Source organism: Streptomyces pimonensis (genome assembly GCF_041380215.1).
GTDB lineage: Bacteria > Actinomycetota > Actinomycetes > Streptomycetales > Streptomycetaceae > Streptomyces > Streptomyces pimonensis.
The window spans coordinates 1-55,256 of sequence record NZ_JAHWZY010000029.1; the positions used below are offsets into that span (position 1 = coordinate 1).

52 protein-coding genes and 8 pseudogenes (1 of these 60 running past the window's edge) are annotated in these 55,256 nt (G+C 73.4%); 29 read left to right on the plus strand and 31 right to left on the minus strand.

Translation table 11 applies throughout. The annotated features are described in order from the left end of the window. Positions 1-158: 158 nt before the first annotated feature. Positions 159-1,493 (plus strand): hemolysin family protein, encoded by a 1,335-nt coding sequence (locus KYY02_RS24565; protein ID WP_371241431.1) that lies wholly within the window; start codon positions 159-161, stop codon positions 1,491-1,493. Next, entirely contained in the window at positions 1,490-2,509 is a 1,020-nt protein-coding gene (locus KYY02_RS24570) for a hemolysin family protein (RefSeq protein ID WP_371241433.1), read from the plus strand. The genes KYY02_RS24565 and KYY02_RS24570 overlap by 4 nt, the downstream gene beginning before the upstream one ends. On the opposite strand, the gene KYY02_RS24575 is transcribed toward KYY02_RS24570, so the two are convergent. The 6 genes from KYY02_RS24575 to KYY02_RS24600 form a co-directional block, all read right to left on the minus strand. Beyond that, entirely contained in the window at positions 2,448-3,146 is a 699-nt protein-coding gene (locus KYY02_RS24575) for a CapA family protein (protein ID WP_442538164.1), read from the minus strand. The two genes, KYY02_RS24570 and KYY02_RS24575, sit on opposite strands and share 62 nt — an antisense overlap. Before the next feature lie 59 nt (positions 3,147-3,205). Then, positions 3,206-4,471: a putative hexosyltransferase gene (locus tag KYY02_RS24580; protein ID WP_371241440.1), complete on the minus strand. Its 1,266-nt coding sequence runs from the start codon at positions 4,469-4,471 to the stop codon at positions 3,206-3,208. Then, on the minus strand, positions 4,468-5,766 hold the full coding sequence (locus tag KYY02_RS24585; protein ID WP_371241443.1) for a bifunctional glycosyltransferase family 2/GtrA family protein: 1,299 nt from the start codon (positions 5,764-5,766) through the stop codon (positions 4,468-4,470). The genes KYY02_RS24580 and KYY02_RS24585 overlap by 4 nt, the downstream gene beginning before the upstream one ends. 132 nt (positions 5,767-5,898) lie before the next feature. After that, positions 5,899-6,432: a cellulase gene (locus tag KYY02_RS24590; protein ID WP_371241445.1), complete on the minus strand. Its 534-nt coding sequence runs from the start codon at positions 6,430-6,432 to the stop codon at positions 5,899-5,901. 11 nt (positions 6,433-6,443) lie between these two features. Beyond that, complete coding sequence (locus KYY02_RS24595; protein ID WP_371241447.1) at positions 6,444-6,950, minus strand: SigE family RNA polymerase sigma factor; 507 nt, start codon at positions 6,948-6,950, stop codon at positions 6,444-6,446. Between the two features lie 595 nt (positions 6,951-7,545). Next, positions 7,546-7,923: a DUF6479 family protein gene (locus KYY02_RS24600; protein ID WP_371241594.1), complete on the minus strand. Its 378-nt coding sequence runs from the start codon at positions 7,921-7,923 to the stop codon at positions 7,546-7,548. A 143-nt stretch (positions 7,924-8,066) separates the two neighbouring features. Here KYY02_RS24600 and KYY02_RS24605 point away from each other — a divergent pair, with 143 nt between their 5' ends. From KYY02_RS24605 to KYY02_RS24615, 3 genes and pseudogenes are all read left to right on the plus strand, one after another. Further along, positions 8,067-8,438, plus strand: a complete 372-nt coding sequence (locus KYY02_RS24605; RefSeq protein ID WP_371241449.1) for a four-helix bundle copper-binding protein — start codon at positions 8,067-8,069, stop codon at positions 8,436-8,438. 78 nt (positions 8,439-8,516) lie between these two features. After that, a pseudogene (locus KYY02_RS24610) lies at positions 8,517-9,085 on the plus strand (FAD-dependent oxidoreductase); the annotation flags it as partial. A gap of 269 nt (positions 9,086-9,354) precedes the next feature. Beyond that, positions 9,355-9,933: a TetR/AcrR family transcriptional regulator gene (locus KYY02_RS24615; RefSeq protein WP_371241596.1), complete on the plus strand. Its 579-nt coding sequence runs from the start codon at positions 9,355-9,357 to the stop codon at positions 9,931-9,933. A gap of 12 nt (positions 9,934-9,945) precedes the next feature. Here the strand turns inward: KYY02_RS24615 and KYY02_RS24620 are convergent. Beyond that, positions 9,946-10,419 (minus strand): annotated as a pseudogene (locus KYY02_RS24620) (phenylacetate--CoA ligase family protein); the annotation flags it as partial. A 394-nt stretch (positions 10,420-10,813) separates the two neighbouring features. Here KYY02_RS24620 and KYY02_RS24625 point away from each other — a divergent pair. The 4 genes from KYY02_RS24625 to KYY02_RS24640 all read left to right on the plus strand — a co-directional run bounded on the left by KYY02_RS24625 (position 10,814) and on the right by KYY02_RS24640 (position 13,451). Further along, the gene (locus KYY02_RS24625) at positions 10,814-11,056 is read left to right on the plus strand and encodes a DUF397 domain-containing protein (protein WP_371241451.1); all 243 of its coding nucleotides are present in this window, start codon (positions 10,814-10,816) and stop codon (positions 11,054-11,056) included. A gap of 134 nt (positions 11,057-11,190) precedes the next feature. Further along, complete coding sequence (locus KYY02_RS24630) at positions 11,191-12,096, plus strand: universal stress protein (protein ID WP_371241453.1); 906 nt, start codon at positions 11,191-11,193, stop codon at positions 12,094-12,096. Between the two features lie 204 nt (positions 12,097-12,300). Then, entirely contained in the window at positions 12,301-12,804 is a 504-nt protein-coding gene (locus tag KYY02_RS24635) for an ABATE domain-containing protein (protein ID WP_371241598.1), read from the plus strand. A 149-nt stretch (positions 12,805-12,953) separates the two neighbouring features. Further along, positions 12,954-13,451: a glycosyltransferase family protein gene (locus KYY02_RS24640; protein ID WP_371241600.1), complete on the plus strand. Its 498-nt coding sequence runs from the start codon at positions 12,954-12,956 to the stop codon at positions 13,449-13,451. Between the two features lie 55 nt (positions 13,452-13,506). On the opposite strand, the gene KYY02_RS24645 is transcribed toward KYY02_RS24640, so the two are convergent. Continuing rightward, the gene (locus KYY02_RS24645) at positions 13,507-15,471 is read right to left on the minus strand and encodes an N-acetylmuramoyl-L-alanine amidase (protein WP_371241455.1); all 1,965 of its coding nucleotides are present in this window, start codon (positions 15,469-15,471) and stop codon (positions 13,507-13,509) included. Positions 15,472-15,796: 325 nt separating this feature from the next. After that, positions 15,797-16,909 carry an aminoglycoside phosphotransferase family protein gene (locus tag KYY02_RS24650; protein ID WP_371241457.1) on the minus strand — a complete coding sequence of 371 codons (1,113 nt, stop codon included), beginning with the start codon at positions 16,907-16,909 and terminating at the stop codon, positions 15,797-15,799. Between the two features lie 233 nt (positions 16,910-17,142). On the opposite strand from KYY02_RS24650, the gene KYY02_RS24655 reads away from it, so the two are divergent. Further along, positions 17,143-18,633 (plus strand): DNA-binding protein NsdB, encoded by a 1,491-nt coding sequence (locus tag KYY02_RS24655; protein WP_371241460.1) that lies wholly within the window; start codon positions 17,143-17,145, stop codon positions 18,631-18,633. 24 nt (positions 18,634-18,657) lie between these two features. Here the strand turns inward: KYY02_RS24655 and KYY02_RS24660 are convergent, their stop codons facing one another. The 4 genes and pseudogenes from KYY02_RS24660 to KYY02_RS24675 all read right to left on the minus strand — a co-directional run bounded on the left by KYY02_RS24660 (position 18,658) and on the right by KYY02_RS24675 (position 22,488). Next, positions 18,658-20,040: a PP2C family protein-serine/threonine phosphatase gene (locus KYY02_RS24660; RefSeq protein WP_371241464.1), complete on the minus strand. Its 1,383-nt coding sequence runs from the start codon at positions 20,038-20,040 to the stop codon at positions 18,658-18,660. 295 nt (positions 20,041-20,335) lie between these two features. Next, positions 20,336-21,430: a baeRF3 domain-containing protein gene (locus KYY02_RS24665; protein WP_371241601.1), complete on the minus strand. Its 1,095-nt coding sequence runs from the start codon at positions 21,428-21,430 to the stop codon at positions 20,336-20,338. Between the two features lie 177 nt (positions 21,431-21,607). Continuing rightward, positions 21,608-21,655: pseudogene (locus KYY02_RS24670) on the minus strand (hypothetical protein); the annotation flags it as partial. A 347-nt stretch (positions 21,656-22,002) separates the two neighbouring features. Then, complete coding sequence (locus KYY02_RS24675; protein WP_371241467.1) at positions 22,003-22,488, minus strand: nucleoside deaminase; 486 nt, start codon at positions 22,486-22,488, stop codon at positions 22,003-22,005. A gap of 82 nt (positions 22,489-22,570) precedes the next feature. Between KYY02_RS24675 and KYY02_RS24680 the strand changes: the two genes are divergently transcribed. Next, positions 22,571-23,383 (plus strand): GNAT family N-acetyltransferase, encoded by an 813-nt coding sequence (locus KYY02_RS24680; protein ID WP_371241471.1) that lies wholly within the window; start codon positions 22,571-22,573, stop codon positions 23,381-23,383. Between the two features lie 362 nt (positions 23,384-23,745). Here the strand turns inward: KYY02_RS24680 and KYY02_RS24685 are convergent. Both KYY02_RS24685 and KYY02_RS24690 read right to left on the minus strand, forming a co-directional pair. Further along, positions 23,746-24,185 (minus strand): annotated as a pseudogene (locus KYY02_RS24685) (SPW repeat protein); the annotation flags it as partial. A gap of 82 nt (positions 24,186-24,267) precedes the next feature. Then, entirely contained in the window at positions 24,268-25,809 is a 1,542-nt protein-coding gene (locus KYY02_RS24690) for an SDR family oxidoreductase (RefSeq protein ID WP_371241475.1), read from the minus strand. 340 nt (positions 25,810-26,149) lie between these two features. On the opposite strand from KYY02_RS24690, the gene KYY02_RS24695 reads away from it, so the two are divergent. From KYY02_RS24695 to KYY02_RS24710, 4 genes are all read left to right on the plus strand, one after another. After that, positions 26,150-27,040, plus strand: coding sequence for a glycoside hydrolase family 19 protein (locus tag KYY02_RS24695; protein WP_371241478.1), 891 nt, complete (start codon positions 26,150-26,152; stop codon positions 27,038-27,040). A 105-nt stretch (positions 27,041-27,145) separates the two neighbouring features. Next, complete coding sequence (locus tag KYY02_RS24700; RefSeq protein ID WP_371241480.1) at positions 27,146-28,507, plus strand: PI-PLC domain-containing protein; 1,362 nt, start codon at positions 27,146-27,148, stop codon at positions 28,505-28,507. Positions 28,508-28,609: 102 nt separating this feature from the next. Then, positions 28,610-29,005 carry a VOC family protein gene (locus KYY02_RS24705; RefSeq protein ID WP_371241482.1) on the plus strand — a complete coding sequence of 132 codons (396 nt, stop codon included), beginning with the start codon at positions 28,610-28,612 and terminating at the stop codon, positions 29,003-29,005. 46 nt (positions 29,006-29,051) lie between these two features. Beyond that, positions 29,052-30,122, plus strand: a complete 1,071-nt coding sequence (locus tag KYY02_RS24710; protein ID WP_371241484.1) for an adenosine deaminase — start codon at positions 29,052-29,054, stop codon at positions 30,120-30,122. Here KYY02_RS24710 and KYY02_RS24715 read toward each other — a convergent pair. After that, complete coding sequence (locus KYY02_RS24715) at positions 30,104-30,619, minus strand: mycothiol transferase (RefSeq protein ID WP_371241486.1); 516 nt, start codon at positions 30,617-30,619, stop codon at positions 30,104-30,106. The two genes, KYY02_RS24710 and KYY02_RS24715, sit on opposite strands and share 19 nt — an antisense overlap. 27 nt (positions 30,620-30,646) lie before the next feature. Next, complete coding sequence (locus tag KYY02_RS24720; RefSeq protein ID WP_371241488.1) at positions 30,647-31,534, minus strand: LysR family transcriptional regulator; 888 nt, start codon at positions 31,532-31,534, stop codon at positions 30,647-30,649. 127 nt (positions 31,535-31,661) lie between these two features. On the opposite strand from KYY02_RS24720, the gene mgrA reads away from it, so the two are divergent. Continuing rightward, positions 31,662-32,654 (plus strand): L-glyceraldehyde 3-phosphate reductase, encoded by a 993-nt coding sequence (gene mgrA / locus KYY02_RS24725; RefSeq protein WP_371241603.1) that lies wholly within the window; start codon positions 31,662-31,664, stop codon positions 32,652-32,654. A 108-nt stretch (positions 32,655-32,762) separates the two neighbouring features. Here the strand turns inward: mgrA and KYY02_RS24730 are convergent, their stop codons facing one another. Beyond that, positions 32,763-33,146, minus strand: a complete 384-nt coding sequence (locus tag KYY02_RS24730; RefSeq protein WP_371241490.1) for a nuclear transport factor 2 family protein — start codon at positions 33,144-33,146, stop codon at positions 32,763-32,765. Between the two features lie 338 nt (positions 33,147-33,484). Between KYY02_RS24730 and KYY02_RS24735 the strand changes: the two genes are divergently transcribed. The 3 genes from KYY02_RS24735 to KYY02_RS24745 all read left to right on the plus strand — a co-directional run bounded on the left by KYY02_RS24735 (position 33,485) and on the right by KYY02_RS24745 (position 37,103). Then, positions 33,485-33,895 carry a hypothetical protein gene (locus tag KYY02_RS24735; RefSeq protein WP_371241492.1) on the plus strand — a complete coding sequence of 137 codons (411 nt, stop codon included), beginning with the start codon at positions 33,485-33,487 and terminating at the stop codon, positions 33,893-33,895. A 66-nt stretch (positions 33,896-33,961) separates the two neighbouring features. Next, complete coding sequence (locus KYY02_RS24740; protein ID WP_371241494.1) at positions 33,962-36,283, plus strand: FHA domain-containing protein; 2,322 nt, start codon at positions 33,962-33,964, stop codon at positions 36,281-36,283. 376 nt (positions 36,284-36,659) lie between these two features. Then, complete coding sequence (locus tag KYY02_RS24745; RefSeq protein ID WP_371241496.1) at positions 36,660-37,103, plus strand: transposase; 444 nt, start codon at positions 36,660-36,662, stop codon at positions 37,101-37,103. Positions 37,104-37,124: 21 nt separating this feature from the next. Here the strand turns inward: KYY02_RS24745 and KYY02_RS24750 are convergent, their stop codons facing one another. Continuing rightward, positions 37,125-37,781 carry a zinc-binding dehydrogenase gene (locus tag KYY02_RS24750; protein ID WP_371241498.1) on the minus strand — a complete coding sequence of 219 codons (657 nt, stop codon included), beginning with the start codon at positions 37,779-37,781 and terminating at the stop codon, positions 37,125-37,127. Beyond that, a complete protein-coding gene (locus KYY02_RS24755; RefSeq protein WP_371241499.1) occupies positions 37,679-38,392 on the minus strand; it encodes a hypothetical protein in 714 nt (237 codons plus the stop codon). Before KYY02_RS24755 ends, KYY02_RS24750 begins: the two co-directional genes overlap by 103 nt. A gap of 1 nt (position 38,393) precedes the next feature. Between KYY02_RS24755 and KYY02_RS24760 the strand changes: the two genes are divergently transcribed. Beyond that, positions 38,394-39,428, plus strand: coding sequence for an LGFP repeat-containing protein (locus KYY02_RS24760; protein WP_371241501.1), 1,035 nt, complete (start codon positions 38,394-38,396; stop codon positions 39,426-39,428). Between the two features lie 300 nt (positions 39,429-39,728). Beyond that, a complete protein-coding gene (locus KYY02_RS24765) occupies positions 39,729-40,172 on the plus strand; it encodes an FG-GAP repeat domain-containing protein (RefSeq protein WP_371241505.1) in 444 nt (147 codons plus the stop codon). A gap of 362 nt (positions 40,173-40,534) precedes the next feature. On the opposite strand, the gene KYY02_RS24770 is transcribed toward KYY02_RS24765, so the two are convergent. Continuing rightward, positions 40,535-41,803 carry a streptophobe family protein gene (locus KYY02_RS24770; protein WP_371241507.1) on the minus strand — a complete coding sequence of 423 codons (1,269 nt, stop codon included), beginning with the start codon at positions 41,801-41,803 and terminating at the stop codon, positions 40,535-40,537. A gap of 680 nt (positions 41,804-42,483) precedes the next feature. Between KYY02_RS24770 and KYY02_RS24775 the strand changes: the two genes are divergently transcribed. Next, on the plus strand, positions 42,484-42,939 hold the full coding sequence (locus KYY02_RS24775; RefSeq protein ID WP_371241509.1) for an ATP-binding protein: 456 nt from the start codon (positions 42,484-42,486) through the stop codon (positions 42,937-42,939). A 24-nt stretch (positions 42,940-42,963) separates the two neighbouring features. Here the strand turns inward: KYY02_RS24775 and KYY02_RS24780 are convergent, their stop codons facing one another. Continuing rightward, positions 42,964-43,851: an RNA polymerase sigma factor SigF gene (locus KYY02_RS24780; RefSeq protein WP_371241511.1), complete on the minus strand. Its 888-nt coding sequence runs from the start codon at positions 43,849-43,851 to the stop codon at positions 42,964-42,966. 259 nt (positions 43,852-44,110) lie between these two features. Here KYY02_RS24780 and KYY02_RS24785 point away from each other — a divergent pair, with 259 nt between their 5' ends. Then, positions 44,111-44,500 carry a helix-turn-helix domain-containing protein gene (locus KYY02_RS24785; protein ID WP_371241605.1) on the plus strand — a complete coding sequence of 130 codons (390 nt, stop codon included), beginning with the start codon at positions 44,111-44,113 and terminating at the stop codon, positions 44,498-44,500. Positions 44,501-44,515: 15 nt separating this feature from the next. Here the strand turns inward: KYY02_RS24785 and KYY02_RS24790 are convergent. Together KYY02_RS24790 and KYY02_RS24795 are read right to left on the minus strand one after the other, a co-directional pair. Further along, a pseudogene (locus tag KYY02_RS24790) lies at positions 44,516-45,123 on the minus strand (ClpP family protease). Next, a pseudogene (locus tag KYY02_RS24795) lies at positions 45,120-45,781 on the minus strand (ATP-dependent Clp protease proteolytic subunit). The pseudogenes KYY02_RS24790 and KYY02_RS24795 overlap by 4 nt, the downstream one beginning before the upstream one ends. A gap of 219 nt (positions 45,782-46,000) precedes the next feature. Between KYY02_RS24795 and KYY02_RS24800 the strand changes: the two are divergent. From KYY02_RS24800 to KYY02_RS24810, 3 genes are all read left to right on the plus strand, one after another. Then, positions 46,001-46,483: a VOC family protein gene (locus tag KYY02_RS24800; RefSeq protein WP_371241513.1), complete on the plus strand. Its 483-nt coding sequence runs from the start codon at positions 46,001-46,003 to the stop codon at positions 46,481-46,483. A gap of 130 nt (positions 46,484-46,613) precedes the next feature. Next, on the plus strand, positions 46,614-47,315 hold the full coding sequence (locus tag KYY02_RS24805; protein ID WP_371241515.1) for a ribonuclease H family protein: 702 nt from the start codon (positions 46,614-46,616) through the stop codon (positions 47,313-47,315). Between the two features lie 61 nt (positions 47,316-47,376). Further along, on the plus strand, positions 47,377-48,360 hold the full coding sequence (locus KYY02_RS24810; protein ID WP_371241517.1) for an aldo/keto reductase: 984 nt from the start codon (positions 47,377-47,379) through the stop codon (positions 48,358-48,360). A 12-nt stretch (positions 48,361-48,372) separates the two neighbouring features. Here KYY02_RS24810 and KYY02_RS24815 read toward each other — a convergent pair whose 3' ends face one another. Continuing rightward, positions 48,373-48,714 (minus strand): hypothetical protein, encoded by a 342-nt coding sequence (locus KYY02_RS24815; protein ID WP_371241519.1) that lies wholly within the window; start codon positions 48,712-48,714, stop codon positions 48,373-48,375. A gap of 137 nt (positions 48,715-48,851) precedes the next feature. Between KYY02_RS24815 and KYY02_RS24820 the strand changes: the two are divergent. Further along, positions 48,852-49,348 (plus strand): annotated as a pseudogene (locus tag KYY02_RS24820) (DUF6328 family protein). On the opposite strand, the gene KYY02_RS24825 reads toward KYY02_RS24820, so the two are convergent. After that, positions 49,349-49,774, minus strand: a complete 426-nt coding sequence (locus tag KYY02_RS24825; protein WP_371241521.1) for an SsgA family sporulation/cell division regulator — start codon at positions 49,772-49,774, stop codon at positions 49,349-49,351. Between the two features lie 106 nt (positions 49,775-49,880). Next, on the minus strand, positions 49,881-50,852 hold the full coding sequence (locus KYY02_RS24830; protein ID WP_371241523.1) for an LLM class F420-dependent oxidoreductase: 972 nt from the start codon (positions 50,850-50,852) through the stop codon (positions 49,881-49,883). A 74-nt stretch (positions 50,853-50,926) separates the two neighbouring features. On the opposite strand from KYY02_RS24830, the pseudogene KYY02_RS24835 reads away from it, so the two are divergent. Next, positions 50,927-51,094, plus strand: a pseudogene (locus KYY02_RS24835) (serine hydrolase); the annotation flags it as partial. 66 nt (positions 51,095-51,160) lie between these two features. Here the strand turns inward: KYY02_RS24835 and KYY02_RS24840 are convergent. The 3 genes from KYY02_RS24840 to KYY02_RS24850 all read right to left on the minus strand — a co-directional run bounded on the left by KYY02_RS24840 (position 51,161) and on the right by KYY02_RS24850 (position 53,076). Beyond that, positions 51,161-52,120, minus strand: a complete 960-nt coding sequence (locus tag KYY02_RS24840) for a threonine/serine dehydratase family protein (protein ID WP_371241525.1) — start codon at positions 52,118-52,120, stop codon at positions 51,161-51,163. Positions 52,121-52,200: 80 nt separating this feature from the next. Further along, a complete protein-coding gene (locus KYY02_RS24845; protein ID WP_371241527.1) occupies positions 52,201-52,878 on the minus strand; it encodes an AIM24 family protein in 678 nt (225 codons plus the stop codon). 63 nt (positions 52,879-52,941) lie between these two features. After that, positions 52,942-53,076: a hypothetical protein gene (locus KYY02_RS24850; RefSeq protein ID WP_371241529.1), complete on the minus strand. Its 135-nt coding sequence runs from the start codon at positions 53,074-53,076 to the stop codon at positions 52,942-52,944. 199 nt (positions 53,077-53,275) lie between these two features. On the opposite strand from KYY02_RS24850, the gene KYY02_RS24855 reads away from it, so the two are divergent. Next, on the plus strand, positions 53,276-54,148 hold the full coding sequence (locus KYY02_RS24855; RefSeq protein WP_371241531.1) for a universal stress protein: 873 nt from the start codon (positions 53,276-53,278) through the stop codon (positions 54,146-54,148). A 19-nt stretch (positions 54,149-54,167) separates the two neighbouring features. Here the strand turns inward: KYY02_RS24855 and KYY02_RS24860 are convergent, their stop codons facing one another. Continuing rightward, on the minus strand, positions 54,168-55,256 hold the 3' portion of the coding sequence (locus KYY02_RS24860) for a DUF4032 domain-containing protein (RefSeq protein WP_371241533.1). Its footprint extends 144 nt past the window's final position; 1,089 of the gene's 1,233 nt are visible here — the last part of the coding sequence; its start codon lies beyond the right edge, outside the window; its stop codon occupies positions 54,168-54,170.

The window sequence follows — 55,256 nt, forward strand, 5'->3', positions numbered from 1 at the left end:
CCGACCGGGAACAACACGTCGGCCGGAGCCGTTGCCACACTGCACACCCACTGAAGGAGCACGTCCTTGTCCGCCAGACCGACGGACCCCCCGGGGCACAGTCCCCGACCGTCCCGCCAGGCACCTCCTGAGCACGGCACGCGGCGGGACGGTGTTCGATGAGTGCCGCGAACGCCCTCCTCGGCCTGCTGGCCGTCTTCGTCCTGACCGCCGGCACCGGATACTTCGTCGCCCAGGAATTCGCCTACGTCTCCGCCGACCGCCTCGCCCTGGCGCGCGAGGCCGAGTCCGGGGACCGCAGGGCCGCCCGCGCCCTGAAGGTGCTGGAGCGGCTGTCCTTCATGCTGTCGGGCGCCCAGCTCGGCATCACCGTGACCGGACTGGTCGTCGGCTTCATCGCCGAGCCCTCGGTCTCCGCACTGCTGCGGCCCGTACTGTCCGGTGTCGGCATCCCCGGCGCCGCCGTGAGCGGCATCGCGGTCGTGCTGGCCTTCGTGCTGGCCACGGTCGTGCAGATGGTGCTCGGCGAGCTGGCCCCGAAGAACCTCGCCATCGCCGTGCCGGAACGGCTGGCGAAGGCGCTGGCCGGCTCCACGCTCGCCTACCTGAAGGTCGTCGGCCCCCTCGTGCACGTCTTCGACGCGGCGGCGAACGGGCTGCTGCGCCGGGTCGGCATCGAACCGGTGGAGGAGCTGCACCACGGCGCCACCCTGGAGGAGCTGGGCCACCTGATCGGCGAGTCCCACCAGCAGGGCGCACTGCCCGAGGACACCGCCGCGCTGCTCGACCACGCCCTGGAGTTCTCCGACCGGACGCTGGACGAGGTGATGGTGCCCCGCGTGGACGCCGTCTTCGTCCGCGAGGACGCCACCGCAGCCGAAGCGGTCGACCTCATCGCCAAGCACGGCCACTCCAACTACCCGGTGCTCGGCGACCACCCGGACGACGTCGGCGGCGTCCTCGGCGTGGCCGAGCTGATGCGCCTGCCCGCCGACCGGTTCACCGCCACCACGGCCGGCGCTCTCGCCCGGCGTCCCCTGCTGCTGCCGGACACCCTTCCGCTGCCCGACGCCGTGATCCAGATGCGGGAACGGGGCGACGAGTTCGCGGTCGTCCTGGACGAGCACGGCGGTGTGGCCGGCATCGTCACCTACGAGGACATCGCCGAGGAACTCGTCGGCGACATCGCGGACGAGACCGACACCGTCACCGCGGTCGCCGTCGCGGACGGCGACGGCTGGCTGGTGGACGCGGGCCGCCGGCTGGACGAGGTGGCCGAGGTCACCGGCGTCGGACTGCCCGAGGAGGAGGACTACGACACCGTGGCCGGCCTGATCGTCGACCGGCTCGGCCGCTTCCCCGCCGTCGGGGACCGGCTCACGGTCGAGCTGCCCGACGGCGCCGCCGTGATCGATGTGCACACCCTCGACCGGCACGTACCCGACCGCGTGCGCATCGAGCGGACGGCCCGTGAGACGCAGGAGCAGGCATGAGTTTCCCGATGGCGCTCTTCGTCACCGTGCTGCTGCTGATCGGCAGCGGATTCTTCGTGGCCGCCGAGTTCGCGCTGGTCGCCGCCAAGCGGCACCGCATGGAGAAAGCCGCGGCCGAGGGCCGACGCGGCGCCGGAGCGGCTTTGGCGGGTATGCGTGAACTGTCCCTGATGCTGGCCGGCGCCCAGCTCGGCATCACCGTGTGCACCCTGGGCCTCGGCTCGGTGTCCAAGCCCGCGATCTCCCACGAAATCGACCCCCTGCTGCACGAGCTGGGCCTGCCGAGCGCGGTCGGCTACGGCGTCGCCTTCGCCGTCGCCATGATCGTGGTCGTGTTCCTGCACATGGTGGTCGGCGAGATGGCCCCCAAGTCGTGGGCCATCGCCCACCCCGAGCGGTCCGCGATGCTGCTGTCGCCGCCCTTCCGGGCCGTGGTGAGGACCGTGCGGCCGCTGATCCGGCTGCTCAACGCGGTGAGCAACGCCCTCGTACGGCTGTGCCGGGTCACCCCGCGCGACGAGCTGGCCTCGGTCCACAACCGGGAACAGCTCACCCACCTGGTGGCGGAGTCCGAGCGGCTCGGCCTGATCAGCGAGATGGACTCGGAGCTGCTGACGCGTTCGCTGACCGAACCGCAGACCCCGGTGCGGGAGCTGCAGGTGCCGGCGTCCGAGATCGTCTCGGTGGACGGCGGCGCCGACGTCGACGAGATCCTGCGCGTCGCCGCGGAGCGCGACCGCACCCGGCTCCTGGTCCGCGAGCACGGCGTGGTGCTCGGCTCGGTGCACGCCCGTGACGCCGTGGTGGCGCGCGCCAGGGAGCGGGCGGCCGGCGCCCGCTCCCTGGCCCGCCCGGTGCCCGAGCTGACGGACGACGCCACGGTCGCCGACGCGATCGACCTGCTGCGCCGCCGCCGGGCCTCGCTGGCCGTGGTCCGCGACAGCTCCGGACGGCTCACCGGCATGGTGAGCCTGGACGACCTGCTGGCCCGCTTCCTGCAGCCTCAGACGACGTGACGGCGGCCCCCGGCGGGCCGTCGCCCGACACGACGGACGACAGCCCGCCGGACCTCCGGTCCGCCCGGTCCGGCGGGCGCGGCCGGAACGGTCGCCGGGAGGCGAGGGCGAGCGCGCCGTCGGCGCCGAGGACGCTGTCCGCGCCGGCTGATCCGGTCGGACGTCGCCCGCAGCCGGGACCGCTCGTCGTCCGCGGCGGGTGCCGGCCGCATCCGCCGCGCCCGCAGCGGCACCATGCGCGGCCCGGACGGCTGCCCAGGCCCGGGCCGTGGAGCACGTCCGGCGTCCCCCGGAGCCCCGGGCGCCCGAAGCCGGGCACGTGCTTGCCGGCCAGGACGCACCCGTCGGGCCGCGCCACCGTCACGGCGGGCACATGGGCCGGCCGCACCCGGTAGCGGACGGTCTTCCCCGGCGCGAACGCGTCGCTCCGTGTGACGGAGGTCTCCGGATCGACGCCCCGCACGTCCGGGGCGGCCCCCGCCGGCACCTCCAGCGCCCGGCCCCAGGGCCACGAGAACGGGACCGGCCGGGGGGACCGGGCCGGCTCCACGCAGCCGCGGGCGTCCCGGAGGAGGTCCTCCCGCAGCGCGGGATCGCCCGGGTGCGGAAGGACCCGGTCGGCCCCGCGCCCGGGCATCACGTCCCCGCACAGGAACAGCGTCACCGTCCCGGCGTCCGTGCCTCTCCACGGTAGGACTACGGCACACCCAGTTCGAACAGGACGTACCCCGCGTACGAGCCGGAGGCCAGGGCGGCCGTGCCCAGCACCGTGGCAAGCGAGGGCCACTTCAGCCGGCGCATCGCCAGGGCGAGCGGGACGAACAGCGGGAACAGCGGGAGCAGATAGCGGGAGACGTTGCCGAAGTACTGCTGGGTGGCCATCACCATCAGGTACGACAGCACCGTGTACACGACGAGGACGGCGGGCGGGCGCAGCCGTACCAGCAGCACCGTCAGCACCGGCACCAGCAGCACCACCCCGACCCCGATCAGGTCCTCCACGGGCATCGCGAACCGGTAGTCGAAGTGCCCGACGGGCACCGAGGTCAGCACGTCGAGAGTGTGCCGGCCCCAGTCGAACTTGTGGGCCCAGGCGCCGTCCTGGAGCTTGTTGTAACCGCTCCAGTCGCCCATCCGGTACCCGACCCAGCCCAGATAGCCGGCCACGCCCAGCGGGGCGATCGCCACCGCGGCCAGCGGGCGGCGGACCCCCTCCTCGCGGCGCCACACCGCGAGCAGTCCGGCGACGGCGAGGGCGGCGACCAGGGTGACGGCGGTGGGCCGGGCGAGCCCGGCGGCGAAGGTCAGCACCCCGGCGGTGAGCCAGTGGCGGGTCATCACGGCGTAGCAGGCCCAGGCGGCCAGCGCCGTGTACACGGACTCGGAGTACACCGCCCACTCCGCACCGGAACCGGGCCACACGGCCCACAGCCCCACGGCGACCAGACCGGCCCTGCGCCCGCCCAGCCGGGCCGTGACGGCGTGGATGCCGAGCGCCGCGACGAAGGAGGACACGACCGACACGGTCATGCCGGCGCCGTACGGGCCGAGCCCGGTGACCTCCGAGACCATCCGCATCAGCGCCGGGTACAGGGGGAAGAACGCGGCCGAGTTGCCCTCGAGGGTGATCAGCCCGGTGGCGCCGGGTATGGGCTCCAGCGCAGGGTCGTAGCCGTGCAGGGCGATCTGCTGGTACCACCAGCCGTCCCAGCTGCCCAGGACGTCCCAGGGGCGGGCGCCGCCGCCGAAGCGCGGATGCTTCTCGCGGAAGTCGCCGGCCGAGTCCAGCAGGAACATGAAGACGGCGAAGCCCACCAGCTTCAGCACGCCGTACAGTGCGAGGACGGGCCCGTGGTGCGCGACGGCGCGGCGCAGCCGCGCGCGCGGGTCCGGGGCGGCCGGCAAGGCGGCCTCGGACCCGGGCACGGGGGACAGGGCCGGGTCGGCCGGGGCGGTGGTCATGAGGTCGGGGATCCTGTCGTACGGCGGGAGCGGCGGCCCGGGAACACCCAGGCCCGCAGGAGGAGGAAGCGCAGCAGGGTCGCGGCGAGGTTGGCCGCGACCAGTGTCAGCAGCTCCACCCGGGGCCCGGCCCCGGGCGCCGTGCGGTGCAGCACGGCCAGCGAACCGCTGGTGAGGACGAGGCCGACCAGGAACGCCGCCAGCCCCTTGAGCTGGTGGCGCAGCACCCCGGTGCGGCCCCGCACCCCGAAGGTGAGCCGCCGGTTCGCGGCGGTGTTGGCGACGGCGCTGGCCAGCAGGGCGAGCGCGTTGGCCGCCTGGGCGCCCGTGACGGGCCGGAGCAGGCTGTACAGCAGCAGGTAGAACAGGGTGCTGGCCGCCCCGACGGCGGCGAAGCGGATCAACTGCGGGACCAGCGCGGGCGGCAGCCCGGCGGCCTCGTCGAGCTCCCCGGGGCGGCGCAGCACGGCCAGCGGCAGTCGGCCGCCCGCCAGCGCATGCCCCAACCGGGCCATGCCGCGCAGGTCCGCCAGCGCCGTGGACAGGATGTCGACCCGGCTGTCGGGGTCGTCCACCCAGTCCACCGGCACCTCGTGGATGCGCAGCCCGGCGCGTTCGGCGATCACCAGCAGCTCGGTGTCGAAGAACCACCCCCGGTCCTCGACCAGCGGCAGCAGCCGCTCGGCGACGTCCCGCCGTACCGCCTTGAAACCGCACTGGGCGTCGGAGAACCGCACGGCGAGGGTGCCGCGCAGCAGCCCGTTGTAGCAGCGGGAGATGAGCTCCCGCTTCGGTCCGCGCACCACCCGGGAACCGCGGGCCAGGCGGGTGCCGATCGCGATGTCCGAGTGCCCGGAGATCAGCGGGGCCACCAGCGGCAGCAGGGCCGCCAGGTCGGTGGACAGGTCCACGTCCAGATAGGCGAGCACCGGCGCGGACGACCGGGACCAGGCGGTGTGCAGGGCCCGGCCGCGGCCCTTCTCGGCCAGCCGCATCCACTCCGTCCCCGGCAGCTCCCGGGCCAGCCGCGCGGCGATCGCCGGGGTGCGGTCCGTGCTCGCGTTGTCGGCGACGGTGATCCGGAAGGCGTAGGGGAAGGTCTCCGCGAGGTGCGCGTGGAGCCGCCGGACACAGGACTCCAGGTCGTTCTCCTCGTTGTGCACGGGCACGACCACGTCCAGGACGGGTTCCGGATGGTACGCCGGCAGCGGCGCCCGGCGCGGCAGCGCCACCTGTGCCGCGGACGCGGCGGATGAGTGGCGGTCGGCCGGTGCCGACCGCCTCGCGGTTCTCATGACGGGTTCACGGTCTCCTTCCGGCGTACGGCATGACGTGACCTCGGTGCGGGCATGCCGGACGCGCCCGAGTGATGGTCGGGGACACGGCCCGGGGCGGCTCTCGCCCACGGGCGGGGACGGCGGTGCGGTCTAACCGCTGCCGGGCGGCTCCTCGTCGGCCGTGGCGGAGGGCGACCGCGCCGGCGGAGTGGACGACGGGGCGGTGGTCGGCGCGGTCGTGGCCGACGGTGGCACCGTCGAGTCCCGCCCGGTCGCGCTCGGCGTGGTGGACGGCGGGAGGGAGGGCGGTACGCCGCCGTGCCCGGGCGACGTGGTGCCGGTGCCCGTGGTTCCGGACGTGCTCGTCGGCGGTCGCGACACGCTCGGGTCCGCGCTCGGGACGGACGTCGCCGACGCCGTGGGCCCCGGAGGCGGCGTCGGGCCGGTCGCCGGCAGCGGCCCGCGGTCGGCGGGCAGCGACCGGGAGTCGGCGCCGGGCAGCAGGGCCAGCCCGACGCTCAGTCCGGCCACCGCGAGAGCCGAACCGCCGGCCCGCCACAGCATCCGGGACCGGCGGCGGGCCCGGATGCCCTGGTACAGCCGCTCCTGGTGCTCGGACCGGAAGGGAGCCGGCTGCCGGCTGTCGCGCATCATGCGCGACAGCTCATGCTCGAAGTCGTCCATCGTTTCTCCCCTCACCTCACGGGCCTGACGGAGTCGGACAGGATCTGCCGCAGCCGCGCCACACCGCGCGACGCGTGGGAGCGCGCGGTGCCCACCGGGCAGCCGAGGGCCTGTGCCACCTGGCCCTCGGGCAGGTCCTCGCAGTAGCGCAGCACCACCGCGGCCCGCTGCCGGGGCGGCAGCAGCGCCAGTGCGGCCTCCAGCCGCGAGCGCTCCGCGACGGCCGACGACACATCGCCGGGTCCGGCCCGGTCGGGCAGCTCGCCCATCGGACGCTCCCCCCACCAGCGCCGGCGGGCCGAACGGGCCGCCATCCGCACCAGTACCTGGCGCACATACGCCTCCGGGGCCTGCTCGGCGACCCTCGGCCAGACGAACCACAGCTTCACCAGGGCCTCCTGGACGAGGTCCTCGGCACGCTGCCGGTCGCCGCCGGTGAGCAGCCGCGCGACATGGAGCAGCGCCGACCAGCGGGCGGCCACGAACTCGTCGAAGCCGTCCACCCGAAACCGCTCCATGCCCACCGCCCTGTGTCCGAACAACCCCTTACACCTGAGACAAAGACTCATGGCCCGGCGAAACGATGCACCTGAACGCTGTGATCCACCTCACCCCGAGCGCACCCGCCCGGGCACGCGAAAGGGCGGGCCGTACGCCCGTGACCGCGTCCCGGCGATCGACGGACGTACGACCCGCCCTGGGGCGGTGGCCGGTCCTGCCTGCGTACGGCCCCCCGGCTCGTCCCGCTGGTCCGGGATGCCGTGCGGCGGCGGGCCGGACGTCTGCGGTGAGGCGGCGGGTGATACGGGCCCGGCCCGGCCGGCGTTCTGCCCCGGCGCAGCGTGCCGGAGTCGCCTCGCATCGGCTCGGCACCCGCGTTCAGCTGCGCCGGCCGGGCCGCCGGGACCCGGTCGGCGGGCGGCCGCTCATGGGCCGGCGACTCCTCGACCTCGCCGGCGGACAGTGAGCGGATCCGGCTCTCCGGTCCGCCGGTGGACCGATGGTCGTGACCGGGCAGCGGCGGGATGTCACGGGCGGGGGTTCGCCATGACTTTCACTTCTCCGTGGACGGCGTCACCGGCCCGCCGGGAGCGCGGACCGGTCGGCGGCCGGTCAGTGGCCGCCGGGTCCGCCGCTGCCGAACGACCCGCTGCTGCCCCCGTCCCAGCGGGGCCGCTCCTGCGAAGCGCTCGTGCGGCTGCCGGCGGTGCCGTGGTCCTTCAGCTCGTGCGGCAGCAGCCGCTCGTCGCTGCTGGGCATTTCGTTCGGCTCCCGCTGCTCCCGTGTCTCCCGGACCGGTCCGCCCTCGGGCATCCGGGGCTGCTCCTCCGGGCCGGGCCGGCGCACCTTGCTGTTCCTGACCCGGCGGCTGCCGAGGACGAACATGCCGATCAGCAGCGCCACGACCACCACACCCGCCACCACGAGCCCCGCACCGAGGGCGCCGCGGCCCGCGGCGAGGTCGGCCGTTTCCATCCACGCGGTGTTCATCATGGCTCGCGGGTACCCCCGGTCCCGTCCGCCAACCCGTTCGCCTCCCACGCCGCACGGGCGCCCGGCGCGGACCCCGAGAACCGCGCGGAACCCCTGCGGGCACCGGGTTTGACCGCCCTGGCGGCGGCTACCCGAACGGCGTGACGACGACATCCCAGGAAGAGCTGTTCCGGTTCCTGGAGGACCGTTTCGCGTGCGCCCAGGCATGCACCGAGTGCGCGCGGTCCTGCGCGACGCGGGCGAGCCTCGTGGACCCGGACGGCACCGAGAACCAGGAACTCGTACGGCGCAAGGGCATCATGTGCGCGGAGGTCTGCGACGCGACCTGCCGGGTGCTGTCCGAGCAGAACCAGGTGGACGAGGCGACCATCCGCGTCCAGGTGGAGTGGTGTCGCCAGGTGTGCCTGGAGAGCGCGCAGGTGTTCGACGGTTACTCCGGGGCGGAGGAGACGGCACAGGCGTGCCGCGCCTGCGCACGGGCCTGCACGGAGTTCCTCGCCACTCTGAACTGACACGTCGGTGAACGGCACGGACCGGGTGTCGCGGCACCGTACGGACCCGGGCGAGTTGTCGCCGCACCGGACGAGCCGCGCGGCACCTCCGTCGATCCGCGCGAGGCGTTCTCCGGCACCTTCCACGTCGCCGAGGGGACGGGCAGCCGGCCGCCGCGCACGACCGGGCGGCCGCCGGTGAGCCGCCCGCAGTGCCGCCCTCGGAGATCTACTGCCACTCGCTCACCGACCCCACGATCCTCGGCCCGGACCTGGCCGCCCGGGCTGCCAGACCCTCACCCTGTCCGGACTGCACACCCCCGCGAGGCTGTTCGAGCGGGACGACGACGCGTACGCGAGGAACTCCTGGAGTCGACGCTCGCGCAGCTCGACGCCCATCTGGCCGAACCCCTCGCGGACTGTCTGGCCACCGACGCCGACGGCCGCCCGTGTCTGGAGGCCCGGTCCCCGCTGGACCTGGAACGCGACCTCGAACTGCCCGGCGGCAACGTCTTCCACCGCGAACTGTCCTGGCCGTACGCCCAGGAGGGCACCGACCGCTGGGGCGTGGAGACCCGGCACGCCAATGTCCTGCTGTGCGTGGCGGCGGGGTGAGCGGTGTGCCGGGAGGCAACGCGGCGATGGCGGTGCTGGAGGCGGGGCGCTGACGGGGACGCGGTCCCGGCCAGGGCCGGTCCCGGCCGGGTCCCGCGCCGCGTCCGCCCGGTACGCCCCGTCGGGGAGCCGGCCGTGGGCGCCTCGACGAGCACCGGTGGGGGTGCCGGTTGCCGGTTTGTGTGCGTCGTCCAAGGACCGGACCGCGGGAGCGGGGGTGCCCGGACGGCCGCACACCGGTACGGGGTGCACCCACGGAGAACTCCGGGCGTAGTACTCTGCCTGAAGTGGTGTGGTGGATGCGGCGAGTGGAGTGGTGGCAGTGGTCAGACGGAACGAACAGCGACGGGCCGCCCTGGTGGACGCCGCGATCGAGGTGCTGGCCCGCGAAGGCGCCCGGGGGCTGACGTTCCGGGCGGTGGACACCGAGGCCGCCGTGCCCGTCGGTACCGCGTCGAACTACTTCGGCTCGCGCGACGACCTGCTCACCCAGGCCGGCGCCCGGGTCTACGAGCGGCTCCAGCCCGACGAGGAGCTCATCGCCCGGCAGCGGACCGCAGGGCGCGACCGGGAGGTCTACGCGGAGCTGATGCGGGAACTGGTGGGGCGTGTCGCCGCCTTCCGCACCGGATACCTCGCCCTGCTCGAACTCCGGCTGGAGGCCACCCGCCGGCCCGGGCTCCGCGAGGTGCTCACCGAGCGGGTCCGTGCCGACGTCGAGGCCAACGTCCGCCACCACGAGGAAGCGGGCCTCCCCGGCGACGCCACGGCCGTCAAGCTGTTGTACCTGGCGCTGAACTGGTTGATCGTCGAACAGCTCACCCTGCCGGACGTCTTCGACCCGGACGAGCGCGAGCGGCTGGTGACGGCCGCGGTCGAGCGGATCGTGGCCGCCCAGTAGCCCGGACGGTCCTCAGCCCCGGTCCTCCCGCGGGCCCACGATCCGCCGGATCTTGCCCACCGAGCGTTCCAGCGTCTCCGGGTCGGCGATCTCCACGCCCGCCGAAACGCCGGTGCCGTCCTTCACGGCCGCCGCGATCGACCGGGCGGCCGTGTCCCGCGTCGTGGAGTCCGCGCCGGGACGGGCCTTCGCGCGGACGGTGGGGGAGTCCATCCGGCCCTCGGTGGTGAGGCGGAGCCGGAAGTACGGGGCCACGCCCGGTGTGCGCAGCACGATCTCCTCGATCTGCGGGGGAAAGGGGTTCACCCCGCGCAGGATCACCATGTCGTCGCTGCGGCCCGTGACCTTCTCCATCCGCCGGAACACCCGGGCGGTGCCCGGCAGCAGACGGGTCAGGTCCCGCGTCCGGTACCGGACGATCGGCATCGCCTCCTTGGTGAGCGAGGTGAAGACCAGTTCACCCAGCTCGCGTCCCGACGGTGACACCGTGTGCCGCACGCGGCCACCGGTGCCGCAGGCCGAACCGGCCCGGCGGCGCGGCCACCGGCGGCGCGTCCCCGACGGTCTCCTCGGTGCGGCCGGGCCACCGTTTCGGTCCGTTCCGCCCTCGGTGGTGCCCGGCAGCCGGCGGGGGCGGGTGAAGAGCGACACCCGGGGGCCCTTCCGTGCGGTCCTGCGATGACATGGCGAGCGGGGCCCGCCGAACGGGCCCGCCCCCACCAGTACGTCGGCGCGTCGCCGTGTGTTCAGGGCACGCCGGTCGGGTTCGGTCCGTCCGCCCCGGGTTCTCGCGGAAAGGTACTCGCCGCGCGGCCTGTCGGGGGTGGGGGCCGATCGCTAGGCTGGCCCGCGGACGACGGTAATCGGGAGGAGCACGGACGTGGCCGAGAGCACCACCCAGCAGCGCCCGCTCAGGGGCTGGGACAAGCCGGACCTGGACCTCAGCAACGCGCAGTGGCAGTCCAGCAGCCGTGGCCTGGGCGATGTCCAGATCGCCTTCGTGGAGGGCTTCATCGCCATGCGCAACAGTGGCAGTCCGGAGAGCCCTTCCCTGATCTTCACGCCCGCCGAGTGGGGCGCGTTCGTGTCGGGAGCCCGGGAGGGGGAGTTCGACCTGACGTGAGCGGCGTCGCCGCAGCGGGGTGTTCCGCGCGGTTTTCCGGACACGCGGTCGGAAGTGCCTCCCCCGGCCCGCACCCGAGCCGGGCCGACCGGGGAAGGCGAAGGTCGAAGGTCGTATCCCGGAGGCGAGGAACCATGAACACCCAGCCGGTCATCGCGGCGGTCGACGGCTCGGACGACAGTCTGCGCGCCCTGGAGTGGGCCCTCGACGCCTCCCGTCGGCGCGAGGCCCCGCTGCGGATCGTGCACGTGCGCCAGTACGCGCCCTGGACGCAGCCCGAGGTGCTGGCGGCCGGGCCGCCCGACCCCGACGCGGACCCGGTCCTCGACCAGGTCCGCGATCACCTGGCACAGCGCGGCGGCGGCCCGCCCGCCGTCGAGTACGCCGCGCTGGAGGGGGCGCCGGGAGCGCTGCTGCCCGAGGCGGGTGCCGCGGCCCGGCTGCTGGTGCTCGGTTCCCGGGGCCGCGGGGGCTTCGCCAGCCTGCTGCTCGGCTCCAACTCCCTGGCCGCGGCCCGCGACGCCGAGTGCCCGGTCGTCGTCGTGCCCCGGCCCGGACGCGGGGACGAGCAGGGGGCGCCGGCCGGGCCCGACCGGCCCGTGGTGGTCGGCCTGAACACCGACGGCCCCGACGAGGCGACGCTCGCGTTCGCCTTCGCGGAGGCGGCGTCGCGCGGTGCCCGGCTGCACGTCCTCGCAGCCTATCCATGGCCGCTGCAGACCTGGATGCTGCCCGGGGAGATGCCTCCGCCGCAGATCGACCGGGACGCCGTCGAGCACGAGGCCCGTCTCCTCGCCGACGGCTTCCTCGCTCCGCACCGGGAGCGGCATCCCGAGGTCTCCGCCGGGGTCGACGTGCTGCCCGGGGACGCGGCCGGCCATCTGGTCGACGCGTCGCGGGACGCCGATCTGGTCGTCGTGGGCCGTCATCGCCGTCGACTGCTGGCGCCCGCCCGCATGATGGGGTCGGTGACGCAGGCGGTGCTGCTCCACGCGGTGAGCCCGGTCGCGGTGATTCCTCCGGCGGCACCGGAGGAGTGATCCGGAGGGGCCGGCCGGGGCGGGGAGGGACAGGGGGCTGCGCGACCCGGTGCTGCGAGGCGCCCTCACCCCCGGCTCCGCTCGAGCGGGAGGCACCCCCACCCCCTGGGGTACCTTCCCAGGCCGTTGGGGCACAGGGGCCGCACGACTGCCCGCAGCTGGAGGCGGCTGCCCATGGATGCCGGTGTCTCCGGCATCAGCGACATGCGGGACTCGGTGATCGCGGACGCTCACCTGGTCCCGGACCTTGTCCTCATCCTTCGTCATGACGGCAACGGCGGGGTCGTCGACGACCTGACCGAGCCCGGCGAGCTCACCGGCTGGGTGCGTGCGCACCCGGACACGCCCCCCGTCGCACCCCACTTCGTCGCCGACGGGAATCACCTCACCGCCGTCCGCGACCTGCGCACCGCCGTCCGTACCCTCTTCGCGCACGCCGCCAGCCCCGCCGAACCGAGTCCCGCGGACGCGTCCAGCCTGCTGTCCCTCCCCGAGGCGCTCCGGCGTCTGAACGACGCTGCCGCCCGCACCCCCCACAGCCCCCGTCCCGGAGTGGTCCGACGGGCACGACCCCGCCGTACGCCGACGCCCCGTCCCGGACGGCGGACACGGCCTGATCGCCGCACTCGCCCAGGCCTCGATCGCCTTCCTCGCCGGTCCCGACCGTGCGCGCCTGTCACGCCCCCCGCTGCGTGCGCCACTTCCTGAAGGAGCGCCCGCGCCAGGAGTGGTGCAAGCCCTCCTGCGGCAACCGCGCCCGGACGGCCCGCCCCCACGAGCGGCACCGGTGGTCCGGATGGCCGGGGCGGGCTCCGCCCGACCGCCCGAACCCGGGCCCGGGCACGTACCATGGCGGCATGTCGTTCCTCCGCCGCCGCAGCGCCACACCCGCCGGGCCCGACTTCGACGTACTGGCCATGGACCCGGGCGACTGGCCCGGCAACCTGGGCGCCGGGCTGCTGCCCGCCCCCGACGGAAGCTGCCAGGGCGTCTTCCTGCGCTACGACCTGTTCGGCGGCCGCGGCCCCGCGATGGTCATCGGCAATCTGCCCGAGGGCTCCCCGGCCCGGGACCTTCCGGAGGGGGAGGTCCCCTTCGAGGTCGGGCAGCTGCTGCTGGCACTGGAGAACGACGAGGAGATCACCGTCGTCGGCACCGAGGACGTGCCGGTGATGCAGGGCGACAACCTGCTGATCGTGCGCCGCGTCAAGCTCTCCGAGAGCCGGATCTCCTGCGTGCAGTTCGACCGCAGCGACAACGTCCTGGTGACCATCGCCGCCTGGGACCGCCCGATCACCGACGACCTGTACGCCCTCCTCAAGCCGCTGCCCGCGGAGCTGTTCCAGCAGGACTGAACACAAGGGGCCGGGCTCCGCGGGACCCGGCCCGCCCGCTCCCTCCTGTGCGCCCTCACGACGAGGTCACCGTCACGTCCGCCGCTCGGACGAAGCCGACCCGGTGGCCGAACTGGATCTCGTAGTACAGGTCCTCGCCCCGCACCACCCGGTGGGACGCCTCGTCGAAGGTCACCGCGTAGTAGTACTCGCCGGGCACCTTGCCCCCGGTCACGTACTTCTGGCCCTCGAGCACCGTGTACGGCAGCGGCGACACCGTCTGGACCGGCACGCCCTCCGGGTAGGCGGTCTTCTCCGGGTACGCCCTCCCGTACACCGGGACCGGGCCGCGGCCCTTCCTCGGGGTGACGACCGTGCCCTTCGCGGGCACCGCTGTGGGGTGCTTCCCCGGATTCTCGAACCAGGCCTTCCGGCCGAGGTACCAGATGGCGGTCCAGTCGCCCCAGCGGTCGGCGACCGCGTACTGCTGGCCCGTGGAGACCCGCGAGGACAGGTCGTTCACCCCGGTGGTCGGGGCGGAGCCGAGGCCGATGTCCCTGATCAGCGGGGAGTCCTCGTCGTGGTCGGAGTACAGTCGCACCGCGCTCGACCCGTGGGCGGTGCACGGCTCGCCCGCCCGCTCGCAGCCCGTGAGGACCGGCCGGTTGGCGGCGTACTCCGGCCGGATCGTGACCACGCCGGAGTCCTTGCCGGCCGTGGCCTTCAGGGGCCTGCCCAGCAGTTCGAAGTAGTGCCGCCAGTCCCAGTAGGGGCCGGGGTCGGTGTGCATGCCGGGGATGGTGGCGGTGGTGGTCCCCGGCACCGTGTCGTGGCCCAGGATGTGCTGCCGGTCCAGCGGAATGCCGTACTTCTCGGCGAGGTACCTCACCAGCCGGGCCGAGGACCGGTACATCGCCTCCGTGTACCAGGTGCCGGGATCCGTCAGGAAACCCTCGTGCTCCAGACCGATCGACCCCGCGTTGACGTACCAGTTGCCCGCGTGCCAGGCGACGTCCTTCGCCTTCACATGCTGGGCGATGTGGCCGTCGGTGGAGCGCAGACTGTACTGCCAGGACACGTAGGTGGGATCCTGCACCATGTCGAGGACGCCCTCCCAGGCGCCCTCGGTGTCATGGACGACGATGTACCGGATGCGCTGCGAGGCGGGCCGGTTCCCCAGGTCGTGGTTGCCGTAGTCGCCGGCGCCGAACTCCTCGTACGGCGCCGGGATCCACTCGCACGACACCGTCCTCGGGCACTCCGTCCCGGCGGCGGAGGCGGTGCGCAGCCCGGCGCGCCCCAGCGCCGCGGTGTCGGGTGCGAGGGCCGGGCGGGCGTCCAGCGCCACCCGCTGTCCGGCGTCCGTGACCCGCGCCTCGCCGACGCGGATCACCTCGTACACGTCATGGGCGTACGCCGCCGCCGACGCGGTGTCGTCCGCGCCGGAGAAGAGGGCGACCGCCGCGTACCAGTCCGCGGGGTCGTCGCTCCTCGGCCCGCCCAGCCGGCGCTGGGCCTCGGCCAGCAGGGCGGCGCCGCCCGCCACGTTCGCGGCCGGGTCATCGCGCAGGCGTTCGGGGCTGAGACCGGTCAGGCGGGCGGCTTCCGGCAGCGTGGTGAGCCGGTCCGGCAGCTTCCCGGTCCGTGCCGCTCGTGCCTCGGGTCGTTTCGACGGGCGGGCCTCGTCACCGCGCGGATCCTCCGTGCCGGAGGCGTGGTGGTCGGAGGCGGCGAGCGCGGCGCGGGCGTCCGTGAGGTGCATCGGTCCGTAGCCTCCGGTCACGCTCGGGGCGCCGCCGTGGGCGTCCCAGCGGGACTGGAGGTAGGAGACGCCGAGCAGCACGCTCTGCGGTACGTCGTACCGGGCGGCGGCGGTGGCGAACGCGTGTTGCAGCCGGGTGTTGTTCGGAAGGGCCGGAGCGGGCGCCGTGCCCAGGAGCGGCAGCGTCAGCGCGACTGCGGCGAGGGTGCGGAGGGCACCGCGGGCGGCGCGTCCCGGCGGCCCGGCCGCGGGGTGGGGCTCGATGGAGGGTTCTCGCAATGCAGCCTCCTGGGACGATCGGGCGCAGCGCGCCGGACGGGGCCGAGCGGTGCGTCAGTCGTACCGGCCAGCAGATGATCCGTCAATCATGCCCAGGAAGCCCTGAACTGCCTTGTCAATCGAGGTGTGCGGGGTTTTCGTGCCGGCGGGGTCAGGACCTGCGGGGCGTCAGTGGCGTATGCCAATGGTGCGGGGCGGGGGTGCTGCGCGATCCCGGCGCCTGCGGGGTGCCTCCCCCGCTCTCGGCCTCGCCCGAGCGGGGGAGGCCGTCGCCCCAGTGGCACGACTGCCCGCGGCCGGGGCGGTGCGGGAGTTTCTTTCCGGGTCAGCGGGTGCCCACTGCCGCCCGTACCGCTCGACGGGCGAGCTGGCAGTCGTCGTGGAGGCGGCGGAGGAGCAGACGGTGCTCCTCGCCGGACGGGGCCGCGGGGGACATCTCCTGCATCGAACGCTGTACGGCCGTCTCGTACGTGCGGATCTCCCGGGTCAGTACCAGCATCAGGTTCACCAGGAAGGCGTCCCGCGAGGCGGGGCCCGCCGACTGGGCGATCTGACTGATCTGACGCCGCGCGGCCGGAGCGTCCGCCAGCACCGACCACAGCGTCGCCAGGTCGTAACCCGGCAGGTACCAGCCCGTGTGCTCCCAGTCCACCAGCACCGGACCGGCCGGTGAGATCAGGATGTTCGACAGCAGGGCATCGCCGTGGCAGAACTGGCCCATGCCCTGCCGCCCGGCCGCCCGCGCGATGCCGTGCAGCAGCTTCTGCAGGTCGCCCAGGTCCCGGTCGGTGAGCAGGCCCAGTTCGTGGTACCGGGAGATACGCGCCGCGTAGTCCAGCGGCGCGTCGAACGTCCCGGCCGGCGGCCGCCAGGAGTTCAGCCGGCAGATCGCGCCGAGTGCCGCCCTGATGTCCGCCCGCGGCGGCGCCTCCACGGGGTGCCGCTGGAGCGCCGCCACCCGGCCGGGCAGCCGCTCGATCACCAGCGTGCCGTTGTCCGGATCCGCCGCGATCAGCCGGGGCGCCCGCACGGGCGGGCGGTGCCGGACGAACGAGCGGTATGCCGCTATTTCGTGGCGGATCCGCTCGCTCCACGCGGGGGAGTGGTCCAGTAAGCACTTCGCGACCGCGGTGCTCCGCCCGGTGGTGCCGGCCAGCAGGACGGACCGGCCGGTGCGGCGCAGCACCTGGACCGGCGCGAACTCCGGACAGATGCGGTGCACCGACGCGATCGCGGTGCGCAGCTGGGCGCCCTGCGGGCCGGACAGGTCGAGCCTCCCGCTGAGCGGCTGGGTGCCCGGTCCCGCGGTACGCCGTACGTTGCCCGCGCCGAGTACGGGGGGCGCCGGGCGCGCGGGGGCGAGGTAGGGGCCGCTGTCCGACGGACGGGGGCGCAGCGGCCGGGGCGGGGCGGACACGGGGGACGATGCTGCGTACATGGGTGATACGGATCCCTTCGTGTGCCTGCGACGTCAGCGCACCACCCGGCCCGGCCGCCCGGGCGCACCCTGGGGAATGTCCCTGGGCGACGGGGTCGTGGTGGCGCGTTCCTACTCGACACCCGATGGCCCCTGGCACACCATCTGGCGCACCCTGGCGAACCCTGGCGAATAGTCGCCCGGCAACCCGCACCGGGCTACTGTCAACTCAGCCGAGAACCTGGGGGCTTGACGTGAGCGGACAACCCAACACCCGGCTCTCGGACCTGTTCGGCCTGGCCGGCTGGTCCAAGGGCGAACTCGCGAGGCTGGTCAACCGGCAGGCGGCGGCCATGGGCCACCCCCAGCTGGCGACCGACACCTCCCGGGTGCGGCGGTGGATCGACAGGGGAGAGATCCCGCGCGATCCCGTACCGCGGGTGCTGGCGGTCCTGTTCACCGAGCGTCTCGGCCGTGTCGTGACCATCGAGGATCTCGGTCTGGTCCGGCGCGGGCGTACGGGGAAACGGCCACGCCCCGGGAGTGCGGAACATCCCGACGGAGTGCCGTGGGCGCCCGAGCGGACAGCCGAGGTCCTCACCGAATTCACGGGAATGGACCTCATGCTCAACCGACGCGGCCTGGTGGGCGCGGGCGCCGCGCTCACCGCGGGCTCCGCACTCAGCAGCGCCATGCACGACTGGCTGCACACCGATCCGGCCCTGACCGCCGACGCTCCCCGACTCGAGGACCCCCTGCACGCGGAACGCGTCGGGTCCGACCGCTACGAGGCCGCCCCGATCGGCTCGCAGGAGATCGAGGAACTCGAGCGCTCCGTGGAGGTGTTCCGCGCCTGGGACGCCGCCCGGGGCGGCGGTCTCCAGCGCAAGGCGGTGGTCGGCCAGCTCAACGAGGTGGGCGGCATCCTCGCCTACAACCACCCACCCCATCTCCAGCGGCGCCTGTGGGGCGTCGCCGCCAACCTCGCCGTCCTCGCCGGCTGGATGTCGCACGACGTCGGCATGGAACCCACGGCCCAGAAGTACTTCGTGATCGCCGCCCACGCGGCTCGGGAGGGCGGCGACCGGCCGCGCGCCGGCGAGGCGCTCTCCCGGGCGGCCCGGCAGATGGTGCACCTGGGTCGGCCCGACGAGGCGATGGACCTGATGAAACTCGCCCGGTCCGGTTCGGGCGAGGAGGTCCTGCCGCGCACCCGCGCCATGTTCCACACCATCGAGGCGTGGGCGCAGGCGTCGATGGGCAAGGGCCAGGCGATGCGCCGCACCCTGGGCCGGGCGGAGGACCTCTTCGTCTCCGACAGGGGGGACGTACCCCCTCCGAACTGGATGCAGCTGTTCAACGAGGCGGACCTGTACGGCATGCAGGCCCTGGCGTACCGGACGCTCGCGGAGTTCGAGCCGGACGCGGCCGCGCACGCCCAGCACTACGCGGACAAGGCCCTGGCGCTACGGGTCGAGGCGCAGCAGCGGTCGAAGATCTTCGACTTCCTGTCCATGGCCTCCGCGTGCTTCATCGCCGACGATCCCGAGCAGGCGGACCGGTTCGCGCGTCTCGCTCTGGTGTCGATGGGGCAGAACTCCTCGCGCCGCACCTGGGACCGGCTGCGCCAGATGTACCGACTCACCGCCGAGTACGCCTCGTACCCGAGGATCCAGGAACTCAGGGAGGAGATCGAACTGGTGCTGCCCAGGCCCCGGGGCGAGGGAGGCAGCGCCCAGGCGTGAGGGCGGTCCGGCCCGCGGGCCTTGCTACGGGGTGACCCGGGCGACGAGCACACAGGCGGCCTCGTCGCGCTCCCGCTCGCCGAACTCCTCCGCGACCGCACGGACGCAGTCCTGCGCGGTACGGGCGGCGGCGAGGTGCGGGGCCAGTGCGAGGAGACGGTGGACGGCCGTGGTTCCGGCGTGTCCGGGCACCAGCCCGTCGGTGTGCAGCAGCAGCACGTCGTCGGCCTCGAGGGTCTCCTCGGCCTGTCCGTAGGAGGCGCCCGGCACGGCACCGAGCAGTACCCCGTCCGGCGCGTCCAGCGCCCGCCCCGTCCCGCCGCGGAACAGCAGCGGGGCGGGGTGTCCTGCCTGCGCCCACAGCAGTGAGCGGGTCCCGGGCCGGTAACGCAGGCAGACGGCACTGCCCGGGGCCGGCTGCGCGGTGGTGTCCAGTAACCGGTTGAGGCAGGTCAGCAGGGGGCCCGGTGCGGTGCCGGTCATCGCCATGCCCCGCACGGCGCCGAGCAGCATCGCCATGCCCGAGGCCGCGCCGACGTCGTGTCCGGGCAGGTCGCCGACGCCGAGCAGGGTCGTCCCGTCGGGCAGCTCCAGGGCGTCGTACAAGTCGCTGCCGATCCGTGCGTGCCGCGACGGCAGGTGGGCGGCGGCGAGGTCGAGGGTTCCCGGTCCGGCCTGCGGGAGCCGCAGGGGGCCGTGCCACGTCGGCAGCACGGCCTCCTGCAACTCGACCACGAGCCGGTGCCCGGTCCGCGCGGCGGCGTGCCGCTGGCGGTGCAGCGGGTCACGGGTCTCGCTCACCGCCCGTCGGCAGTGGCGCAGTTCGCTGACGTCGCGCAGCACCGCCCACATCGAGGCCGTGCTGCCGTCGGCGCCGATCACCGGTTCGCCCATCATGTGCACGGTCCGTACGCCGTCGTCCGGGCGTACGACGCGGAACTCCCCGTCGACGGGCCGGGCGTCGACGAGACAGTCCGTGACCATCGCGGTCAGCCTGGGCCGGTCCTCCTCGAACACCAGCGAGGGCAGTTCGTCGAGGGTGAGCGGCGTGGCGGCCGGGTCCCGGCCCAGGATCCGGTACGACTCCGCGGACCAGCGCACCTCGTCCGTGAGCAGGTCCCACTCCGCGCTGCCGACCGGACCGACCGGTGAGTCGCGTCGCGGCACGGGCGGCTCCTCGTCCCACAGCTGCGACAACTGATCCTCAGGATCCTTCAGTTGATGCAGCGCCAGATCGTACAGCGCGCGCCGCCGGCGTTCCCCCGGGTCCGCCGCGGCGGCCGGAGCGTCGCGGCGTGCCGCATCCACCTCGCCCTTGAGGCGCCGGGTCTGCGAGATGAGCGCGTCGACCGGGCCGCGTCCTGGCGGCCGGGCGGCCGGGCGGTCCGCGGAGAGGGGGGACGGCATGACGCGCTCCGATGCGGGGACGGTACGGCCTCCGGGTGGAGGGAGGGGACGTCACGACTGTGGCACAGCCCGCGACGGCCTGTGAGGGATTCGGCGACACACGACAAGCCGGTGCCGAAGGCATATGCCGCCGTCTTCACCGGGTTGCCCGCGGGAATGCGTCAGAGGTGCTTTCGACGTGCCAACTCCCATGGCTGGAAAGTGATATGACGGACCGTCGGTCATCCGCCACCACTTGCTCGCATGTTCGAAGGACGAGTGTTCGCATGGGGGTGACCGGTGGGTCGCCCCGTCCTCAGTAGCGCAGTACCGCCGCCATCCCGCCCGCGTCCCCGAGCGCGCCGTCCGGGACGAAGCGGACCTCGGCGCCGGTCTCCAGGCACTGCTCGACGATCTCGTCCACGATGTCCGCGCGGGCGTCCAGGCCGCCGTCCTCGGCGATGACCAGATGGCCGTCGGTGTCACGCACCGTGATCCGGTAGTTCTCCTCCACGGCCAGCAACCGGACCCGGCCCTCCCGGGCGCTCTGCCACAGCTCGTCGACGCCGGCCGCGAACTCCTTGCGTCCCCGGGCCGACTCCAGCGACCGGGCCACGTCCTCGGTGCCCCTGCGGGCCTCGGCCTCGAGCGCCGGCTGCACGGCCTGCCACACCGCCTCGGAGGTGCCGTGCGCCAGACCGCCGTGCGGGACGTGCACGGCATCCTTGGTCGCACCGCCGGCCTCGCCCAGCAGGGTCAGGGCGGCGGGCTCACCGGTGACGTACAGCGGCCGCGGGTGGTCGCGCAGCAGTCTGCCCATCGCGGTGTCCGTGGCACGCAGGAACCGGCGGGTGTCCTCGTCCCGGAAGTTGCTCGGCTGGTCACCGATCCACTCCTGCCGCTCGGGGTCGAAGTTCGGCTCCTCCCGGATCAGCGGGAAGCCGCCGGCGCGCTCCTCGACGACCCGGTCCACACCGCCGCTCCACAGGGTGGCCCGGTCGGCGGAGACGGACAGCACCCAGAACGGCCGTTCCGCCGTGTGGGCGGAGACGAGGTTGCGGGTGAGGAAGGTGTCGGAGAGGACGATGCGCTCGGGCACGGTGCGGGCGAGCGACCACACCTGGTGCTCGCCCGGCGCGGCGAAGATGACCAGGCCGTCCTCGGAGTGCGTCAGATCGACCTCGGTCAGGGCCCGGTCGAGCTGCAGGGCCACGTCGGCGCGCCGGTCCCGGGTGACCGCGGGGTCGGCCTCCAGCTTCTTCTTGGCCTCGGCCACCGCGTTGCGCAGCCGGACGGCGTCCTGGGTGTTGAGGGGATCGCGCCGGTGCGTCGGCGTCAGCAGGGACACCGCGGGGTAGGGGCGCGGTCGGCGAAGCTCGGCAAGGGTCGCAGGACTCAGATCGTGCTCCATGACAGCACCATAGGGCGGAATCGCCGACAGGGCATTCGGGGCAAACCCGCCTGTGCGCCCCGGGGCCCGGCCGGCCGCTCGCTCAGAAGCGGCCGTCGTCCTCGGATCCGCAGGAGCTCTGCCGCTGCGCGGCAGGGAGCCGTGGAGAAGGAAGTCGTCGATCCTGCGGTGGACGCACTCGGACGTCCCGTAGCCGGTGTGCCCCTCGGCCCGGTTGGCCAGCATCGATGCCTCCAGGAAGGTCCCGACCGGCGCCCCGGCCCACCATAAGCGGGCCCCGGGACTTCCGCCCGTCGGCCCCGTGACGGCACGCCGGGCGCCCCGGCCCGTTGCCCGGCCGCCACGCGTTCGACGGCCGCTGCCCGGGGCTCGAACGCCGGGACGTCCGACGGGGGGAACCGGCTGCGGCGTACGGGCGAGCCGCACCCCGAATGCCGCAGCCACGTTCTGTCCGCCGCGGGCGATCGCCCGCGGGCGATCGCCCGCGGCGATCCGGGCGGAGTCGCCCCGTACCCGCGCGCCCGCCCGCGGACGCACGGCCGAACCACCGGAGGAAACGGCCGCCCCGTGGGTCAGCCGCGTCCGCGGTGGAACCGCCGGTGCAACTCCTTGACCTCTTCCGCCAGCCGGGGAACCGGGCCGGCCACGGCCACGCCCGGGGCGATCTCGGCGACGGGCAGCGTCCGCACCGGCGGGGCGGGCACCCCCAGTTCGGTGAGCCAGGACGCCAGCTGCCCGGAGGAGGCGACGTACACGATGCGTCCGAGGCCCACCCAGGCATGGGCGGCGGCACACATCGGGCAGTGCTCGCCGGAGGTGTACACGGTGGCCGCGGCCCGTTCGGCCGGGGTCATCCGGGCGGCCGACCAGCGGGCCAGCTCGAACTCGGGGTGCCGGGTGCGGTCCCCGGAGGCCACGCGGTTGTGGTCCTCGGCGAGCACGGTGCCGTCCCCGGCCACGAGCACCGAACCGAACGGCTCGTCACCGGACTCCAGCGCCTCGGCCGCCAGCTCCACGCAGCGCCGCAGGTACGGCAGTTCCTCGTCCCGCACGACCACCGCCCGGCCTCCTCACGATGTCCGACCGACGGCAACCTTAATACCGTTGCCCCGGGCATCGCTCCGTGGTGGGGTGCGCCGCATGGACCGAACCGCTGTACTCGCCCTGTTCGACCGTGAGATGCGCCAGGGGGCGCGACCCGACGGCCCCGGCGCGGAAGTGGAGCGCGTCGGCGCCGTGGCGCGTCACACGGGCCCCGCGCACGGCTGGAACGGCGTCCTCTGGTCCGCCCTGGAGGCGGCGGACGCGGACGCGGCGATCGCGGAGCAGATCGCGCACTTCGCCGGTTTCGGCCGCGCGTTCGAGTGGAAGCTGTACGGACACGACCTGCCGGTGGATCTCGGGCAGCGGCTCGTGGCGGCCGGGTTCACCCCCGAGCCGGTCGAGACGCTCATGGTCGGCGAAGTCGCCGGCCTGGCCCTGGACGCGGAGCCGCCCGCGGGTGTCCGCATCGTGCCGGTCGTCGACCGGGCGGGGGCCGACCTGGTGGCCGACGTGCACGAGAGGGCGTTCGACGCCGACGCGTCCGGTCTCCGTCGGCACCTGCGCGACCGGCTCGCCGCCGAGCCCGACGCCGTCGTCGCCGTGGTGGCCCTGGCCGGTGACGAACCGGTGAGCGCGGCCCGCATGGAGCTGGCGCCGGGCACCCCGTTCGCCGGGCTGTGGGGCGGGGGCACCGTACGGCACTGGCGCGGGCGGGGCGTCTACCGCGCGCTGGTGGCCCACCGGGCCAGGGTCGCCGCGGACCGGGGCTACCGCTACCTCCAGGTCGACGCCTCCAGCCAGAGCCGGCCCGTCCTCGAACGCCTCGGCTTCGTCCCTCTGACCACGACCACGCCGTACGTCTACGCAACCGCCGCAGCCGCGGGCGGTCGTACCCCTCCCGGTGCCTGAAGGGCCCGGGAGGGGTCCGGTGAGTGGTGCGGGGGCCGGAGGGGAGTCGCGCAAGCCCGGCGTCCACGAGACACCTCCCCACCGTCCACCCGTGCCGCTGTACGGCGTGACTGCCCCGTGGCGACCGCCCCGTCGCTTGCGGCCACTGCGACAGTTGCAGTGCCTGACACCTGTGAGGAGCGACAAGCGACCCCTCGCGCCGTCCGTCGAGGAGGCCGTCGTGTCCCGCCGCCGCCCACGGCTCCCGCTCCTCCCCCCTCGTGCCGGGACCCGGCCCCGCCCGGCCGCCGGGGCGGTCCCGCCCGGACGCGAAAGGGCCGGTCGGCGCGGACCGGCGTTCGGATCCTTTCGTGGCCTTCCCGTGGACGGCGGGCGCTCCTGGCGGCCGTGGGCGGCGCAGGCCGTGCCCAGGATCAGGGTGAGGGCGCCGATGACGATGCTGTTCCAGATGACCCCGGCATCGGGGTGGCCGCCGACGATCCACGGCGAGACGATCATCCACGGACCCAGGGCGCACATGGCTCCGCTGAGGCCGTACACGCGTGCCGGGGCCGCGGTGAGGCCCAGGGCGAGCGGACCGATCGCGATGCCCACGATCAGGTCGTGGGCCACGAGCGCGGGCTGGCTCGTCGTGCAGTGGAATATCCACGGGGACACCGCACAGTAGAGGCCGAGCAGGAACACCGGTCCGTCCACGAGGGCCACATCACGACCGCCGGGCACGCGGTCGTACCGTGCCCGCATCTCGGAAGCGTCGGGGGTGGCTCGTGATGTCACCGCGCGGGTGCGAGACGTCGGCCATGAGTCGTCTCCTTCGACCAGCAGGCATGACCGCGTCCGGTGAGGTATGCGCCGGGAGTCACGTAAGTTCATTCTGCCCTTGATCACCCTTTATGAGTAGGTTTTGTGGGGGTGCCGGTCCCGGTCGCCGTCCTCGCCGCGGTCCGCGCGATGTTGCGGGCCATGCCGCCGAACACGACGGCGTGGAAGGGGGAGACGGCCCACCAGTACAGGTGTCCGAGCAGCCCGTGCGGATGGAACAGGGCCCGCTGGCGGTACCGGGTGCGGCCGGTGTCGTCCGTCTCGGCGTACATCTCCAGCCAGGCCAGTCCCGGCAGCCGCATCTCGGCCCGCAGCCGGAGCAGGTGGTTCGGCTCGATCTCCTCCACCCGCCAGAAGTCCAGCGAGTCGCCGGCCCGCAGCCGTGCCGCGTCCCGCCGCCCCCGGCGCAGCCCCACGCCCCCGGCCAGCCGGTCCAGCAGCCCGCGCGCCGCCCAGGCGAGCGGGAAGGAGTACCAGCCGTTCTCCCCGCCGATGCTCTCGATCACCCGCCACAAGGACTCCCGCGAGGCGTCCACGGTCCGTTCCCGGCGGTCCGTGTACAGACTGCCGCCGGCCCAGTCGGGGTCGGTGGGCAGTGGATCGCTGGGTGCGCCGGGTACCGAGGCCGACGACCACCGGGTCGCCACGTCGGCCTCGCGCACGCGCTTCAGGGCGAGGCGCACCGCCTCCTCGAAGCCGAGCGGATGGCCGGGCGGGTCGGGCACGTACCGCGCGATGTCGTGCTCCCGGCAGACCACCTCGTGCCGCAGCGACTCGGTGAGCGGCCGGGCGACGGACGCGGGCACCGGCGTGACCAGCCCCACCCAGTGACTGGACAGGCCGGGCGTGAGCATCGGCACCGGTACGATCGCACGGCGCGGAAGCCGGGCCACGGCCGCGTACCGCACCATCATGTCCCGGTACGTCAGCACGTCCGGGCCGCCGATGTCGAAGGCCCGGCTGACGTCCTCGGGCATGCCCGCGCTGCCCACCAGGGCGCGCAGCACGTCGCGCACCGCGACCGGCTGGACCCGGGTGTGCACCCACCTGGGGGCGACCATCACCGGCAGTCGCTCGGTGAGGTGGCGCAGCATCTCGAAGGAGGCCGATCCCGAACCGATCACCACCGCGGCCCGCAGCACGGTCGTGGGCACGCCCGAGTCCAGCAGGATCCGGCCCACCTCGGCCCGCGACCGCAGATGCGGCGACAGTTCCCGCTCGGGAACGCCCGCAGGGGTGAGCCCGCCGAGGTAGACGATGCGCCGCACGCCCGCCTCCCGGGCCCGCCCGCCGAAGATCCGCGCCGACCGGCGGTCCGTCTCCTCGAAGCCGCGACCCGCCCCCAGCGCGTGCACCAGGTAGTACGCCACGTCCACGCCGTCCAGCGCCGCGGCCACGGACGCGGAGTCGGTGACGTCGCCGCGGACCACCTCCGCACGGCCCGTCCACGGGTGATCGCGCAGCCGGTCCGGCGAACGGGCCAGGCAGCGCACCCGGTACCCGGCGTCGAGAAGTTCGGGCACGAGCCGCCCGCCGATGTACCCCGTCGCCCCGGTGACCAGGCAGAGCGGTCCCCGCCCGGTGCCGTCCTGCGGTGTCGTCACGGTGTCCTCCTCGTGTCGCGTGCGGTGTCGGGCGATCACTTCCCCGGAACGACGGTTCCGCACGAGTCCGTTCCCCTTCGGAGCAAGCGGGGGAGCGCGTCCGTGCGCCGGCGTGGGTCCCCGCGCCCCGGACCCCGCCCCGGTGCCGGCCGACACGTCCGTGTCACGGTGACCGGTCCAAACCCTTGACTGGTACAGACCAAAGCGGTTGAGTGTGCTCCCACACCCCCACCACGGCCGCCCCCACCGCCGTGACCGGCCCCGCCGGCGTGTGCGGGCGAGGCCCCGCCCAGGAGTGTCCTCGTCCGGGAGCGGCCGCGTTCCGCGAAGGAGTCGCCCCATGCCGAGAAGACGCATCGCCGCCGTGACCGCCGCCCTCGTCCTCGCCGGCGGCGCGCCGGTGCTGCTCCCCGCCGCCACCGCCTCCGCCGCCTCGTGCTCCAGCTATCCGGGCTGGGTGGCCGGAAGGCCGTACGACGCCGGTGACATCGTGCGCTACACCGACGGCCGGGCGTACATCGCCGAGCACGCCAACCCGGGTTACGACCCGGTCATCAGCACCTGGTACTGGGAGCCGTACGCCTGTGACAACGGCCCCGGAACGCCCGTCGGCGATTTCGTCGTGACCGAGGCGCAGTTCAACCGGATGTTCCCGAACCGGAACCCCTTCTACACCTACGGCGGACTGACCGCGGTGCTGAGCGCCTACCCCGGTTTCGCCGGCACCGGCAGCGACGCGGTGAGGAAGCAGGAGGCCGCCGCCTTCCTCGCCAACGTCAGCCACGAGACCGGCGGTCTGGCGCACGTGGTGGAGCAGAACACCGCCAACTACCCGCACTACTGCGACTGGGGACAGCCGTACGGCTGTCCGGCCGGGCAGGCCGCGTACTACGGGCGCGGACCGATCCAGCTGAGCTGGAACTTCAACTACAAGGCCGCGGGCGACGCGCTCGGCATCGACCTCCTGGGCAACCCCTGGCTGGTGCAGAACGACGCGGCCGTGGCCTGGAAGACGGCCCTGTGGTACTGGAACACCCAGTCCGGCCCGGGCAGCATGACCCCGCACAACGCCATGGTCAACCAGGCCGGTTTCGGCCAGACGATCCGCAGCATCAACGGCTCCCTCGAGTGCGACGGCCGCAACCCGGCGCAGGTGCAGAGCAGGGTGAGCAAGTACCAGGAGTTCACCCGGATCCTCGGAACGTCACCCGGCGGCAACCTGTACTGCTGACGCCCGACCGCTGGGCATGGTGTCATGCACCTGACCTACTACCCCCGGGTCACGGCCCGCGCACCGCACGTGCGCGGGCCGTGACCCGGACGAAGGGCAGCCGCCATGCGCACCCCCCACGCCCTGCTCGCCACGACCGTCACGGCCGCCGCGCTGGCCGCGACGGTCGTGGCGCCCGCACCCGCCGCGGCGGCTCCGTCGCCCGGCGCCCACTACCTCCAGAGCGCGACGACCGGACTGAACGCCGCCGACACCTCCGGGACGGTCGAGCAGCGCAGACCGCGCGGCGACGAGGACCGCCAGCGGTGGAACCTGGGCGCCGACGGCACCCTGGAGAACACCGACAGCCCCGGCGCCTGTCTCGGCCGCGCCGGCGATCAGGCCCGGACCGTGGCCTGCGCGAGCCCGGAGGCGCGCTGGGAGATCGCCTCCGCGGGCGCGGACCGGTTCACGCTCGCCGTCCCCGGCACCGACCGCCGCCTCACCGTCGCCCCGGGACCCTCCGGCGCGGACCACGGCGCCCCGCTCGCCGTCGGCAGCGGCACGGGCGATCTCGCCACCTGGTACCTGACCCCGGTCGACCCGGTGACCCGCCCCGCGCCGCCGCGGGACCGACGCACCCTGGACCAGGTCACCTTCCTCACCGCCCACAACGCCTACGCCAACGGCGTCGACGGCGGATTCGCCCCGCCCCTCGTCGACCTCTTCCCCAACCAGAACCGGGGCATCGAGCGCCAACTCGCCGACGGTGTCCGCGGGTTCATGCTGGACATCCACCAGACCCCGGACGGGGCGATCCTCTGCCACAACAGCTGCGCCCTGGTCGGCAGGCCCGTCGCCCTGTGGGTGAGCCTCCAGCGGATCGTCGACTTCCTGCACGCCCACCCCGACCAGTTCGTCACCGTCTTCCTGGAGGACTACGTCGCCCCGGGCGTCCTGCGCGCCGAACTCGCCCGCGTCCGGGGGCTGCCGGACGTGCTCTACCGGCCCGACCGTACCGGCGTCCGGGAGGACGGCTGGCCGACCATGGGGCAGCTGGCCGCCGCCGGACACCGGCTGCTGGTCTTCACCGACCACAGCCGCGCCGCCGACCGGGCCGCCGGAACGACCCGGGACACCTTCGGCGTGATGTACCAGCGCGAATGGACCGTGGAGAACCACTGGTCCATGGGCCCGGGCGTCGGTGCCTCCGACTGGTCCTGCTACAGCCGGTGGTACGACGCGGGCGCCGGCATCCCGCTGACCCGCACCGAACCCGGCTTCCGCCCCCTGTTCGTCATGAACCACTTCCGGGACGTCACGATCGCCTCCACGGCCGGCACGGACAACTCCAAGCTCGCCGACCGCGCCCGCCGGTTCTGCCAGCCGGCCGCCCGCAAGAAGCCCAACTACCTCGCCGTGGACCGCTACGACCTCGGCGACCCGGCGGCCGCCGTCACCGCCCTCAACACCTACGCGTACCCGTAGCCGCCCGGCCGGTCCCGCTCCGGGGCCTCCTCGGAGCGGGACTGGCGCGCCCGGCGGTTTTACGTATAACCTCTCCGATCGATCCCCCTTCGAGAGGCCGCGATGAGACGCATCCCCCTGGTCACCCTCGTCGTCGACGACTACGACGAGGCGATCCGCTTCTACACCGAGGCGCTCGGTTTCCGGCTCGCCGAGGACTCGCCCCGGCCGGACGGCGGCCGCTGGGTCGTCGTCGAACCGGACGCCGGGCACACCGGCACGGGGCTGTTGCTCGCCCGCGCCAAGGGGGAGGCCCAGCGAGCCAGGGTCGGCGACCAGACCGGCGGGCGCGTGGGCTTCTTCCTGTACACCGACGACTTCGCCCGCGACCACGCACGCATGACCGCCGCCGGCGTGACCTTCCTGGAGGAGCCGCGCCACGAACCGTACGGCTCGGTCGCCGTCTTCCGGGACCTGTACGGCAACCGCTGGGACCTGCTCCAGCCCGCCGCCCCCTGATCCGCTCCGCCCTCCTGCCGAACGACCCGTTGAGGAACGACCGCACATGGAATCCACGCGCATGGATGCAGAGACCCTCCGCCGCCTCCCCAAGGCGGTGCTGCACGACCACCTCGACGGCGGTCTGCGCCCCGCGACCGTCGTGGAACTGGCGGAGGCCGTCGGCCACACCCTGCCCACCACCGACCCCGACGAACTCGCCGCCTGGTACGTCGAGGCCGCGAACTCCGGTGACCTGGTCCGCTACATAGCCACCTTCGAGCACACCCTCGCCGTCATGCAGACCCGCGAGGGCCTGCTGCGCACCGCCGAGGAGTACGTCCTCGACCTGGCCGCCGACGGCGTCGTCTACGGCGAGGTGCGCTACGCCCCCGAGCTGAACACCAGGGGCGGACTGACGATGAGCGAGGTCGTGGAGACCGTCCAGGAGGGCCTCGCCGCCGGCACGGCCAAGGCCGCCGCCGCCGGGACGCCCGTCCGGGTCGGCACCCTGCTCTGCGGCATGCGGATGTTCGACCGCGTTCGCGAGGCCGCCGACCTGGCCGTCGCCTTCCGGGACGCCGGCGTCGTCGGCTTCGACATCGCCGGTGCCGAGGACGGCTTCCCGCCCGCCGACCACCTCGACGCCTTCGCGCATCTGCGCCGCGAGAACGTGCCCTTCACCATCCACGCCGGTGAGGCCCACGGTCTGCCCAGCATCCACCAGGCGCTCCAGGTGTGCGGCGCCCAGCGCATCGGACACGGGGTGCGGATCACCGACGACATCGTGGACGGCAAGCTCGGCCGTCTCGCGTCCTGGGTCCGCGACCGCCGCGTCGCCCTGGAGATGTGCCCGACCTCCAACCTCCAGACCGGCGCAGCCGCCTCGATCGCCGATCACCCGATCACCGCGCTGAAGGACCTCGGCTTCCGGGTCACCCTCAACACCGACAACCGTCTGGTGTCGGGCACCACCATGACCCGCGAGATGTCCCTGCTGGTCGAGCAGGCGGGCTGGCGGGCGGAGGACCTGCGCACGGTCACGGTGAACGCCGTGAAGAGCGCGTTCCTGCCGTTCGACGAGCGCAACGCGCTCATACGGGACGTCGTGCTGCCCGGTTACGACGCGGTGCTCTGAAGCAGCCCCCGCGCGTACGCGGCCTGTCCGACGTGCTGCAGGTCGTCGGACAGGACGCTGACCAGCCGTACGCCCAGGCTGACCGGCGGATCCCAGCGCTCGTCCACGACGCGCTCCAGGTCCTGCGCGGTCAGCCCGCGCAGGACCCCGAGCGTCCGCTCGTGCACGGCGTCGTAGTAGCCGGTCAGCAGGTCACCGGAGCCGACCCGCACCTCGGCGACCTGCGCCGAGGTGTGGCCGTACCCCGTGTCGCGGCGGGGCAGACCGAGGCCCAGGCGGCTCTCCCAGCCCCCGGAGAGCCACACCTGGTCGAGCCCGAAGGCGTCGGCGACGTGGTCGTCCTGGACCCGGGTGAGGTGCCAGACCAGCCAGGCGACGGGGTTCGCGCCGGGGCCGGGCCGGGCGTTCAGCTCGTCGGGGCCGAGCCCTTCGACGGCGGCGTGGACTTCTTCCCGGATGCGGCCGAAGCCGTCGATGAGGATGTCCTTGGCATGCATGTCCCCACCCTCGCGCATCCGTGCGCCTCACGCGCCCCTGTCGCCCGGCAACAGGGCCATCAGCGCCCGCGCGGCCGGGCTGGTCGCCCGCGGTGACGGCACCAGGGCGACCGTCTCGTACACCGCCTCGCCCGTGTCCTTCAGCGGAAGCGCGGTGAGCGCCTCCCGCTTGTGCCGGAAGTGCCGCGGCACGACGGCGACGCCCAGGTCCTCGTCGACCAGGTCGAGCAGGCTGTGCACGTCGTTCACCTCCAGCGCCACCGTGCGCCGTGCGCCGACGGCGGCGAAGGCGGCGTCGGTGGCGCGGCGCGGGCCCCAGTCCGGATGGAAGTCGACGAAGACCTCGTCGGTCAGGTCGTGCGGGGTGAGCGGCGCTCCGCTCCGCGCGAGCCGGTGGTCCGGATGGCACAGCACGGTCATCGGCTCACTGGTCAGCGGCACCGACCGCAACTGTTCCGGGTCCGCCTCGGTCCGGTAGACGAAGGCCAGATCCAGCCGCCCCGCCGCGACCTCCTCCGCCAGCGCGGCCGAACCCCACTGGCGCAGCCGGATCTCCACGTCCGGGTGGAGCCGCCGGAACGTGGCGAGCAGCTCCGCCACGTTCACCCCGGCGACGCACTGCTCGGCGCCCAGCGCGAGGGTGCCGCGCAGCACGCCCTGCACCGCGGCCACCGCCTCGTGCGCGGCCCGCACCTGGGCGAGGATCCGCTCGGCCTCCGCCAGCAGCGCCCGGCCGGCCTCGGTGAGCGTCACCCTGCGGGTCGTGCGGACGAACAGCGGGGTCTGCAGTTCGCGCTCCAGGGCGCGGATGGACGCGGACAGGCCCGACTGGGAGACCATCAGCCGCTCCGCCGCCCGGGTGAAATGCTGGTCCTCGGCCACGGCGACGAAGTGCTGGAGGTGACGCAGTTCCATGATTGAGAAGCGTATCCGCTGAATCCCATCGGATTCTTCTGTTGGACCACTGCCCGCAGCTCACGACAGAGTGGACGGGCGGTTCGACGGAACCGCCGAGACATGTGCCAATCCCCCTGGAGTCGTGTTGTACACCGCACACCCCGACCGTTACGCGGACATGCCCTACCGGCGCACCGGACGCAGCGGCCTGAAGCTTCCCGCGCTCTCGCTCGGCCTGTGGCACAACTTCGGTCCCGACCGCGCGGCCGAGACCCAGCGCGCCATCCTGCGCCGCGCCTTCGACCTGGGCGTCACCCACTTCGACCTCGCCAACAACTACGGGCCCCCGCCGGGCGCGGCCGAGTCAGCCCTCGGCGAGGCGCTCACGTCGGACTTCGCGCGGTACCGCGACGAACTGGTGGTCTCCACCAAGGCCGGCTATTTGATGTGGCCCGGCCCGTACGGCGAGTGGGGCTCGCGCAAGTACCTGCTGTCCTCGCTGGACCAGAGCCTGAGCCGGATGGGCCTGGAATACGTCGACATCTTCTACTCGCACCGCTTCGACCCCCGGACTCCGCTGGAGGAGACGATGGGCGCGCTGCACTCGGCGGTCCAGCAGGGCAAGGCGCTGTACGTCGGTGTGTCCAACTACTCCGCGGAGCAGACCCGTGAGGCCGCCCGCATCCTCGGCGAGCTGGGCACGCCGCTGCTGATCAACCAGCCCCGCTACTCGATGCTCGACCGCCGCCCGGAGGACGAGGGGCTGATGGACGCCCTGGACGAGCTCCAGGTCGGCTCCATCGCCTACTCCCCACTGGAGCAGGGCCTGCTGACCGCCCGCTACCTCGACGGCATCCCCGAGGACTCCCGGGCCGCGAGCGACAGCCCCTTCCTGAACACCGACGCCGTCACCGGGGAACTGGTGGGCCGGCTGCGCGCGCTCGACGAGATCGCCGGCTCGCGCGGCCAGAGCCTGGCGCAGATGGCGCTGTCCTGGGTGCTGCGCGGCGGTCGGCTCACCTCCGCCCTGGTCGGCGCGAGCAGCCCGCAGCAGCTCGAGGACAGCGTCGCGGCCACCCGGAACCTCGATTTCACCGAGGACGAACTGGCCCGTATCGACGCGATCGTGAAGCAGTAGCCCACCGGTACGGCCGCGGTCCGGGCGAGCGCCGACGAGACGCCCGCCCGGCCACGCCGGACGACGCGTAGGCCGGCTCGGCCTTCGGCGTCCCCACGAGAGGCAGGGTCACGCTCCCTCGGGCACCCGGTCCAGGAAGCCGTACACGGCGCGGACGCGGTCCTCGGCGTCGAGCGTGATCACGTCCGAGCCGGCGACGGGGGCCGAGCCGTCCGCCCGGTTCACCAGCTCCCAGGAGAAGCGCGCGGTGTCGTGGTGGCCGTCGACGCTCCCCACGAGCCGGAAGGCGAAGCCGGGGAACTGCTCGTGCGCCGCCGCGATCACCGCGGTGATCGCCTCGTGGCCGAGGGCGTCGGACAGCGGGTCGGTGTAACGGCCGTCCGCGGTCCACACGTCGGCCACCGCCTTGGCGCGCGCCTCGACGCCGTCGGCGTTCCAGGCCTCGAAGTAGCGGGCGACGACGGCGTCGTAACGGCGGGCGGCTGCGGTCATGGCGAATCCCCCAGGGAGGTCGTGTCTACTGGTCGGACGGTGGATCCCGGTCGTGGCGACCCGGTGCCCCCACCTTGCCCGCGCCCCCGGTCCGCGGTCGATTACCCCCGAGGTCATGTGCGGCCCGTCGGCCGCACCCGCACCGTTTCGGCCGACGGCGGCTGGGAATACGCCAGGAAACTGGCCGGAAACACATGGTGACAGTGTTTCAGCGGTGAACATACTCGTCTAGCGAGAGCGCTTCACACCGCGCGACGGCGCCCTCACGCACAGCATGCGAGCCACGAGGCGGCAGCCGGCCCGGCCCGGCGGGCGGGCGACGCAGCGGGGGAGGGAACGTGCACGACGAATTCCTGTGCCATGTCACCGCGTACGGGGTCTGCAACGGCCGGCGCATCGGCGTACCGCTCGGCACCTACCGGGCGCCCACCCTCGCCCTCGCCCTGTGGTGGCTGCGCGACCGTGCCCTCTGGATCGCCGAGCGCCTCGACCCGCAGCCCGAAGCCGAGCACTTACCGCCGGGGGCGCTCGTCCCCGTCGCCGACGGGGTGCCCGACGTCCCCGCCGTACTGCGCACCTGGTGCGGCGACGTCGCCCGGCAGGAGGAGGTGGCCGAGACGCTCGCCGCCGGGCGGATGGCGCGCCTCACCACCGGCGACGACACCACCGAGTACGAACTGCTGGCCGAGTCGGTGGACGCCCTGCGCATGCAACGCGCCGCCCGGGCGTTCGGTGTTCCCGTCGCCTGAGGCGTACAGGCGCACCCCGGCCGGTGACGCCGGGCACCCGAATGGGCCAGTGGGTAGAATTCAGACATGGCGGAGCGACTGGTCGCCCCGGAGCTCGTCCTGGAGACCGAGACGGGCTCCACCGTGATGAGTCCGGTCCGCGACTACCACGTCGGACGCGACCCGTTGAGCGACATCGTCATCGACGACGCCCGGGTCTCCTGGCATCATGCGGTGCTCCACTCCGTGGACGGCCGCTGGACCGTCGAGGACGAGCACAGCACCAACGGCACCTACGCCGACGGCCGGCGCATCCGCGCCCGGGAGGTCGGCCCCGGCAGCGTCCTCCACTTCGGCAATCCCGACGACGGCCCCCGCGCCGTCCTCGCCGCCCCCGCACGCGACCGGCCGCAGGCGGTCTCCCGTCCCGCCCTCACCCACACCTTCCGGCAGCCGGCCTCCGTACGACCGCTGCCCACCCGCACCGTCCGCATCGGCCGGGACCCCGGCAACGACCTGGTCGTCGACGACCTGATCGTCTCCCGGTGCCACGCCGAACTGCACGTCCACGCCGACGGCTCGTACGAGATCGTCGACCTCGGCAGCCACACCGGCACCTACCTCAACGGCGTGCCGGTCGACCGGGCCGACATCCGCCCCGGCGACATCGTCGGCGTCGGCCACTCCGACTTCTGCCTGATCGGCGACGAACTCCAGGAGTACGTCGACACCGGCGAGGTCTCCCTCGACGTCCAGGACCTCACCGTCGCCGTCGACCGGGGCACCAAGCGCCTCCTCGACCACGTCTCCTTCCCGGTGGGGGAGAAATGCCTGCTCGCGGTCGTCGGCCCGAGCGGTGCCGGCAAGTCCACCCTGATGAACGCGCTCACCGGCCAGCGCCCCGCCGGCCACGGCACCGTCCTCTACGACGGCCGCGACCTCTACCACGACTACGCCGAGCTGCGCCAGCGCATCGGCCTCGTCCCGCAGGACGACATCCTGCACACCCAGCTGACCGTCCACGCCGCCCTGTCCTACGCCGCCGAGCTGCGCTTCCCGCAGGACACCGCCCAGGCCGAACGACGGGCCCGGGTCAACGAGGTGATCCGCGAGCTCGGCCTCGCGCAGCGGGCCCACCAGCACGTGCACAGCCTGTCCGGCGGACAGCGCAAACGGGTCAGCGTCGCGCTGGAACTGCTGACCAAGCCGTCGCTGCTCTTCCTCGACGAGCCGACCTCCGGCCTCGACCCCGGCATGGACCGCTCGGTGATGCGCATGCTGCGCGGCCTCGCCGACGACGGCCGGACCGTCGTCGTCGTCACCCACAGCGTGCTCAGCCTGGACGTCTGCGACCGCCTCCTCGTCCTCGCCCCCGGCGGCAGGGTCGCCTACTACGGTCCCCCCGGTGACGCCCTCGCCTTCTTCGGCTTCGAGCACTGGCCGGAGGCCTTCGAGGCGTTCGACCAGCAGCAGGACCGGGACTGGGCGGGGCAGTACCGCGACTCCCCCTTCCACCGGCGGTACGTCGTCGAGGCCGCAGCCCAGCCCGAGCGGCCCCGCGAGGAGCCGATCTTCGTGGGGCCCCCGCCCCGGCCACGCGGCTGGGGCGCCCAGCTCCGCACCCTGGTCCGCCGCTACACCGCCGCGCTCGCCGCGGACCGCACCTTCCTCGCCGTCATGATCGCGCTGCCGTTCGTGATGGGTGCCATGGCGCGGGCCCTCGCGGGCAGTGGGCTGACGCGCAGGTCCGCCATGAACGCCCTGCTCATCCTGTGCGTCGGCGCGGTCCTCACCGGCGCGGCCAACGCGGTGCGCGAACTCGTCAAAGAGCGGGTGATCTACCAGCGAGAGCGGGCCGTGGGCCTGTCCAGATCGGCGTACCTGATGTCCAAGGTGGTCGTGCTCGGCACGGTCACCGTGCTCCAGGCCGTGGTGCTGACCCTCGTCGCACTGCTCGGCGTGGACCTGAACGCACCCGGCGGCGAAGGTGTGCTGATGCCGCCCCTTGTCGAGATCACCGTCGCCGTCGCGCTGCTCGCCTTCACCGCGATGATGCTCGGCCTGCTGGTCTCCGCGGTGGTCCGCAAGGAGGAGGTGACGATGCCGCTGCTGGTGCTGCTCGCCATCGTCCAGGTCGTCTTCTGCGGCGCCCTGCTGCCGCTCGAGGGCGTGCTCGTGCTGGAGCAGCTGGCCTGGCTGATACCCGCCCGCTGGGGATTCGCCGCGATGGCCGGCACCATTGGGCTCCCCTCGCTCTCGCCCGGCGACCTGAGCAGTGATCCGCTCTTCGCGCACACGGCGGGCGTGTGGCTGCTCGCCGTCGGCATGCTGCTCGCCCTGTCGCTGCTCCTCGGCCTGCTGGTGTCCCGTCTGCTGCGACGTCACGAACCGGCCCCGATGAGGGGGTAGGCGCCACCAGCGACGGTCCCGGATCCCGCGCCCCCCGCACGTGTCGTCCCCGAGCACGGCCGGTCCGTCTGGGAGACCACCGCCCCGCTGCCGCCGGTGCAGATGCTGGAGCGGTGCGGTGACCGGGAGTACGTGCCGTGCTCCAACGGCTGGTCGGCGTGGACCGACGGCCGCCGTCCGGTCTTCGTACCCCTGGGCTCACCCGCCGTCGGCGCTCCCACGGCCCGCGCCGCCGCTCCGCGGCCGCTGCTGATGCGGACCGAGGAGGCCCCGGCCCGCTACCGGACCGCCGTGGCCGGTCTGGCCGACGGCGGCACGGAGTTTTCCCGAAGGTCAGGCGTGCCGGGGGACTCCCGGCTTTTCCGGCGTGTCGAACATGGAGCACATCCTGGTCGAGCAGGGGCGGAAGCCGCTGAGCGTCGTGACCACAGCTGGCCAGCGGGGTGACTCGCCGCAATTCGAGCCGGTCCTGGAAGCCGTCCGGGTACCTCGCCTTGGTCCGGGCAGGCCCCGCAGGCGGCCGGACCGGGTGCGGGCCGACAAAGCGCACGACTCCCGCCGTAACCGGGCCTACCTGCGCAGACGCGGGATCAAGGCGACCATCCCGGTCCCCGCCGACCGCGTCCGCAACTGCCAGAAGCTCGGTGCCCGAGGCGGTCGGCCGCCGAAGTTCGACAAAACCGACTACCGCGAGCGGCATGCCGTCGAGTGCGGGATCAACCGCCTCAAGCGCCACTGGGCCGTGGCCACGAGATACGACAAGCTCGCCGTCCGCTACGAGGCGACCGTGCTGGTCGCAGTCCTCAACGAGTGGCTGTGACCAGCACCTTCCCAACAAACCCTAGTCGACTCTGACCACGTACTTGCCACGCACCCCGCCCGCCTCCAGCGCCCGGTGTGCGGCCGCTGTCTCCTCCAGCGGGAAGACCGTGTCCACCGTCGGCCGCAGCTTCCCCTCTGTCACCAGGCGGCCGAGCGCGTCGTACTCCATGACGCTGCGCCGCTTGTTGGCATCCTCCTCGGCCTGGACCAGTCCCCGGGCCGGGTCCAGCTCGTTGGTCTGGGCGTGGCCGAGCGGGTTGGTGACGACGGTCTTGACGGGCAGGGAGCCGGACGCGGGGACGTACGCCGTCTTCGTCGTGTTGCCATGGACGTCCGTGGCGGACGTCGGGCGGCCGTAGGCGTCGAAGGTGGCGGAGGCGTCCAGGCGGTAGAGGGGCTTGCCGTCCTTGCAGTCGCTGAGCGACTCGGTCCGCTGGAGGTTGTAGACGGAGTCGTAGTGCAGCACCTTGTCGCCGGCCACGTCGGCCGGGCGGGTGATGTCCTTGGCGTCACACGCCTTGGTGAGGGTCTCGACCCGCCTCTGCGGGGTGAAGACCCACTTGCTCTCGTCCGTCACGTACTCGTAGCGGGTGCACGTGTCGTCACCGGGCTTGGCCAGGTCGCCGCGGTCGGTGATGTGCGCCAGCCGCCCCCGGTCGTCGTAGGAGTGTTCCACCGCCGTGCGACGCATTCCGCGGTCGCCGGACAGGACCGTGCGCGAGGCGACCTCGGCGGTGCCGCCGAACCACGCTCTGAGCGGCTCGGCACCGTCGGCGCGGTTACGTGTGGCGGTCGGACCACGTACCCAGGGAGGTGGGGGGTGGCCGACTGGAGAGCGCCGCCCTCGCCGTCGTAGTACAGCGTCTCGCGGGTCTGACCGACGAAGAGCGGATGGTCCTCGACCGTGCCGCCCTCGCTGTCCTCGATCTTCACGTCGCGTTTTCCGCCGTTGGGCAGCTTGTCGCCGTCCATGCCGCGGAAGTACAGGGTGTCGGCCTGTGTGCGCTTGTCGGGGGCGGCGCCGACGAGGGTGCGGACCTTGGCGTAGCCGCGCCACTGGTTCCAGGTGCGCGCCTTCTCGCTGAGCAGTTCGCTGTCGTCGTACGCCCATGCCGGGGCGCCGATGTACCGGCACGTCGTCACCTTCGTCGGCGACGTGCCGTTCCTGTCCTCCTCGCGGACCTCGTCGATGCGGTGCTTGTGGAACCGGTCCGTGGAGTAGACCTTCTTCAGACCGGTCTCGTCGGTCGGGTCGGGGACCTCCAGAACCACCGGGGAGCAGCGCATCGTGTTGGTGTGCGGCGCCGACGGCAGCTTCTTCGGGTCGGTCTCGGTGGAGCACTCCGGCTCGGCGTCCCCGACCGCGATACGCGCGCCGGTCTCCGTCTGGACGGTCTCTCCACACGCCGGCGCAGGAACGGTGGGTTGCCGCCCTCGTCGTCGTCGACCCGGTCGGGCAGCTGCTTGGCCCCACACGGGAGCCTGGGAGGTCCACGGCTCGATCTGGACGAAGTGGAACGCGCTGGGCAGGGAAGCGGGCGTCCTCGGCTGCCCGACCGCCGACGAGCGTCCCACCAGTGACGGCGTCGGCCGGTTCAGCACCTTCAGCAAGGGCGGCAAGGCCAGCGGCATCTACTACGTGTACGACATCGGCGCGTACGCGGTGCAGGGCGCCATCCACACCCGCTACCTCGAACTGGGCGGCCCGAAGGAGATCGGCCATCCGGTCGCCGACGAGAAGGCCACCACGCCCAAGGCGGGCGCCTTCCAGCGGTTCCGGTTCCGCGACGAGGAGACGCACAGCTCTGCCATCTGCTGGAGCAAGGCCACCGGCGCGTGGCCCGTCCGCAACGCGATCCTGAGCACGTGGCAGTCGCTGAAGTCGGAGAACGGCTCGCTGGGCTTCCCCGTCTCCGGCGAGTACCAGGTCACCGGCGGCGTCCGGGCCGACTTCGAGAACGGCTGCATCCGCTGGAACCGTGCGAGCGGCACCACCACCGAGCACAAACCGGACGACCGCACCGCCCACCTGCGGACCGACCTCGCCGGTGACGTCAACGGCGACGGCCGCACCGACATGATCACGGTCCACGACTACGGGGCCGCGTCGACCGGCATCCACGTCCTGACCGCAGAGGCCGACGGCGGCGTCCGCCGAAGGAGATCTGGACGAGCGCCCGGGGCGGCTTCGACACGGCCCTGGCCAAGTGGACCGCCGGCGACTCCAACGGCGACGGGCTCACCGACGTCGCCGCCTTCTACGGGCACGCGGACGGCTCGGTCGCCATGTGGTCGTTCCTCACCCAGGAGGACGGCGGCATGAAGGCCCTCAAGAGCGCCGAACTGGCTCCCGGGAAGTGGTACATGGCACGCACGGCCACGGTCCAGGCCGGTGACGTCAACGGCGACGGCCGGGACGGCCTGACCGCCGTCTACGACTACGACGACGGCCGGATGGGCCTGCACAAGTTCCTCGCCCGCCCCGACGGCGGCTTCGAGGACTTCGTCCGCGGCCTCAACACCGGCGACGGCAAGTGGTGGGCCGGGAACGCCCACTACACGATGGGCGACGCCAACGGCGACGGCCGGGACGATCTCATCGCGTTCTACGGCTACTCCAACGGTGACGCCGCGCTTGTTCACCTTCACCGCCAAGGCCGACGGCACCCTGAACGGATACGCGAAGTCGTGGAACGCCGGCCCCGGCGCCTGGGAACGCGACCGGGTCGAGCTGACCAGCGGCGACTACAACGGCGACAGGCGCGCCGACGCCGCGGTGATGTACCGGCACGACGAGGGCGTCACCTCGCTGCACACCTCCCTCGCGAAGACGGACGGCGGCTTCCAGGCACCGGTCGAGGAATACCGGTCCGGCGCGGGCAACTGGTACGCCAGCAGCTCCGGCATACCGGTGTCCGGCGACGCGGACGGCGACGGACGGGAGGACATCCTGATCATGTACAACTACGCGACAGGCGCCACCCGGACCTTCACCTTCTCCACGGGGGAGGACGGTACCTTCGGCAACCCGCGGCGCTCCTGGTACGCGGAGCCGGGCACCTGGTGACCGGCACCGCCGGGCCTCCGCGTACGGACGGGCGGTCGGCGCCCGTCCTCGTCCGAGCGCACGCGGCGAACAGGCGGCACGGGACGGCTGCGCGGAGTGCCGGACGGATTCACGTACTCACGTACCGGGCGGTCCGGGAGGGCGCCTGCCGCCCGGCGGCCGGCCCGGGGACAGTCCGGCCCGGACCGTCTTGCCCGCCGATGGGCGCGGCTCGGCGCCCCAGGCGATGGTGAGGGCGGCGGGAACACGGCTGTGACCGGCCATCCGGTGACACCGAGAGACCTGCGTGTGCCCGGACCCGACGCGGGTGGGAGCGACCCGGGCTGCCGCGCCCGGCGTTCAGGCCGCGGGTGCGGACCCGGTCAGTGGTCGGCCCTTCCCCTCCGGCGTACCCCTCGCGCCAGCAGCGCCCCCGCGAAACCCGTGACCAGGCCCCACAGCAGGGCCAGGCCCAGGGTGCTCCACAGGCGTGGTCTCAGCAGTACCCGGCCGGAGAAGCCCTCGCCCAGATCGCCGATGCCGAGCACGGACAGGCCGAACCGTGCGGAGATCCGGGCCATGAGGCAGATCATCAGCACGGTCAGCGCCAGCGCCAGCGCCATGTGCACGGCGTGCTGCCAGGCCCGCACCCGGGCGGGGGAGCGGGCCGCCATCAGGAACGCGGTGGCCGGCAGCAGAACCGCTGTCACCACCAGCAGCCACCACCATTTCCCGCCGTCGTGTTCGGTGAGGGTGCCCAGGTTCAGGGGGGAGACGCCCGGTGTGCGCAGCACCTCGTCGAGCACGTGCGGCATGGGCAGCCCGAAGGGCCCCTCCACCCTGCCGTCCCAGGTGGCGCCGAACCCGACGGTCAGCGCCGGCCAGGCCACGTTGGGCAGCCCCAGCAGGATCACGGCGAACGTCTCGGCCGGATGGCCCCGGGTGGCGGCGACGACCAGCGCGACGACGAGTCCGATGGCGACGGCGGTCAGCAACAGCAGCACCATCGCGTGCGCCGCGGGACGCACCGACGTCTGGAAGCGCAGCAGCCCGGTCGGCAACGGGGCGCCGCGGGACACCAACAGCGCCACCAGCAGTACCCCCGCCAGCCAGAGCAGGCCGATGAGGACGGTCGGAGGCACGTCGGTGGAGAACCCCACCACCGGTCTGATCCCGAACAGCTCACCCAGGTCACCGAGCGGGCCGTCCCCGAGGGAGAGCTCGTAGGTGTGCCGCGCGGCGAGCGCGAGGCCGAGGACCGCGAGCAGCCACAGCGCGGCGATCCGCGCCGCCCACCCGGCCAGCTCGGGCGCCCCGGCGACCGCCCGGTGCCGCAGCGGGCGCAGGAAGCACCGGCCGATGACCAGCGCCCCGACGAGGGTGACGGACAGCGGAACGACCGTCAGACCGCCCTCCGCGCCGACCAGCTCGCCGGTGTCCCCGGAGAGCTCCACCGTCCCGCCGACGGCCGTGACCACGGTCGCCGCAACCACCCGGGGGAAGGAGCCGCCCGGGAGGTCCGTGGCGCCGGCCGCCCACAGTCCCAGCGCGGCCACCGTGCCCATGGCGATCAGCGCGCCGAGTACCGTCGCGAGGGCCTGCGCCCAGCCGTGGCGGGCGACCGGGCGGCCGGAAGGGGTGCGTGAGCTCACCTCTGCACGCTAAGCAGTCCCGGCCCGCCCCGCCCGCCGGGACACCCTGACCGGGAGGCCCGTGGCCCGTCCGGGTCACCAGGGCGTGGACGCCGAGGCCCGTCGGACGGTCGGCCGGCAGCTCGCCGAGAGTCGTCAGGACCGCCTCGATGCGGGCGGTGGCCGGATCGAACGCCGCGTCGAGCACGGTGTTGCTCTCCTCGCCGCACTCGGTGAGCACCCTGCTCCCCGCCAGGTCGTGGTGGGGCGGGGCCGGCCGGGCGCGCGGTCAGCACGTCCGGGCCGACCGCGCCCAGGGCGGCCCAGTGAGCGGGGCAGGTCGCACAGCGCCCTCTCGTCGCGGACCATCACCGCGTGACGGCCCGGGCGGTGCACCACGGGCCAGGACAGATCCTCCGGCCCCTGATGCCGGGCCCGCTGCCGCTCGGCCGCCGCGTCGGGGACCACGTCCTCGACGCGGCGCCACGGCGTCGCCGCCCGGCGTCACCACGGGCAGCGCCGTCGGGCTTCGCACCGCCGTCGGTCCGTTCGTGGCGTCCCTTCCGCCGAACCCCGGCAAAACCAGGGTTCCCCGCCCCGCGGGAGCGCACACGGATCAGGTGGACTGCGCCGCGGGAGCCGGGGTACCAGGACTGGTGCAGGTTCGTCCGGCCGACCCGGCTTCGCGGAAAGAAACAAGCATGATCTCTCACCTGGACGGGGCAGTGATACCGACTGGTTTCGACGTGCCCGTGGAACCGCTGCGGCGGTCGGCACACTTCACCGGCGAGCCGGGATGCATCGCCGAGGCGCGGAGGTTCGCCGCGCACTTCCTCCAGCAGCTCAGGACCGAGTGGTGCGCCACGGTCGACGAGCGGGCCGACGGCGCGGTGCTGCTGGTGGTGAGCGAACTGGTCACCAACGCGGACCGGCACAGCGACGGACCGTACATCCTGGAGCTGGAGGGCACGGACACCTCGCTCACGGTGGCGGTCTACGACAGCAGCGCCAGCCTGCCCCGGGTCTTCCCGCGCAACCCCGAGCGCGTCGGCCGGCACGGTCTGGAGATCGTCCGCGCGCTGGCGCGGGACGTCAGGGTGGAACGCGTGCCGGTCGGCAAACGCGTGCGCGCGGTGCTGGACCTCGGCGCCGGCTGACCGGCCACGGCCTCTCCCGCCCGGTCAGGCGCAGCCGAGTTCGCCGAGCATCCCCTCGCGCAGCCGGCTGATGATCCGCTTGATCAGGCGGGACACGTGCATCTGCGAGCAGCCGAGGCGCTCGCCGATCTCCGCCTGGGTGGCCTCCTCCACGAACCGCATGTGGATGATCTCCCGGTCGCGCTCGCTGAGCTCGGCCATGAGCGGAGCGAGCGAGTGGAAGTCCTCGACGAGGCGCAGCCCCTCCTCCTCGACGCCGATGAAGTCGGCCAGGACGGCCTCGCCGCTCTCCGGGCCGTCACCGGTGAGGGCGGCGTCCAGCGATGACGAGTTGTACCCGTTCGCGGCGATCTGCCCCTCGACGACCTGCTGCTCGGTGATGTTCATCAGCGTGGCGAGCTCGGCGACCGTGGGCTCCCGGTCCAGTCGGCTGGCGAGCTCCTCGCGGGCCTTCGCCAGCTCGACCCGAAGCTCCTGGAGCCGGCGCGGCACGTGCACGGCCCACGTGGTGTCCCGGAAGAAACGCTTGATCTCGCCGACGATGTACGGCAGCGCGAAGGAGGTGAACTCGACCTCCCGGGACAGCTCGAACCGGTCGATGGCCTTGATCAGGCCGATCATGCCGGTCTGCACGATGTCGTCCATGTCGTCGCCGCGGCCGCGGAACCGCCCGGCCGCGAACCGGACGAGGGACATGTTCATCTCGATGAGGGTGTTGCGCGCGTACTGGTACTCGTGCGTGCCTTCCTCCAGCTCCGCCAGGCGGCGGAAGAACTGGCGGGAGAGCTCCCTGGCGTCGCGCGGGGCGACGGCGCGCGGATCCGCCACTTCCCGCAGACCTCCGTCGCCCGTCCAGGCCCCGGTGTGCTGCTCCACTCCCTGCGCCTGCGACCGGATCACGGCGGTCCTCATTGCCTCTCCCCACGAACGTCACGGCTGACACGTGCCTGAGCCCTGCGGGTACCCGGGTCGCACGAACCCATGCCCGCCGTGTTCCGAGAGGTTCGAAACCACGGTGGGCGCCCGTCGTCACTCGTACGCCCGATGGTACGGGGGCGCGGCCCGCGCGGCAGCCCGGGCCGCGCCCGGGAGCGGCTTCACTCAGGGCGGAATCCCGGCCCCTTCCCCCGAGGGCCGGAATTCCTAGGCTGAGGAGGTGACCAGTCAAGAGGTGACCGGCCAGGCGCCGGACCGTGCCCGCGTCATCCCCCTGCGCCCCGGCCCGCCGCGGCCGGAGCCGGCCCCTGCGCCCAGGGAGCCGCTGCTGCGCGACCTCGTCGGGGAGGTGCTGCGCAGCGAGCGGCTCGCCCAGGAACGGACGCTGAAGGACGTCGCCGACGCGGCCCGGATCTCCATGCCCTACCTCTCGGAGGTGGAGCGGGGCCGCAAGGAGGCCTCCTCGGAGGTCCTCGCGGCCGCCGCCCGGGCGCTCGGTCTCGGCCTCGGCGACCTGCTGGCACGGACCCACGGAGAGCTGGTCCGCGTCACCGGCCGGCGGGCCGCCGTCACGCCCCGGGGCGTCTCCGGCTCCGCGCGCGACGGACTCTGCCTGGTCGCGTGACCGGCGCCCGGCGCCTCACGCCCCCACCACCGGGCGCCGGGTCAGCACCTCGTCGGCCGGCCCGTACGTCGCGGCCTCCTCGGCGGTGAACACCTTGTCGCGGTCCATGGCCGCCCGCAGGGTCGCCACGTCGTGGTGCGTGTGCCGGGCCAGCACCTCCTCCACCTGTGAGCGGATCCGCACCATCTCCTTGGCCCGCAGCGACAGGTCGGACGCCGTGCCCCGCGTTCCGCCGGTGGCAGGCTGCCCGAGCAGCACCCGGGCGTGCTCCAGCACGTACCGCCGCCCCGGGTCCCCGCCGGCCAGCAGCACGGCTGCCGTGGACGCCGCCTGCCCGACGCAGAGCGTCGAGACCGGCGCCCGGACGAACGTCATCGTGTCGTAGATCGCCGTCAGCGAGGTGAACGAGCCCCCGGGGAGTTGACGTAGACCGCGATCTCGCTCTCCGGGGCCGCCGACTCCAGATGGAGGAGCTGTGCGATCACCATGTTGGCGACCCCGTCGTCGATCTCCGTCCCCAGGAAGACGATCCGCTCGGCCAGCAGCCGGCTGAACACGTCGTAGGACCGCTCGCCCTGTGGGGTGCGCTCGACGACGTTCGGGATCGTGTACGTCCCCGTCATCGCAGCCCCATCCTGGGCCGGGCGGTGACCGGGCGGACGTCGTCGAGCGACTCCACCACCCGGTCGACCATCCCGTACGCCCTGGCCTGTTCGGCCGTGAACCAGCGGTCCCGGTCGCCGTCCCGGGAGATGGTCTCCGGGCTCTGGCCGGTGTGCTCGGCGGTGATCCGCTCGATGGTCCGCTTGGTGAACTCCAGGTTCTCCGCCTGGATCTCGATGTCGGCGGTGGTGCCCCCGGTGCCGCCCGACGGCTGGTGCATCATGACGCGCGCGTTCGGCAGGGCGTAGCGCTTGCCGGGCGTGCCGACACAGAGCAGGAACTGGCCCATGCTCGCCGCGAAGCCCATCGCCAGGGTGGAGTGGAGACGTCGTTGGGGATCAGCCGCATCGTGTCGTAGACGGCCAGGCCCGCGTGCACCGAGCCGCCGGGGCTGTTGATGTACAGACTGATGTCGGTGCGCGGGTCCTCGGCGGACAGGACCAGCAACTGCGCGCACACGCGGTTGGCGGACACCTCGTCGACCTGCGTGCCGAGCAGCACGATGCGCTGCGCGAGCAACTGGGCGGCGAGGTGGTCGTCGAACCGGGGCGGCGGGGTGTCGCCCTCCTCGGCCCGGGGCAGCGGGGCCGGCCACGGGCCGGCGGTGAACGGAGACATCGGGGCTCCTGAAGGTCGCTGGAACGCGGCCGGGACGACCGCGTGCCCCCACTCTCGACCGGCCCGCCGGGCCGGCGGGGAGTCTCTGCCCGTGGCAGATCCGCCGCGGGCGGAGCGCCCGGGCGTGCCCCCGTCCGGACCGTCCCGGGCCGCGCCGATGAGTTCCGGGGCCGGACCGGGTCGACCCTCATGACCGTGTCCCACACCCCGGAGGTATCCATGAGCACCGGCGGATTCACCACATGTCTCTGGTACGACGGCCAGGCCGAGGAGGCCGCGAACTTCTACGTCTCGGTCTTCAAGGACTCGAGCCTCGGCGATGTCGTCCGCAACACCCCGGCCGCGCCCGGCGCCGAGGGCTCCGTGCTCACCGTCGAGTTCACGGCCAACGGCCAGAAGTTCGTCGCGCTGAACGGCGGACCCGAGTTCACGTTCAACGAGGCGGTCTCCTTCCAGCTCGACTGTGCGGACCAGGCGGAGATCGACCACTACTGGGAGAAGCTCGTCGAGGGCGGCGGCGAACACGGTCCCTGCGGCTGGCTCAAGGACCGGTTCGGTGTCTCCTGGCAGGTCAACGCGGTGCGGCTGTCCGAGATGATCGGCGACCCGGACCGGCAGAAGGCGGACCGCGCTCTGAAGGCCATGATGACGATGGGCAAGCTCGACATCGCCGCCCTGGAGGAGGCGTACGCGGGCGAGTGAGACCCCGGCCGGCGGCGGGGCCGCCACGGGCCCCGCCACCGGATCCGGCGCCACGGGTGAGCCTCCGACGGCCGTCGACGTGCGGTGTGCGGGCCCGGCCCGTCCGTCCGGACATGGCATGATCGGGTACATGCGTGAACGAGTTGTGGCCGCGTGCGACGGGGCTTCGAAGGGGAACCCGGGACCCGCCGGCTGGGCCTGGGTGGTCGCCGACGGTGCCGAGAGGCCGGTTTGCTGGGAGGCGGGCGCGCTCGGCAGGGCCACCAACAACATCGCCGAACTCACCGCTCTGGAGCGGCTGCTGGCGGCGACCGACCCCGCCGTGCCGCTCGAGGTCCGGATGGACTCGCAGTACGCCATGAAGGCCGTCACCACCTGGCTTCCCGGCTGGAAGCGCAACGGCTGGCGCACCGCGGCCGGCAAACCGGTCGCCAACCAGGAACTCGTCGTCCGCATCGACGCGCTCCTCCAGGACCGCTCGGTCGAGTTCCGCCACGTCCCCGCCCACCAGGTCGACGGCGACCGGCTCAACGACTTCGCCGACCGCGCGGCCAGCCAGGCGGCCACCGCCCAGGAGGACGCCGGCAGCGAGCTGGGCTCGCCCGAGCCGCCGCCCGCCCCGGACCGCCCGGCGGGCGGCGCGGCCGGGAAGCGCGGGTCCGCCGGGGCGAAGGCGCCCCGGCAGCGCGGCGGCTCGTCGTCCCGCACGATCAAGGCCAAGTTCTCCGGCCGCTGCCCGTGCGGACGGTCCTACGCGGCCGGCGAGCCGATCGCCAAGAACGACAAGGGCTGGGGGCACCCCGAGTGCCGGACGGCTGCCCGGAGCGTCTGAGCGGGCGCACGACGACGGAGCCGCCCGTCGGCCGGGCGGCACGGATGACACACTGGCCTCCATGGACGAGCGCACATTCGACAGGTCGGGACAGCACGCCTCCGTGGTCGGTCTCGGCACATGGCAACTCGGGGCGGACTGGGGCGACGTCGACGACAGGGAAGCCCTCGCGGTGCTGGAGGCCGCCGCGGAGTCGGGCGTCACCTTCTTCGACACCGCCGACGTGTACGGCGACGGACGCAGCGAGCAGACCATCGCGTCGTTCCTCAGCGGGCGGCCCGATCTGCACGTACTGGTCGCCACCAAGATGGGGCGCCGGGCGGACCAGATCCCCGAGAACTACGTCCTGGACAACTTCCGTGCCTGGAACGACCGTTCGCGGCGCAACCTGGGCGTCGACCGCATCGACCTGGTGCAGCTGCACTGCCCGCCGACCCCGGTCTACTCCACCGACGAGGTGTTCGACGCCCTCGACACGCTGGTGGCGGAGGAGCGTGTCGCCGCCTACGGCGTCAGCGTGGAGACCTGCGCGGAGGCGCTCACCGCGATCGCCCGGCCGAACGTGGCGAGCGTGCAGATCATCCTCAACCCGTTCCGCATGAAGCCGCTGCGCGAGGTGCTCCCGGCGGCCCGCGAGGCGGGCGTCGGCATCATCGCCCGGGTCCCGCTCGCCTCCGGACTGCTGTCCGGCAAGTACACCAGGGACACCGTCTTCGCCGAGAACGACCACCGCGCCTTCAACCGGCACGGCGAGGCCTTCGACCAGGGGGAGACCTTCTCCGGTGTCGACTACGCGACCGGTGTCGAGGCCGCCGCCGAGTTCGCCGCGCTCGCCCCCGAGGGATACACCCCCGCCCAGCTGGCCCTGCGCTGGATCATCGGGCAGCCCGGCGTCACCACCGTCATCCCCGGCGCCCGCTCGCCCGAGCAGGCGCGTGCCAACGCGGCCGCCGCCCGGCTCCCGGAGCTGTCGGGGGAGACCCTCGCGGCGATCCGGGACCTCTACGACCGGAGGATCAAGGACCAGGTGGAAGCCCGCTGGTAGCGGCGGCGGACGTCACGGTTCCAGGAGCAGCTGCCGTTCCTGCTCCTGGTCGCCGGCGACGGTGCCCTCGTCGCGCGCCGTGAAGCACCGCGTGAGGGCGTCGCCCGCCCGGCGCACCGCCTCCGGGGTGCCCTGCACGGTGACGGTCACCGGTGCCGACAGCGGCCCCGCTTCCGTGGCCTCGGCCGCCGCGCCCCGTCCCTCCCCGGTGAACGTCGCCATGTGGACCGTCGCGTGCTCCTCGGAGGGGCGCTGGTCCGCCGCCCCGAACGTGCCCTCCAGGGCCCGGACGACCGCCCGGGCGTCGTCGACGTCCCCGCCGCTGAGCGTCACGGTGAGCTGGGTGTCCGACATGCGTCCCACGACCTCCTGGCCTCGGTGTCATCAGCCGTCCGGGTAACCGTGCCCCGTACCCCCAAACCCGTGGTCGGTCCGGGGAGGGCGGCGGCCTTCGGGGTATCCGGAGAGGGAGGCCCGGGGAAGGAGGCACCGTGTCGGACACGGAGCGGGGCGAGGGCAGGCGCCGGGGGCGGAACGAGACGGAGGAGGAGGGAACGGACCGGACGCGGACGGAGTTCATCCAGGAGGTCCGTGTCGCCCAGATGGGGTCCAGATCCTGTTCGGCTTCCCGCTGACCGTCGTGTTCACCCCGGTCCACGCCGAGCTGCCCGACACCGACCAGACGATCTACCTCACCACGGTGGTGCTGGGCGCCTGCGCCACCGGCGCCCTCGTCGGCCCGGTCTCCCCGCACCGGCTCGTCTCCGGGCGGCGCATCAAGACGCACGCCGTGCGGTGGGCCTCCCGGCTCACCCTGCTCGGTCTCCTGCTGCTGCCGGCCACCACCAGCTGCTCCCTGCTGCCCATCCTGCGCGTGGCCACCCACGACGACTTCGTCCCGTACCTGGTGGCCGGAGTGGCGGGCTGGTACCTGCTGTGCTGGTTCGGCCTGCCGATGTGGGCCCGGCACCGCCACACCACGCGCTGATCAGTTCCCGGTGAGGACGTCCGCGAGGAAGTCGTCCACGCGGACCTCCTCGGACCCCGGCGGGACCACCAGCCGGGTCTCGCGCAGGAACTCGCCGACGGTCTCGGCCCACACGAACACCACCGCGTGGTGCCGGCCGCCGTCGGCGTGGGCCTCGCCGAGGAACTCCATCCGCAGCTCCCGCCCCACACCCCGGGACTCCGGCCGCAGCCGTACGTCCCCGATGCCCACCGGGCGGGTGAGTCCCTCGGCGACCATCTCCCGGTCCAGCTGCCAGCGGGCGAGGACCCGGCCGTCGTGGCTGAAGACGACGGTGACGGCGAACGGGTCGGACGGGTCGTAGCTCAGGTGGGCGAGTACGGGAAAGCGCTCCGCGACGCCCGCCTGGAGCTCCACCACCAGGGTCTTGTGCACGAACGAATTCACGAGGGGCCTCCGGGAAGTACCGATGCAAAGCCCTCTAGTACCCCGCATCCGCGCATGATGCTCGGCCCTCCGGGTGAATACACCGGCCGCGGGGGCCGCCGGGGCGTCAGCCGAAGGCGTCCCGCAGCGCCGGCAGCAGCGTCTTCTCCGACCAGTCCAGGTACGCCGGCTGCGACTCCCCGCCGATCTGCACCAGGGCGATCTCGGTGAAACCCGCCTCGGCGTAGGGGCGGACGGCCTCGACGAAGTCCGCCGGGTCGCTCCCGCACGGAATCGACCCGGCGACGTCCCCGGGCCGGACGAACTGCGTCGCCGACGCGAAGGAGTCCGGGTGCGGCAGCTCCGAGTTGACCTTCCAGCCGTTGCCGAACCAGCGGAACTGGTCGTGGGCGCGTTCGACGGCCGCGTCCCGGTCGGGGTCGTAGCACACCGGCAGCTGCCCCACCCGGGGCTTGCCCTGTCCGCCGTGCCGGTCGAAGTGGTCCAGCAGGTCCGCCTTCGGTTCGGTGGCGATCACCAGGTCGGCGAGCCGGCCCGCGAGGGCGCAGGACCGCTTCCCGGAGACCGCGACGCCGATCGGCGGCGGCTGGTCCGGCAGGTCCCACAGCTTGGCCGACTCGACGTCGAAGTGGGTGCCCCGGTGGTTGACGTGCCCGCCCTCGAACAGGGCACGGATGATCTCCAGAGCCTCCTCGAGCATCTCGTGCCGCACGTCCACGGACGGCCAGCCGTCGCCCACCACGTGCTCGTTGAGGTTCTCGCCGGAGCCGAGGCCCAGCCGGAACCGGCCCTCGGACAGCAGCTGCATCGTCGCGGCCTTCTGTGCCACCACCGCCGGGTGGTAGCGGAACGTCGGACACGTCACGTACGTCATCAGCGGGATGCGGGAGGTGGCCTGCGCGGCGGCGCCCAGCACGCTCCAGGCGTACGGCGCGTGCCCCTGCGACGCCAGCCAGGGGAAGTAGTGGTCCGAGGTCACCGAGAAGTCGAAGCCGGCCGCCTCGGCCCGCACCACGTGGTCGACCAGCTCACGGGGGCCGGCCTGCTCGGTCATCATCGTGTATCCGATTCGCACCATGCCGGCCGGGTCCCCCGGCCCGGGGCGGGGGAAACGGCGGATCACCCGCCGGTGCACCGGGCAGGACGCCCGCCATGACAGCCCACCCGCTCCCCACCGCAGACCCCGCCGCCCGAGGCGCCGACGCGTCCGGCGTCCACGCCTTGCTCGACGCCCTCGAAGCCGCCCCGGACATCGAGCCGCACAGCCTGATGATCCTGCGCCACGGACACCTCGTGGCCGCCGGCTGGCGGGCGCCGTACGTCGAACCGCCGGGTCCCGTTCCCGCGGTGGTACGGGGAGCGGGCGGGATCCGTCCGACGAGAGGCTCAGCCGAGCTCGAAGTGCTCCGTCCAGGCGATCATGTCGCCGGTGGTGGCGTTGCCGCCGCACACCACGAGACCGAGCCGGGCCCCCTCGCCGACCCGCTCCAGCACCCGCCGCGCGGCCGGCAGCAGACAGCCGGCGGCCGGCTCGGCCCACACCTTGGCGTGGTCCGCGAGCTCCAGCGAGCCCCGCACCGCCTCCCGGTCCGGCACCACCAGCACCTCGGTGACCAGCTCCGACACATGCTCGTACGTCAGCCGGGACACGGCCGGGGCGCTGAGCGTGGAGACGATGGACGTCAGCCGCACCGGCACCGGTCCGTCCGCCGCCAGCGCCTCGGACATCGCCTGTGCGCCCTCGGTCTCCACACCCCAGACCCGCACCCCGGGCCGCCGCGCGCGCAGCGCCGCCGCGACCCCGGAGATCAGTCCGCCGCCCCCGACGCTCACCAGGACGTCCGTGAGGTCGTCGGCGTCCTCGGCGAACTCCAGGCCCACCGTGCCCTGACCGGCGATCACGACCGGGTCGTCGAACGGGTGGACCAGGGTCGGCCCCTCCTGCCGGATCCGCGTCATGAGCGCGAACGCGCCGTCCATGTCGTCGGTCACCCGCACCGAGGCGCCCGCGGACTCCGCGATCTCCACGGCCCGCACGGGCGCCGAACGCGGCATCACCACCGTGGCCTTCACGCCGAGGGCCGCAGCCGTCACCGCGAGGGCGATCCCGTGGTTGCCGCCGCTCACCGCCACGACCCCGGCGGCCCGCTCGGCCTCGCTCAGCGACAGCAGCTTCGCCGCCGCGCCCCGCACCTTGAACGAGCCGGTGCGCTGCAGCAGCTCCAGCTTCGCCGTGACCGGGACGCCCAGCAGCGCCGACAGCCCCGGGCTGGGCACGGTCGGGGTCCGCACCACGTGCCCGGCGATCCGCCCGGCCGCTGTCTCGATGTCGGCGATCCCGATCACGACTGCCACCTTTCCGGCCCGGGGGTGCGATCCGCGCCGTGCCCCACCCTGGCCCGCGCGGCGGCCGGGGTCAACGACGCTCAGTGCTGCTGTGCCTTCTGCGAGGTCGCCTCGCTGGGCCGGACGACGACGTACCCCTCACCCTGCAGCATCAGCTGCACGGCCTCGCCGGACCCGCCGCGCAGCATCGAGCCCAGCGACTGCGAACGGTGCAGCGATGTGGTCAGGCCGGCGGTCCAGCCGACGACCGCGTCCGTGTCCACGTACACCGGGTACTGCGGCGACACCGGGATCACCAGCGGGCTTCCCTCGCACACCAGCCCCAGCCGGCCGTGCCCGGTGAAGACGCTGTTGAACAGGCCGCCCCCGGTGATCCCGGCGCCCTTCACGGTGGCGATGCGGTACGACAGCGAGGAGTCGAAGCACAGGACGTTGCGGCCGTTGACGGTGAACTCGTCGCCGGGGTCGACCTCGACGATGAAACAGTTCTGCGCCTCGTGCGCGAACCAGGCCTCGCCCTGTCCGCGGACCGTCATCAGCGGCAGCCCCTCGCCGGTCACCGCGCGCTTGAGCATGCCGCCGACGCCCTGGCCCTTGCGCTCGAACCGGAGGTCGCCGCGGTGGGCGATCATCGCGCCCTGCCGGGCGAGCATCTCGCCGTCGACCGTGTAGCGGACGCACTTGGAGTTCTCGACGGACATGCCCGGAACCGCGGCCGGCTGCACCATGTGCTGAGCGGAAAACAGATCACCCTTCATGGGAGCATCCTCACCCGGACTCCGTCCCTCCGCCAAGATCGGGTACGGGCGGGGCCGGCGCCGTCAGCCGCCGAGGAACCGGGTCCGGTACGCGCCCGCGAAGCCGACGCCGGCGTCGTCGACCGGGCCGGTCCGCACCCGGTCGAGCTCCGCCGGGTGCGCGCGGATCCGCGGCGGCCTGTGCCGTACGTTCCCCACGCGGTGCGGTCGGGTCCCCGGCGCGGCGGTCCCGTCCGGCCGCGGCCACCGCACCGGCCCCGCCCCTCGTGTGTCCGAGCGGGCCGGACCGCTCGGGCACGCGTGAGCTCCCCGCGCGGCGCGACCGCGTGCGGTCGGGGCGGCGGCGTAGGGGAGACTGGGCCACGCGAATTCGGATACGGCACCGGGAGGGAACCGCATGACGCGCCCGATCACGGCAGGGATCGACGGAACCGAGGAGAGCCTCGCCGCGCTGGCCTGGGCGGCGCGGGAGGCGGTCCGCCGGGGACTGCCGCTCAGGGTGGTGCACGCCTGGCGGTTCGAGGCGCACGACGCGGTGGACACGGGCGACCGGGCGACGCAGGAGCAGTGGGTCCGCGCGTCGGCGGAGGAGGCGGTCCGCGTCGTCGGCGAACACCATCCCGGCCTCGCCGTGACGACGGACGTCCTGGAGGGCGACGCCGTGCGGACGCTGACCGGTGTCGCCGCGGACGCGGAGATGCTGGTGCTCGGTTCGCGCGGGCACGGGCGGATCGTGGGCTTCCTGGCCGGTTCGGTCGGCCAGCAGGTGATCGTCGACGCCGAGCGGCCGGTGGTGTTCGTACGGGCCGGGGACCAGGCGTCGGACGAGGCCGCCGGGCACGAGATCGTGGTCGGCCAGCAGGGCGACCCGGAGGACAGCGCCGCCGCGCTCGGCCTCGCCTTCGAGACCGCGGCCCGGCGCGGGGCCACGGTGCGCGCCGTACGGGCCTGGACCCTGCCGCCGGTGTTCGCCTACAGCCCCGCCTCGCTCCGGCTCCTCGACGAGGCCGGCGGTCTGGAGCCGTACGAGCAGAAGGCGCTGGCGGCGGCCCTCGCGCCGTGGCGGGAGCGCTACCCCGACGTGCACGTGGTCGAGCACGTCGAGATGGGCGGCGCCGGACAGGTGCTGCTGTCGGTGGCGGGCACCGCCCAGCTGATGGTGGTCGGCCGCCGCGCCCACCGCACGGCCGTGGGCGCCCGGATCGGCTCGGTGGCCTACGGCGTCCTGCACCACGCGGACTGCCCGGTGGCGGTGGTGCCGCCGGCCTGACGCGGCGGGGCCGCCCGGGTCAGTCGGCCGTCGGCTGGAGCGTCTCCCGTGCCTTCGGCAGGATGTTCCTGATGTAGTCCTCGACGGCCGTGTCGAGGCCGATGTCGTGCTGCGCCCGCTCGGACAGGTACCAGCGGTGCTCCAGGAGTTCGTGGTAGATCTCCGCGGCGTCCATCGGACCGCGCAGCTCCGGCGGCACGGACCGCACGGTGGGCCGGAAGACCTCGCGCACCCAGCGGTGGGCGAGGACCTCCGGTCGGGCGCCGAGGGGATCACCCGGGGCGTAGTCGTCCTGGGTGGCCATCCAGCTCTCCAGGTCGTTCAGCAGCCGCCTGGCCTGGTTCTCCTCGGCGTCCAGACCGGTCAGGCGCAGCAGTTGCCGCTGGTGGTGGCCGGCGTCGACGACCTTGGGCACGAAGGTGACCGTGTCGCCGTTGGAGGCGTGCTCGATCTGCATCTCGGCCACGTCGAAACCGAGGTCGTTCAGCCGGCGGATGCGGCGCTCGATGTAGTGGTGCTTTCCCGCCGGGTAGACGGAGGTGCGGGTCAGCTCCCGCCACAGGTCCTGGTAGCGGGCGCAGATCTCGGTGCCGAACTCGATCGGGTCGACGGAGGGGTGCAGCGCCCCGGACGCCTCCAGGTCGAGCAGTTCGCCGCTGATGTTGACCCGCGCGAGATCGAGGTCGTACTCCCGCTGGCCGACGCTCAGTTCCGGGTGCAGGTCCCCGGTCTCGGCGTCCACCAGGTAGGCGGCGTAGGCGCCCGCGTCGCGCCGGAACAGCGTGTTGGACAGCGAGCAGTCACCCCACGCGAACCCGGCCAGGTGCAGCCGCACCAGCAGCACGGCGAGCGCGTCCATCAGCCGGTGCATGGTCGCGGGGCGCAGCGTCGTCTCGAACATCGACCGGTACGGCATCGAGCCGCCGAGGTGACGGGTGATCAGGACGCTCTCCAGCGGCTCCCCGGCGGGGTCGGTGCGGCCGGTGACCACGGCGAGCGGGTCCACCGCCGGGATGCCGATCCGGTCCAGGTCGCGCAGCAGCTCGTACTCGCGCAGCGCGGGCCGCTGGGCGAGCTCCTTCACCGCGACCACCTCGTCGCCGGCGCG

Excerpts from the sequence above, each read along its gene's own strand:
- KYY02_RS24565 (WP_371241431.1), top strand. The coding sequence starts at position 159 with ATGAGTGCCGCGAACGCCCTCCTCGGCCTGCTGGCCGTCTTCGTCCTG.
- KYY02_RS24570 (WP_371241433.1), top strand. The coding sequence starts at position 1,490 with ATGAGTTTCCCGATGGCGCTCTTCGTCACCGTGCTGCTGCTGATCGGC.
- KYY02_RS24575 (WP_442538164.1), bottom strand. The coding sequence starts at position 3,146 with ATGCCCGGGCGCGGGGCCGACCGGGTCCTTCCGCACCCGGGCGATCCC.
- KYY02_RS24580 (WP_371241440.1), bottom strand. The coding sequence starts at position 4,471 with ATGACCACCGCCCCGGCCGACCCGGCCCTGTCCCCCGTGCCCGGGTCC.
- KYY02_RS24585 (WP_371241443.1), bottom strand. The coding sequence starts at position 5,766 with ATGAGAACCGCGAGGCGGTCGGCACCGGCCGACCGCCACTCATCCGCC.
- KYY02_RS24590 (WP_371241445.1), bottom strand. The coding sequence starts at position 6,432 with ATGGACGACTTCGAGCATGAGCTGTCGCGCATGATGCGCGACAGCCGG.
- KYY02_RS24595 (WP_371241447.1), bottom strand. The coding sequence starts at position 6,950 with ATGGAGCGGTTTCGGGTGGACGGCTTCGACGAGTTCGTGGCCGCCCGC.
- KYY02_RS24600 (WP_371241594.1), bottom strand. The coding sequence starts at position 7,923 with ATGAACACCGCGTGGATGGAAACGGCCGACCTCGCCGCGGGCCGCGGC.
- KYY02_RS24630 (WP_371241453.1), top strand. The coding sequence starts at position 11,191 with ATGAACACCCAGCCGGTCATCGCGGCGGTCGACGGCTCGGACGACAGT.
- KYY02_RS24635 (WP_371241598.1), top strand. The coding sequence starts at position 12,301 with ATGCGGGACTCGGTGATCGCGGACGCTCACCTGGTCCCGGACCTTGTC.
- KYY02_RS24640 (WP_371241600.1), top strand. The coding sequence starts at position 12,954 with ATGTCGTTCCTCCGCCGCCGCAGCGCCACACCCGCCGGGCCCGACTTC.
- KYY02_RS24650 (WP_371241457.1), bottom strand. The coding sequence starts at position 16,909 with ATGTACGCAGCATCGTCCCCCGTGTCCGCCCCGCCCCGGCCGCTGCGC.
- KYY02_RS24660 (WP_371241464.1), bottom strand. The coding sequence starts at position 20,040 with ATGCCGTCCCCCCTCTCCGCGGACCGCCCGGCCGCCCGGCCGCCAGGA.
- KYY02_RS24665 (WP_371241601.1), bottom strand. The coding sequence starts at position 21,430 with ATGGAGCACGATCTGAGTCCTGCGACCCTTGCCGAGCTTCGCCGACCG.
- KYY02_RS24680 (WP_371241471.1), top strand. The coding sequence starts at position 22,571 with ATGGACCGAACCGCTGTACTCGCCCTGTTCGACCGTGAGATGCGCCAG.
- KYY02_RS24695 (WP_371241478.1), top strand. The coding sequence starts at position 26,150 with ATGCCGAGAAGACGCATCGCCGCCGTGACCGCCGCCCTCGTCCTCGCC.
- KYY02_RS24700 (WP_371241480.1), top strand. The coding sequence starts at position 27,146 with ATGCGCACCCCCCACGCCCTGCTCGCCACGACCGTCACGGCCGCCGCG.
- KYY02_RS24705 (WP_371241482.1), top strand. The coding sequence starts at position 28,610 with ATGAGACGCATCCCCCTGGTCACCCTCGTCGTCGACGACTACGACGAG.
- KYY02_RS24710 (WP_371241484.1), top strand. The coding sequence starts at position 29,052 with ATGGAATCCACGCGCATGGATGCAGAGACCCTCCGCCGCCTCCCCAAG.
- KYY02_RS24715 (WP_371241486.1), bottom strand. The coding sequence starts at position 30,619 with ATGCATGCCAAGGACATCCTCATCGACGGCTTCGGCCGCATCCGGGAA.
- KYY02_RS24720 (WP_371241488.1), bottom strand. The coding sequence starts at position 31,534 with ATGGAACTGCGTCACCTCCAGCACTTCGTCGCCGTGGCCGAGGACCAG.
- KYY02_RS24730 (WP_371241490.1), bottom strand. The coding sequence starts at position 33,146 with ATGACCGCAGCCGCCCGCCGTTACGACGCCGTCGTCGCCCGCTACTTC.
- KYY02_RS24740 (WP_371241494.1), top strand. The coding sequence starts at position 33,962 with ATGGCGGAGCGACTGGTCGCCCCGGAGCTCGTCCTGGAGACCGAGACG.
- KYY02_RS24745 (WP_371241496.1), top strand. The coding sequence starts at position 36,660 with ATGGAGCACATCCTGGTCGAGCAGGGGCGGAAGCCGCTGAGCGTCGTG.
- KYY02_RS24755 (WP_371241499.1), bottom strand. The coding sequence starts at position 38,392 with ATGCGCTGCTCCCCGGTGGTTCTGGAGGTCCCCGACCCGACCGACGAG.
- KYY02_RS24775 (WP_371241509.1), top strand. The coding sequence starts at position 42,484 with ATGATCTCTCACCTGGACGGGGCAGTGATACCGACTGGTTTCGACGTG.
- KYY02_RS24780 (WP_371241511.1), bottom strand. The coding sequence starts at position 43,851 with ATGAGGACCGCCGTGATCCGGTCGCAGGCGCAGGGAGTGGAGCAGCAC.
- KYY02_RS24800 (WP_371241513.1), top strand. The coding sequence starts at position 46,001 with ATGAGCACCGGCGGATTCACCACATGTCTCTGGTACGACGGCCAGGCC.
- KYY02_RS24805 (WP_371241515.1), top strand. The coding sequence starts at position 46,614 with ATGCGTGAACGAGTTGTGGCCGCGTGCGACGGGGCTTCGAAGGGGAAC.
- KYY02_RS24810 (WP_371241517.1), top strand. The coding sequence starts at position 47,377 with ATGGACGAGCGCACATTCGACAGGTCGGGACAGCACGCCTCCGTGGTC.
- KYY02_RS24815 (WP_371241519.1), bottom strand. The coding sequence starts at position 48,714 with ATGTCGGACACCCAGCTCACCGTGACGCTCAGCGGCGGGGACGTCGAC.
- KYY02_RS24830 (WP_371241523.1), bottom strand. The coding sequence starts at position 50,852 with ATGGTGCGAATCGGATACACGATGATGACCGAGCAGGCCGGCCCCCGT.
- KYY02_RS24845 (WP_371241527.1), bottom strand. The coding sequence starts at position 52,878 with ATGAAGGGTGATCTGTTTTCCGCTCAGCACATGGTGCAGCCGGCCGCG.
- KYY02_RS24855 (WP_371241531.1), top strand. The coding sequence starts at position 53,276 with ATGACGCGCCCGATCACGGCAGGGATCGACGGAACCGAGGAGAGCCTC.